At 41.4% G+C, this 51,954-nt stretch carries 41 protein-coding genes, 25 tRNA genes and 2 pseudogenes; 45 read left to right on the top strand and 23 right to left on the bottom strand.

The features are described from left to right. Positions 1–1,130: 1,130 nt before the first annotated feature. Both V7K98_RS07290 and egtC read right to left on the bottom strand, forming a co-directional pair. The gene (locus V7K98_RS07290) at positions 1,131–1,358 is read right to left on the bottom strand and encodes a hypothetical protein (RefSeq protein ID WP_335020245.1); all 228 of its coding nucleotides are present in this window, start codon (positions 1,356–1,358) and stop codon (positions 1,131–1,133) included. 350 nt (positions 1,359–1,708) lie between these two features. After that, positions 1,709–2,497 (bottom strand): ergothioneine biosynthesis protein EgtC, encoded by a 789-nt coding sequence (gene egtC, locus V7K98_RS07285; protein ID WP_335020243.1) that lies wholly within the window; start codon positions 2,495–2,497, stop codon positions 1,709–1,711. On the opposite strand from egtC, the gene V7K98_RS07280 reads away from it, so the two are divergent. Beyond that, complete coding sequence (locus V7K98_RS07280) at positions 2,496–3,260, top strand: nucleotidyltransferase domain-containing protein (protein WP_335020242.1); 765 nt, start codon at positions 2,496–2,498, stop codon at positions 3,258–3,260. The two genes, egtC and V7K98_RS07280, sit on opposite strands and share 2 nt — an antisense overlap. Positions 3,261–3,331: 71 nt before the next feature. Here V7K98_RS07280 and V7K98_RS07275 read toward each other — a convergent pair whose 3' ends face one another. The 6 genes from V7K98_RS07275 to V7K98_RS07250 form a co-directional block, all read right to left on the bottom strand. Beyond that, entirely contained in the window at positions 3,332–5,137 is a 1,806-nt protein-coding gene (locus tag V7K98_RS07275) for a sensor histidine kinase (protein ID WP_335020240.1), read from the bottom strand. Between the two features lie 19 nt (positions 5,138–5,156). After that, positions 5,157–6,047: a PhnD/SsuA/transferrin family substrate-binding protein gene (locus V7K98_RS07270; RefSeq protein ID WP_335020238.1), complete on the bottom strand. Its 891-nt coding sequence runs from the start codon at positions 6,045–6,047 to the stop codon at positions 5,157–5,159. Positions 6,048–6,368: 321 nt separating this feature from the next. Continuing rightward, positions 6,369–6,791 (bottom strand): DUF423 domain-containing protein, encoded by a 423-nt coding sequence (locus V7K98_RS07265; RefSeq protein ID WP_335020236.1) that lies wholly within the window; start codon positions 6,789–6,791, stop codon positions 6,369–6,371. 40 nt (positions 6,792–6,831) lie between these two features. Further along, entirely contained in the window at positions 6,832–7,320 is a 489-nt protein-coding gene (locus tag V7K98_RS07260) for a hypothetical protein (RefSeq protein ID WP_335020235.1), read from the bottom strand. 328 nt (positions 7,321–7,648) lie between these two features. Continuing rightward, positions 7,649–8,335: a magnesium protoporphyrin IX methyltransferase gene (bchM, locus tag V7K98_RS07255; RefSeq protein ID WP_335020233.1), complete on the bottom strand. Its 687-nt coding sequence runs from the start codon at positions 8,333–8,335 to the stop codon at positions 7,649–7,651. 271 nt (positions 8,336–8,606) lie between these two features. Then, positions 8,607–9,563 carry a DUF4351 domain-containing protein gene (locus V7K98_RS07250; RefSeq protein WP_335020231.1) on the bottom strand — a complete coding sequence of 319 codons (957 nt, stop codon included), beginning with the start codon at positions 9,561–9,563 and terminating at the stop codon, positions 8,607–8,609. 422 nt (positions 9,564–9,985) lie between these two features. On the opposite strand from V7K98_RS07250, the gene V7K98_RS07245 reads away from it, so the two are divergent. Beyond that, complete coding sequence (locus V7K98_RS07245; RefSeq protein WP_335020229.1) at positions 9,986–13,012, top strand: SMC family ATPase; 3,027 nt, start codon at positions 9,986–9,988, stop codon at positions 13,010–13,012. Here the strand turns inward: V7K98_RS07245 and V7K98_RS07240 are convergent. The 4 genes from V7K98_RS07240 to V7K98_RS07225 all read right to left on the bottom strand — a co-directional run bounded on the left by V7K98_RS07240 (position 13,009) and on the right by V7K98_RS07225 (position 19,342). Continuing rightward, on the bottom strand, positions 13,009–14,283 hold the full coding sequence (locus V7K98_RS07240; RefSeq protein ID WP_335020227.1) for a peptidoglycan-binding protein: 1,275 nt from the start codon (positions 14,281–14,283) through the stop codon (positions 13,009–13,011). The genes V7K98_RS07245 and V7K98_RS07240 overlap by 4 nt on opposite strands. A gap of 184 nt (positions 14,284–14,467) precedes the next feature. Further along, positions 14,468–15,004 carry an SH3 domain-containing protein gene (locus V7K98_RS07235; RefSeq protein WP_335020225.1) on the bottom strand — a complete coding sequence of 179 codons (537 nt, stop codon included), beginning with the start codon at positions 15,002–15,004 and terminating at the stop codon, positions 14,468–14,470. A 145-nt stretch (positions 15,005–15,149) separates the two neighbouring features. Further along, a complete protein-coding gene (locus V7K98_RS07230; protein ID WP_335020223.1) occupies positions 15,150–16,661 on the bottom strand; it encodes an AAA family ATPase in 1,512 nt (503 codons plus the stop codon). A 230-nt stretch (positions 16,662–16,891) separates the two neighbouring features. After that, positions 16,892–19,342, bottom strand: a complete 2,451-nt coding sequence (locus V7K98_RS07225) for an ATP-binding protein (protein WP_335020221.1) — start codon at positions 19,340–19,342, stop codon at positions 16,892–16,894. A 395-nt stretch (positions 19,343–19,737) separates the two neighbouring features. On the opposite strand from V7K98_RS07225, the pseudogene V7K98_RS07220 reads away from it, so the two are divergent. From V7K98_RS07220 to psbV, 4 genes and pseudogenes are all read left to right on the top strand, one after another. Further along, positions 19,738–20,646: pseudogene (locus tag V7K98_RS07220) on the top strand (carbohydrate ABC transporter permease). A 17-nt stretch (positions 20,647–20,663) separates the two neighbouring features. Continuing rightward, positions 20,664–21,032 (top strand): annotated as a pseudogene (locus V7K98_RS07215) (carbohydrate ABC transporter permease); the annotation flags it as partial. A gap of 134 nt (positions 21,033–21,166) precedes the next feature. Continuing rightward, positions 21,167–21,382, top strand: a complete 216-nt coding sequence (locus V7K98_RS07210) for a hypothetical protein (protein ID WP_335020219.1) — start codon at positions 21,167–21,169, stop codon at positions 21,380–21,382. A gap of 132 nt (positions 21,383–21,514) precedes the next feature. After that, complete coding sequence (psbV, locus tag V7K98_RS07205) at positions 21,515–22,006, top strand: photosystem II cytochrome c-550 (protein WP_335020217.1); 492 nt, start codon at positions 21,515–21,517, stop codon at positions 22,004–22,006. Positions 22,007–22,020: 14 nt separating this feature from the next. On the opposite strand, the gene V7K98_RS07200 is transcribed toward psbV, so the two are convergent. Further along, a complete protein-coding gene (locus tag V7K98_RS07200; RefSeq protein WP_335020215.1) occupies positions 22,021–22,143 on the bottom strand; it encodes a hypothetical protein in 123 nt (40 codons plus the stop codon). A 152-nt stretch (positions 22,144–22,295) separates the two neighbouring features. Here V7K98_RS07200 and petE point away from each other — a divergent pair, with 152 nt between their 5' ends. Together petE and petJ are read left to right on the top strand one after the other, a co-directional pair. Next, entirely contained in the window at positions 22,296–22,715 is a 420-nt protein-coding gene (gene petE / locus V7K98_RS07195; RefSeq protein ID WP_335020213.1) for a plastocyanin, read from the top strand. A gap of 243 nt (positions 22,716–22,958) precedes the next feature. Further along, entirely contained in the window at positions 22,959–23,303 is a 345-nt protein-coding gene (gene petJ, locus V7K98_RS07190; protein WP_335020211.1) for a cytochrome c6 PetJ, read from the top strand. A 552-nt stretch (positions 23,304–23,855) separates the two neighbouring features. Here petJ and V7K98_RS07185 read toward each other — a convergent pair. After that, positions 23,856–25,370 (bottom strand): hypothetical protein, encoded by a 1,515-nt coding sequence (locus V7K98_RS07185; protein WP_335020209.1) that lies wholly within the window; start codon positions 25,368–25,370, stop codon positions 23,856–23,858. An 882-nt stretch (positions 25,371–26,252) separates the two neighbouring features. On the opposite strand from V7K98_RS07185, the gene V7K98_RS07180 reads away from it, so the two are divergent. After that, positions 26,253–26,912 carry a cytochrome b N-terminal domain-containing protein gene (locus V7K98_RS07180; protein ID WP_335020207.1) on the top strand — a complete coding sequence of 220 codons (660 nt, stop codon included), beginning with the start codon at positions 26,253–26,255 and terminating at the stop codon, positions 26,910–26,912. 128 nt (positions 26,913–27,040) lie between these two features. On the opposite strand, the gene V7K98_RS07175 is transcribed toward V7K98_RS07180, so the two are convergent. Further along, complete coding sequence (locus tag V7K98_RS07175) at positions 27,041–28,960, bottom strand: cation:proton antiporter (protein ID WP_335020204.1); 1,920 nt, start codon at positions 28,958–28,960, stop codon at positions 27,041–27,043. 317 nt (positions 28,961–29,277) lie between these two features. On the opposite strand from V7K98_RS07175, the gene V7K98_RS07170 reads away from it, so the two are divergent. Next, positions 29,278–29,350: transfer RNA gene (locus V7K98_RS07170), tRNA-Glu, on the top strand. A 76-nt stretch (positions 29,351–29,426) separates the two neighbouring features. Here the strand turns inward: V7K98_RS07170 and V7K98_RS07165 are convergent. From V7K98_RS07165 to V7K98_RS07155, 3 genes are all read right to left on the bottom strand, one after another. Next, positions 29,427–30,035 carry an SRPBCC family protein gene (locus tag V7K98_RS07165; RefSeq protein ID WP_335020202.1) on the bottom strand — a complete coding sequence of 203 codons (609 nt, stop codon included), beginning with the start codon at positions 30,033–30,035 and terminating at the stop codon, positions 29,427–29,429. Positions 30,036–30,043: 8 nt separating this feature from the next. Next, positions 30,044–32,065, bottom strand: coding sequence for a GAF domain-containing sensor histidine kinase (locus V7K98_RS07160; RefSeq protein ID WP_335020200.1), 2,022 nt, complete (start codon positions 32,063–32,065; stop codon positions 30,044–30,046). An 888-nt stretch (positions 32,066–32,953) separates the two neighbouring features. Further along, positions 32,954–33,289, bottom strand: coding sequence for a hypothetical protein (locus tag V7K98_RS07155; protein ID WP_335020198.1), 336 nt, complete (start codon positions 33,287–33,289; stop codon positions 32,954–32,956). 433 nt (positions 33,290–33,722) lie between these two features. Between V7K98_RS07155 and V7K98_RS07145 the strand changes: the two genes are divergently transcribed. Together V7K98_RS07145 and V7K98_RS07140 are read left to right on the top strand one after the other, a co-directional pair. Then, on the top strand, positions 33,723–34,256 hold the full coding sequence (locus V7K98_RS07145) for an HNH endonuclease (protein ID WP_335020247.1): 534 nt from the start codon (positions 33,723–33,725) through the stop codon (positions 34,254–34,256). A gap of 16 nt (positions 34,257–34,272) precedes the next feature. Next, positions 34,273–34,662 (top strand): alr0857 family protein, encoded by a 390-nt coding sequence (locus tag V7K98_RS07140; RefSeq protein ID WP_335020194.1) that lies wholly within the window; start codon positions 34,273–34,275, stop codon positions 34,660–34,662. A 61-nt stretch (positions 34,663–34,723) separates the two neighbouring features. Here the strand turns inward: V7K98_RS07140 and V7K98_RS07135 are convergent, their stop codons facing one another. Continuing rightward, on the bottom strand, positions 34,724–35,560 hold the full coding sequence (locus tag V7K98_RS07135) for a polysaccharide deacetylase family protein (protein ID WP_335020192.1): 837 nt from the start codon (positions 35,558–35,560) through the stop codon (positions 34,724–34,726). A 196-nt stretch (positions 35,561–35,756) separates the two neighbouring features. Between V7K98_RS07135 and V7K98_RS07130 the strand changes: the two genes are divergently transcribed. The 25 genes from V7K98_RS07130 to V7K98_RS07010 all read left to right on the top strand — a co-directional run bounded on the left by V7K98_RS07130 (position 35,757) and on the right by V7K98_RS07010 (position 39,318). Next, positions 35,757–35,918 (top strand): hypothetical protein, encoded by a 162-nt coding sequence (locus V7K98_RS07130; protein WP_335020190.1) that lies wholly within the window; start codon positions 35,757–35,759, stop codon positions 35,916–35,918. Between the two features lie 154 nt (positions 35,919–36,072). Then, positions 36,073–36,146: transfer RNA gene (locus V7K98_RS07125), tRNA-Asp, on the top strand. Between the two features lie 4 nt (positions 36,147–36,150). Continuing rightward, positions 36,151–36,227: transfer RNA gene (locus tag V7K98_RS07120), tRNA-Glu, on the top strand. 3 nt (positions 36,228–36,230) lie between these two features. Continuing rightward, positions 36,231–36,304: transfer RNA gene (locus V7K98_RS07115), tRNA-Cys, on the top strand. Positions 36,305–36,314: 10 nt separating this feature from the next. Next, positions 36,315–36,389: transfer RNA gene (locus tag V7K98_RS07110), tRNA-Ile, on the top strand. A gap of 3 nt (positions 36,390–36,392) precedes the next feature. Beyond that, positions 36,393–36,464, top strand: a tRNA-Trp gene (locus tag V7K98_RS07105). A gap of 128 nt (positions 36,465–36,592) precedes the next feature. Beyond that, positions 36,593–36,663 (top strand) — tRNA-Glu (locus V7K98_RS07100). Positions 36,664–36,671: 8 nt separating this feature from the next. Continuing rightward, positions 36,672–36,754 (top strand) — tRNA-Tyr (locus tag V7K98_RS07095). 4 nt (positions 36,755–36,758) lie between these two features. After that, positions 36,759–36,847, top strand: a tRNA-Ser gene (locus tag V7K98_RS07090). 4 nt (positions 36,848–36,851) lie between these two features. Continuing rightward, a tRNA-Arg gene (locus V7K98_RS07085) sits at positions 36,852–36,926 on the top strand. Between the two features lie 15 nt (positions 36,927–36,941). Beyond that, positions 36,942–37,015 (top strand) — tRNA-Phe (locus tag V7K98_RS07080). 6 nt (positions 37,016–37,021) lie between these two features. Beyond that, positions 37,022–37,093 (top strand) — tRNA-Asn (locus V7K98_RS07075). 151 nt (positions 37,094–37,244) lie between these two features. Next, positions 37,245–37,317 (top strand) — tRNA-Gln (locus V7K98_RS07070). 3 nt (positions 37,318–37,320) lie between these two features. Beyond that, a tRNA-Gln gene (locus V7K98_RS07065) sits at positions 37,321–37,396 on the top strand. Between the two features lie 6 nt (positions 37,397–37,402). Beyond that, a tRNA-Leu gene (locus tag V7K98_RS07060) sits at positions 37,403–37,475 on the top strand. A gap of 10 nt (positions 37,476–37,485) precedes the next feature. Further along, positions 37,486–37,562, top strand: a tRNA-Met gene (locus V7K98_RS07055). An 8-nt stretch (positions 37,563–37,570) separates the two neighbouring features. Further along, a tRNA-Thr gene (locus tag V7K98_RS07050) sits at positions 37,571–37,643 on the top strand. Between the two features lie 8 nt (positions 37,644–37,651). Beyond that, positions 37,652–37,723: transfer RNA gene (locus V7K98_RS07045), tRNA-Gly, on the top strand. A gap of 5 nt (positions 37,724–37,728) precedes the next feature. After that, positions 37,729–37,804, top strand: a tRNA-Val gene (locus tag V7K98_RS07040). Positions 37,805–37,810: 6 nt separating this feature from the next. Next, positions 37,811–37,884, top strand: a tRNA-Arg gene (locus tag V7K98_RS07035). A gap of 5 nt (positions 37,885–37,889) precedes the next feature. Further along, positions 37,890–37,966 (top strand) — tRNA-Ala (locus V7K98_RS07030). 5 nt (positions 37,967–37,971) lie between these two features. Continuing rightward, a tRNA-Ala gene (locus V7K98_RS07025) sits at positions 37,972–38,045 on the top strand. A 6-nt stretch (positions 38,046–38,051) separates the two neighbouring features. Then, positions 38,052–38,125, top strand: a tRNA-His gene (locus tag V7K98_RS07020). A gap of 125 nt (positions 38,126–38,250) precedes the next feature. Next, positions 38,251–39,081, top strand: a complete 831-nt coding sequence (locus tag V7K98_RS07015) for a group I intron-associated PD-(D/E)XK endonuclease (protein WP_335020188.1) — start codon at positions 38,251–38,253, stop codon at positions 39,079–39,081. Positions 39,082–39,247: 166 nt separating this feature from the next. Then, positions 39,248–39,318 (top strand) — tRNA-Lys (locus V7K98_RS07010). A gap of 83 nt (positions 39,319–39,401) precedes the next feature. Here the strand turns inward: V7K98_RS07010 and nagZ are convergent. Continuing rightward, entirely contained in the window at positions 39,402–40,487 is a 1,086-nt protein-coding gene (gene nagZ / locus V7K98_RS07005; RefSeq protein ID WP_335020186.1) for a beta-N-acetylhexosaminidase, read from the bottom strand. A gap of 426 nt (positions 40,488–40,913) precedes the next feature. Here nagZ and pds point away from each other — a divergent pair, with 426 nt between their 5' ends. The 4 genes from pds (at position 40,914) to V7K98_RS06985 (ending at position 45,013) form a co-directional block, all read left to right on the top strand. Next, entirely contained in the window at positions 40,914–42,353 is a 1,440-nt protein-coding gene (pds, locus tag V7K98_RS07000; RefSeq protein ID WP_335020184.1) for a 15-cis-phytoene desaturase, read from the top strand. Continuing rightward, a complete protein-coding gene (gene crtB, locus V7K98_RS06995) occupies positions 42,337–43,269 on the top strand; it encodes a 15-cis-phytoene synthase CrtB (RefSeq protein ID WP_335020182.1) in 933 nt (310 codons plus the stop codon). The genes pds and crtB overlap by 17 nt, the downstream gene beginning before the upstream one ends. A gap of 138 nt (positions 43,270–43,407) precedes the next feature. Continuing rightward, positions 43,408–43,499: transfer RNA gene (locus V7K98_RS06990), tRNA-Ser, on the top strand. Positions 43,500–43,690: 191 nt separating this feature from the next. Next, positions 43,691–45,013 carry an ABC transporter substrate-binding protein gene (locus V7K98_RS06985; RefSeq protein ID WP_335020180.1) on the top strand — a complete coding sequence of 441 codons (1,323 nt, stop codon included), beginning with the start codon at positions 43,691–43,693 and terminating at the stop codon, positions 45,011–45,013. A gap of 56 nt (positions 45,014–45,069) precedes the next feature. Here the strand turns inward: V7K98_RS06985 and V7K98_RS06980 are convergent, their stop codons facing one another. Next, positions 45,070–45,915: a hypothetical protein gene (locus V7K98_RS06980; RefSeq protein WP_335020178.1), complete on the bottom strand. Its 846-nt coding sequence runs from the start codon at positions 45,913–45,915 to the stop codon at positions 45,070–45,072. Between the two features lie 456 nt (positions 45,916–46,371). On the opposite strand from V7K98_RS06980, the gene V7K98_RS06975 reads away from it, so the two are divergent. Both V7K98_RS06975 and V7K98_RS06970 read left to right on the top strand, forming a co-directional pair. Continuing rightward, positions 46,372–46,686, top strand: a complete 315-nt coding sequence (locus V7K98_RS06975; RefSeq protein ID WP_335020176.1) for a hypothetical protein — start codon at positions 46,372–46,374, stop codon at positions 46,684–46,686. 202 nt (positions 46,687–46,888) lie between these two features. Then, entirely contained in the window at positions 46,889–48,616 is a 1,728-nt protein-coding gene (locus tag V7K98_RS06970; protein WP_335020174.1) for a succinate dehydrogenase/fumarate reductase flavoprotein subunit, read from the top strand. An 82-nt stretch (positions 48,617–48,698) separates the two neighbouring features. Here the strand turns inward: V7K98_RS06970 and V7K98_RS06965 are convergent, their stop codons facing one another. Next, the gene (locus tag V7K98_RS06965; RefSeq protein ID WP_335020172.1) at positions 48,699–48,899 is read right to left on the bottom strand and encodes a DUF6887 family protein; all 201 of its coding nucleotides are present in this window, start codon (positions 48,897–48,899) and stop codon (positions 48,699–48,701) included. Between the two features lie 15 nt (positions 48,900–48,914). Beyond that, positions 48,915–49,106 (bottom strand): DUF6888 family protein, encoded by a 192-nt coding sequence (locus V7K98_RS06960; protein ID WP_335020170.1) that lies wholly within the window; start codon positions 49,104–49,106, stop codon positions 48,915–48,917. Between the two features lie 278 nt (positions 49,107–49,384). Here V7K98_RS06960 and V7K98_RS06955 point away from each other — a divergent pair, with 278 nt between their 5' ends. After that, positions 49,385–50,347 (top strand): protochlorophyllide reductase, encoded by a 963-nt coding sequence (locus V7K98_RS06955; RefSeq protein ID WP_335020168.1) that lies wholly within the window; start codon positions 49,385–49,387, stop codon positions 50,345–50,347. Positions 50,348–51,184: 837 nt separating this feature from the next. After that, positions 51,185–51,954, top strand: a 770-nt coding sequence (locus V7K98_RS06950) for an ELWxxDGT repeat protein (protein WP_335020166.1), incomplete at its 3' end; no start/stop codon positions are given.

Raw genomic sequence — 51,954 nt, 5'->3', positions numbered from 1 at the left:
TCATGTTGCTCTCTCAGTGCTGTCTACTATCTATTCACAGCGTATACTGAGAGAGCTTTTTTACCATTTCTCTGACTTTTCAAACAACCTCTTAGCACTCTGCAAAAAACTAAAGCTGACTAGCATGAGTGCGAAAGGATATTTAAAGGTTTTAAATTTCATATATTTCCAAAAAAATAGGGGCGTGGATATTGCTATTCTTAACTAGAGAAGTCTAGTTTAACTTGTAAGAATCCCCAGATGCTCTGAAAGTTTCAGGTGAGATAGTAAAGCTTAAAATATCTACATAAGAGGACAAAATTATCACTTAATTGCTGGCTAGTTCGTCTGTTCCGAATGGGATGCTGCTTTTAAGATGTCTATAAATAAACGATTAGTAAGCATTGCTGAACGTATACAGGTATTTATTTACAGAAGCTACTTCATAAAGCTCAGGTTTTATTAAAATTTCATATACCTTCTACTTTAGTTACTGAGATATGCTAGTTAAGAGTTAATCTCCTCTAAACTAGCTTTATAAAAAAATCAGTAGTATTCCTCTTTTAATAACAAGTTAAATACAACTAAAGTGTAAATGGTTGTGCCAGCTTGGTTGATAAACAAAAACGTCGGCTATTTCAGGTGCATTTATTTGCTAAGTTTCTATCAGACTGATTGAACAGTCTAGAAATAACCACTCTCTTTCTATTAAAGAGAAATTTATATCACCCTTAAGTTATAGGGAATTTGATTCGGTACGCTTAGAATTTTTCAACTAATTAATGTACTAGTAAGTGCTAGTAGCTATTCACTTATGAAACCTAATTTTATGGTTTTATAGGATAACATTGCCACGTTTTCCAAACTAAAGTAGGACTTACGCAAAACTAGACGCGGTAGGAGCAATTCATGAATTGTCTCTACCGGAAACTCAAGATTTGGGCTATTTTTTGCGTAAGTCCTCTAAAGCTACGGTTTATTTATTAAAACTAAGAAAAAGCACAACTTCTTAAGACTTTTAATATTTACCAACCCATTTTGCCAATTTCCATGCAAAAATATTTTTCTCATTTCCTTATGCTGGCATTAGGAACAACTTCGGCGTTCATCATTGCTCCATGCCAAGGTCAAACTCCCGTAAAGTCTAACAGTCAAAACACTGATAATATTACTTCTGTATCTTCAAATTCATCTTCGACTATTCCATTGAGGGATTCTGCAAATTCTACTAATAAGAAATCAACTATTCTTTCTGAAGTAACTAATAACTCTTCTGCTGCTAATGTCAATATAACTGAAACTAAGCCGAAGCAACGGATTCCTATATCCAGTAGAATTTTTCCCACAGCTTCGATGCAGCAATAATCAACTGTAAACACAAGTCATCGAATTACCCAAAACAAAACAAAAACCTCACCCTGTCCTATCTTTAATCCCTCTCCTTACTAAGGAGATGGACAGGTTTTACGCAGTAAAACCAGGGTGAGGTTTCTCAGTGGCTCTGAGACTTAACCGTAAATCGCCTCACCAGAGACTTGTGTATACACCGTAGCCTTGCTAATGAGAGGGGTGAGGTTTTAAGATGTACTTCAATAGATTGGAAAGCGCTATAATTACAAGCCCACGGTGCTAAAGTCAAGACGAGGATGAGGCTGAGTAAAAAATGTGGCTTCATCTATTGAGTTTTCAGGCAACATTCAGCGAAGGCTTGAAAATAAATTATTCCACACTAAATTTGCTCAATTTTGATCTCACAATCTGCTTCCACAGTAATGATGCTATTTTCTGGAAAAGCATTCCAATTACTTGTAAATAGAGGTTCTGATGCAATAATTACAGAATTAGGAAAAGTCTGATCGTCTCGAATCCAATAAAGAGATGGAGCCGGAGAAGTTGTAGCAAATCGAGAAGCTATCAGGCGATTTCCGTTACTAAAGATTATATTGATTGAAGCTTCTACTTGATAGCGCTTTGCCATCTCTGAAAGTGTTAATAATGTAGTACGTAAAGCATACTCTGGAGGTCGATGTTTGTTAATTTGAATTTGTGAAAGTAACAATGCAAAAATGTGTTCGGAGTCAGTATTGCCATTAATTTTTTCGTAAAATTCAGGAGTTAAAGTGCTGCGGATTTTCCTGTGTAATGTTTTACGAAAATTTTCAATTACTCCATTGTGAAGAAATAGCTGTTGTTGATGGTTAAAGGGTTGACAATTAGCAAAATCTAAAGATTGTTCGGATGTAGCACTACGGACATAAGCAAGTACACACTTTGATTCAACGTAACGGCTGAGACTGAGTAAGTTTATGTCATTCCAAATAGGTAGGATATTTTTGTAGATAAAGGGTTCGATATCTTTTTGGCTATGATACCAACCTACACCAAAGCCATCTGCATTTAATACCCCAGAGGGCATTTCGCGGGGTTGATAAGCTTGAACCATCAATGAATGTTCTGGTTTATACAAAAGATTTTCTAAAGAAATAGGCGAACCGAGGTAAGCAAGTAAACGGCACATGATAAATATTCCACCTTGTATTAACACAATTATTAGGCAACAGCCTTACCCGCTTTTATTCACCATTATTAGTGGTTCTCACTTATATGGTTTTCCGTCACCTGATTCTGATTATGACTTGCGTGGAGTGCATATTTTACCAGTCGAAGAAGTGGTGGGATTAGAAACTGGCAATGAAACTATTGAAGTTTCAAAGGTTGACGAATCTTTGGAAATTGATTTAGTCACTCATGATGTCAAAAAATTCTTTTTAATGCTACTTAAAAAGAATGGTTACGTGTTGGAACAACTATATTCACCTTTAATATTAACAACTTCACCCGAATATGAAGAACTAAAATTTATTGCCAAAGATTGTATTACTCGTCACCATTATTACCATTATATTGGTTTTGCGGCAACTCAATGGAAACTTTTTAAAAAAGAAGACACGCATCGATTAAAGCCATTGCTTTATGTTTATCGAGTTTTATTGACTGGAATTTATTTGATGCAAACAGGTATAGTTGAAGCTAATCTAATTAAGCTAAATGAGGCTTTCAATTTACCATATCTTCACGATCTAATTGCCCAAAAACTAGCAGAGAGAGAAAAGTCTGTTTTATCAAATGTTAATGTAGATTTTCATCAAATAGAATATGAACATCTGCGTAATAAGTTACAGGAAGCATACGAATCTAGCCTATTACCTGAAGTACCTTCAGCGAATGCGGCTTTACATAATTTGCTGGTACACCTGAGAGGTAAGAGTTATGAATTATGAGTTATTAACTTTCTTGAAACATAAATTTTGTAGTTTTATTTTCATTGTACGTTCTTCATAAATTAGCGACACTAAGCTATTTGTGTTTTTATTGGCAATAAGATTACAAACTCTGTCCCTTGTTCAAATTCTGATGTTACTTCTATTTTACCGTTGTGTTTTTGAATTATCTGATAACAAATACTTAAGCCTAACCCAGTACCTTTCCCGACTGGTTTAGTTGTAAAAAAAGGATCAAATAGTTTATTCTTAATCTCTGGTTGAATTCCACAACCATTATCTCTGATACCTACTTTAATATAATTATCATCTATATTTAATGTATTGATAATGATTTTTTTACTTGTATCTAAATTAGCTTTGTGTTCAATTAGAGCATCTATAGCATTATTTAGAATATTCATAAATACCTGGTTTAGTTGTGCTGGATAACACTCAATCAAGGATAAATCTCTATAGTTTTTAATTACTTCAATTTCAGGTTGAAGTCTGTGATTCAGAATTAATAGAGTATTTTCAATTCCTTCATGAATATCCACTACTTTCATATCAGCTTCATCTAATCGGGAAAAGTTTCGCAAAGATAATACAATTTCCCGGATGCGTTGAGTCCCGACTTTCATAGAAGAAAGTAAGAGTGGTAAATCTTGACGAATAAAATTTAAATCAATTTCTTCAATTTTTTCTTCAATCAAGTAGATGGTATTTGGATATTCTTGCTGATATAAGCTCACCAAATCAAGCAAGTCTTGAGTATAGTCACTGGCACATTGAATATTCCCATATATAAAATTAGCAGGATTGTTAATTTCATGAGCTATGCCTGCTACCATCTGCCCAAGAGAAGACATTTTTTCTGTTTGAATTAATTGCCCTTGAGTTTCTTTTAAGTCTCGCAAGGTTTGTTGAAGTTCTTGGGTTCGTTTTTCTACCCGTTGCTCTAAACTTTGACGAGCTAGTTCTAGTTCTTGGGTGTAATCTCCCACCCATTCCACCAATTGATTCAGGGAAGTAGCTAATGTTCCTACTTCATCGTTGCTTGTAATATTAGCTCTGAGTTCAAAATTTGACTCTTCCGTAATTTTTCTAGCAACGTTAGTAACTATTTGTAAGGGACGGGCAATTAAATTACTGGTATATACTGCTAGTATAGCTGCGATCGCAGCTGATAACAGCATACTTCCAATAATAACTTTAATTCGCAGTTCTTGGGCACTTTCAAAACGAGCATTTGCTTGCTTTTTTTGAATTTCAGCATATCCTATAATTTCAATTAACTCATCTGAAAGTTTTTCAAATTTAACAGAAATATTAACTTCTTTTTTAAAAAATTCTAATAATTCTTGCTGCTCACGTTCTGTTTTTTTTGCTGAATTTTTATTAAGTTCAATCTGCTGCCAAAAAGCTTTTATTATTTGAGTATATGCTTTTGTTTCTTTCTTATATTTATTCAACAAATTCCTCAAGTCTATATTTTTTGTTGTTGATTTATCAGCATAAGTATTCGCAAAAGTTTCTAATTTTGATAAGTGCTGATTAACTTGATTCATTTCATCGAGAAATCTATTTTTCTCAAATTCTAACCAAATAGAATTGTCTAATACAGTAACTAATCTTTGTGGATGTAGTCGCACTTTGATTATCGAATTTTCTAAATCTTTTAATAGAGATTGTTGTTGATAAGATAATTTTAACTGCTGTTGAGCAAGTGCTTCATAGTGGTATGCAAGTAAAAAACCACTTGTTGTACCTATGAAAGCAATACTAACTGCTAGAGTATAGCCGTAACTAATCTTTTTGGCGATATTCCAGTTATCGCTAAAATGACTAAGGAATATAAAAATCTTTTTAACAGAATATTTCGCAGCAGCTATCATTTATTTATAAACTATACTCTTATAAGAAATTTCCTTGTCCGATTTTTTGATAAACTTCACGGATCATATTATAATTAGCATCATTTACCGAAATAAACTTGCCTCCTTTATATTTTTGATTTGCTTTCGCACTCACCAAACTTTGAATCAGTTTATCCTGATGGTTAATCATGCGCGATCGCATATCTGCTATGAAGCTGGATGCAAACTGGTTGCTAGCAACAAATACATCACCAGGAAGTAACGGGCCTTTAAATATTATAGAAAAATCTTTTTCAGTTAAGCCTTCAGATTCCAGGACATTTTTGTATCTGTCAGATGCAGTCGCCCAAGCATCTACCTCACCTTTTTTTAAGGCTTGTCCTCCTTTATCATCAAGCATGACAGTTTTGAAGTCAGTGTTTGGATCTAATCCAGCATCTATCAGTAGCTTTGTGGGAGCAATATGACTAGCAGTTGAGCCAACTTTCCGCATGGCAATTGTTTTGCCTTTCAATTGAGATAATAATTTAATTTTGCTATCTGCACGAACTAGAATAATCGAATGGTAGTTGCTGCGCTCAATGGTAATTATCGGAATAGGCTTTGCCCTAGCGTTTAAAATTATGTATTCTGAAGGACCTGCAAATACAATATCTACTTCTCTCGATAAGAGTGCTGGTGCTGCTGCTGTGGGGTTTTCTACCGGAAAAAGCTCAATTTTTATCCCTAAAATTTCTTCTAATGCAGTACGAAAAGCTCCATAGTCTCGTTGCAAATCTTCAATTCCAATAACATCTGTAACTGCAAATTTTAGACTTTTTGGTGCAGCTATTCCTATTTTATCCGAGCTATTATTGGTAAAATTTACTCCTGTGGTGCAGCCAGCAGTAAATAGTAGCGAATACCAAAGAAAGTTGCGCCGTTTCATAATTCTAAATTATATTAGAAATGTAAAATTTTTTAGGTTTTATTTAAGAATATCCTCATGCAGTTTATTGCTTCTTTGCATTCATGTGCTTCTGTAAAATTACCTAAATAAGTTTTATTTTTAAATGATGTTTTAAAATATTATTGTTAATTTAAATACTTCCAATTAAAAAATATCCAATTTGTAGGAAGCGTTAGATAGAAGGGATAATACATGGCGAGACGTAAACTAAATATTGCACGTTACACTTCATTAATGCACCCTACAAATATCGGATAATTTATTTTTTGGTATTCCTTTAACTCTTAATTTCTAACTTTTTTACAACTTCAAATTCCAAGCAGCAAAAGCTAAAGTACCCCAACCAACAAGAAAGGCTGCACCACCTAGAGGCGCGTAGGCGTAGCCCGTCGTAGACATCGCTCCCAAAGACTTAATACCAGTTAAGCTAAGGGCATACAAGCTACCTGAGAAAATAGCAATGCCAACGAGAAACAGCCATCCACTGGCGATAAGAGTGGGTTGAGGTGACTCGGTGCGACTAATTAGGATGGCGACTAGAAAAAGTGCCAGAGCATGATACATTTGATAGCGAGCGCCAGTTTCAAAAATTTCTAGCGTAGGCGTAGCCCGCCGTAGGCATCGCTCACTGATTTTTTCCCGTAGGGCATGGGTAGCAAAAGCACCAGCAGCAACTGACAAACCGCCTAATATGGCAGCTATACTCAAAAAAATCTGCGTCATTAGACTTAGCCGTAAGTTGGTGTCGAATTTAATGGGCTATTTAGACATCAAAATGATATGATACAGCCCCTTCTTCGTTCACCTTAAAGTTTGCATTGAATTCTTTAGCTTTTTCATCTAAATATTGCCTGGCATGGGCTGCGGGCAATTGTGACTGCATGGCAAAGCCTAAAACAGTTACGCGCCCATGATTTTCTTGTAGCATCTCATAAAAAATCGATTGTAGGCGATCGCTATGTTGTTGATTAAGTGCCTTTTTCTCTTGCCGACTTTGACGGTATAATCCTAATGCTAACCAAGTGCCCAATGTTAAAGTCGGCACACCAAAAATTAGACGTTCTACCGCAGTATTATCAATTACAGGGGTAGATGCTGCTGGTGGAAACTCAATGGAGCCATCCCAAGCTAAAGGGAGCGTGATTGATTTTTCCGTAGTTGTTTTATTAAATACCTCTGCTGCTGATAGCATTACCAACATGAATCCGAGTGTCAGTAGCCAGCCTGCGGCCAATTTTTCAGCAGTTTTCATAGTTCCACTTCAGATTTACACTTTGCTAGCGATTTTAACCTGACTTTCCCAAAGGTTCCAATATATCGATCTATTCCCAACGATAGTTTTTATCATATTTCTTTCTTGATGTTACCCAATGGGCGCGATCGCAAAACTGAGTAAGCTGTCGTGCATTTAATTTGCACAGCTAGGGTGGGCAAGATGCCCACCCCACAAGAGATTTATTTTTTTGAGGATGCAAATTAAAGTATTTTCAACTTACTAAATCAACGTTTACGAATATTAACCCCTTGAGATTGTCAAATCGCAGCAAAAGTATAGTCTTTTTCTTGCTGCGATTCTAACCTTAGTTGCGGGTAGCTTCCAGTAGCCGGGAAAAATAGAAGCGAGTCTTCGTCATCGCCTTTCGTTGCAATGAAAAGCCATTACTTTCCAAGATTCTCACCACATCAACTTCACGATGCAAATATGCACGAGTCGCTTTACTTGGGCCGGGAAAGAAACTACCAATTTTTTTGAGTATACTGAGGGCACAGGTTTTAGGGGCAAAACTGATAATTATCCGCGACTGTGCCAAAGAACAGAGATGAGATATCATCTCATCGGCTTTTTCTTGGGGGTAGTGGATGAGAACATCCAAGCAAATAACTGTATGGTAACTCCCACTCAACGATTCCAAATCCTGTACGGCAAAAGTAGGATTTTCAGCATTTTGCAAGGCAAGCTTTGCTCTATCCTTACCTTCTTCCACCATTTTTTCCGAAATATCGGTAGCATAGACTTTGGCACCATCTACCGCTAGGGGGATGCTGAGACTACCGACACCACAGCCAGCATCACAGATTGATAGCTCTGGTAAATTGTTGTCAGCCTTCAGCCAGGCGAGAACTGTATCTACAGTTTGCTGGTGTCCATTGCGAATGTCTAGTTGGACTTTGTTGACTTCGCCATCGCCGTAAATTCGCTTCCACCGGTCAAATCCGGTGGAATTGAAGTACTCACGAACAATCGTTTTATCGTCGGCTACGTTCATAAACTCTGATTTTTAGGGGTTCCCAATGCTTAAAATTATCATTTATAGGAACTCATAAGAGCGGTCTTCCAGATTTTTCTAGATATGGTGTAAGAGGGTAGGCGTACAAATATATGTGCCTCTAATCATTCAAACAATAACCGCTATTTTTCTCAGGGTTTTAGTTATTGTTTGCGTAAGTCGTTACTATAAATTCCATTCTTATTTCAACCTCTAGATGTACACAACCCCTTTTTCAGGTAGAGTTGCGATCGCGATCGCACTAAACTGTTTAATGAGCTTGTAGCCAATTGAGCAAATCAGCGATCGCACTAAAATCTAATAAAGCCTCACCCAGTGCTTCCAACTGTTCTAGAGAAAGACTTTGAATTCCTTCCCGAACTTCGTCGGGTAACTCTCCTACCCGTTTTTGTAGCTGTCGTAAGACGAGTGCTTGCTCACCTTCCTGTTTTCCTTCTTCCTTTCCTCGCTCGTAGCCAATGCGCTCGCCTGTAGTGATGTAACTCATGGTACGTTCCTGCTCGAATAACTTAAATTCTTGCCAAAATTCTGCTTCTAATGCTTTTGGTAAAATCATAACCCAATCGATAAAACGATAGAGGTTGCGAATATCCCTTTCTTGCAGCCCTTGTTCATATAATCGCCGAATTAAGCTAAATTTCCAAGTTTTACGTTCTCCTGGCTGTTTACTAGTTTGCTGGGTTTTCAAATGTGCCATTACCACCGTCGAAAACGGATTATCGCTATTCTCTAACTCTGTCCATTGTTGTTGATAATCTAGGAGTTTGATAGTTCCAAATCTAAAATTCAGACCACAATCGGGATAATTGTAACTGTATTGATTTGGTCTCCAACTAGAGTCAGCATCACACAAAATTGCTAGGCTAATGGCTGGTTGAGCAAATTTGTCAAAAATTCGCAGGTTGTAAGAAAACATCCTTTGAGCAAAGATATCTTCCGGTTTGGACTGAACTTCGACATGAATCAACAGCCAAATTTCCTCTCCTTGAATTTGCCAGACTTTGACTAACTTATCTGCATATCTTCTACCAAGTTCACCGTCTCGTGCTATTTGTTGAAATTCCTTATCGAGAAACTCGTGGGGACGTTCCCAATTAATTAGTGCTGCTGTTTGGGGGAAGAAAAACTGCATTGCTTGGGGAAAGTAGGCTTCTAAGATTTCTTTCCACGGCGAATCGTTATCGGCTCTTTCTCGTTCCTGGATCATCAGTTGATTGGTAGATTAATGTTCTTAATAGTAAGGTGTAAGTAGCTAATATTTTTCACTAGGTTACAAGTTACTCAATTTTCGCGTACATTCCCTTTCGCTTGTAAATCAGTCAAAATGCGACTTGATGCTTAAAGTTGTTTTTGGTGCGATCGCTCATCGTCTTTCGAGAATTGCCGCAGTCATTATAGTTTTCACCTCAGACGGCAGGGAGAAATAACGATCGCTCTCCACGGAAGTTTCATTTTTCTCTCAAAATAGGGAAAGTTATTCATCCAACAAGAAAAATTTACTCATCTTATTGTTAATTTTTGTAAAATTGAAGTCTTCAAGACTAGAAACCTGATATCTAGATAGCTAAACTAACAAACAGTGCATCTGTACTGTTAATTATTAAAAGTAGATGTGGCGCTATAGGGTGAATGATCCCAGTACAACTTATCCTCAAAAACTTTCTTAGTTACCGTGATGCAACTTTAGATTTTCGTGGCTTGCATACGGCTTGTATTTCGGGTTCCAATGGTGCGGGTAAATCTTCGCTTCTGGAAGCAATCACTTGGGCAATTTGGGGTGAAAGCCGCGCCACTGCTGAAGATGATGTCATCTATTCTGGCGCAAAAGAAGTTCGAGTTGATTTTACTTTCCAAAGTAACCAGCAAAAATATCGGGTGATTCGTACCCGAATTCGGGGAGGTACTAGTGTCCTCGAATTTCAAATAGAAATCCCATCTGGGTTTCGCTCACTCACTGGCAAAGGGGTAAGAGCAACCCAAGATTTGATTTTAGAACATATCAAGCTCGATTACGATACATTTATCAATTCTGCCTACTTACGTCAAGGTCGTGCAGATGAGTTCATGCTCAAGCGCCCGACGGAACGCAAAGAAATTTTAGCGGAGTTGTTGAAACTGAATCAGTACGATGATTTGGAAGAACGGGCAAAGGAATCTTCTCGTCAGTTAAAAGCACGGGCATTAGAGTTAGAGCGATCTTTGGAGTCGATCAAAATTCAGTTGCAACAACGTGAGACAACCCAAGCGCAAAGAGTCGAGTTAGAAGCCGAACTCAACCAACTGCAACAGGTGCAAGCTTTTGATAATATTCAATTACAAAGTTTGCAAGTTGTTCAGCACCAACGCCAAAATTGGGAACAACAACTTAGCTTTGTCAAGCAGCAATACCAAAATCTTACCCAAGATTGCGATCGCCTCCAACAAGAACAATCAGCTATCGGCTCTCAGTTATCGGATTTAGAAAAAATATTACATCAAGAAACTGAGATTAAAGCTGGATATGCCCACTATCAGAGTCTCCAATCTCAAGAAGAAGCCTTTGCTGCCAAATTTGAAGAATACACCCGCGCCGGGCAGACTCGCCAACAAAAGCAACAACAGCTTACCAAACAAATTCACGAAATCGAACGGCAACTGCAACAAGCCCAAGCCCAAATCGAAGCTTTACAGCAACAAGAGCGAGATATTCAGCAAACTCTGACTAAATCAGGTGAAGTAGAAGCTGCTTTGTCACAACTAACCGCAGCCCGTCACCATGTTGCTCGTCTAGATCAGCTGCAAATGCAAGTGACTCCGTTATTGCAACAACGAGCAACTTTACAAAGCCAACTCGATCGCACTCATGCCGGTTTAGTAGCGCGACTCGAACAACTGCAAAGCACTGAGAACCAATTGCAACGCCAGCATCGCCGCCAACCACAACTGCAACAAGCGGTGATGGATGTGGGAATCCAGATTGAGGAGTTGGAGAAAAAGCGGGTTTATCTGCAACGAGTTCAGGAAAAAGGACAAGAAAGGCGACACTTTATTGAACGTCTGCAAGCTCACCAACGGGACTATGAAAAGCAACTGGGAGAATTAGAGCAAAAATTGCTTATGCTCCAAAATCCTGAAGCACTTTGTCCATTATGTGAGCGTCCTTTAGATGAACATCACTGGAATCGAGTGGTGGAAAAAACCCAGACTGAATTAGAGGATACTCAAGGGCAGTTTTGGGTAGTGCGGGAACAAATGGCTGTGTCTGACAAAGAAATTCAGGTACTTAGGCAGGAATATCGGGATATTTCCCAACAATTGGCGAGTTATGATGGTTTGCGGGAACAACGGGGACAGTTGGTAGCACAGTTAGAAGCGACAACTGATGTCCAACAACAGTTACAACAAATTGCTGCTGAAAAACAGCATTTAGAGCGATCGCTCCAAGCTGGTGATTATGCTGCCGATAAACAAGCCGAACTTCGCCAGCTAGACCAATATCTGCAACAAGCTAATTATAATGAACAAGATCACGCCCTAGCCCGGAGTGAAGTTGAGCGGTGGCGATGGGCAGAAATCAAACAAGGGCAGATTAAAGATGCAACTAAGCGACAAGGGCAACTGTTAGTCCGAAAACCAGAATTACAATCCCAAATTGTTCAATTACAAGCCAGAATCCAGCAGGATCAGACTGATTCTGAATGTGCTAAACAAATCGCGGCTCTTGAGCGTCATATTACCGAAATTGGCTACAGTTCCGAGCAGCACAATAATTTACGTATAGCTGTAAAGAAAGCTCAATCTTGGCATTTGCGGTATCAACAACTGCTATCAGCCCAACAGCAGTATCCCCAACTCCAGACGAGATTACAAGAGTTAGAGGAATCCAGAACCGCCAGAGTAATGGAACGGCAAAAACTCGGTGGACAAATTGAAAGCATTATCCAGCAATTACAAGCAACAGCTAACCCATCTGCCCAAATTCAAGCTTTAGAGCAGCAGTTAGCAATCCGCAGACGGCAACTCGATGAGCAGATAGCAAAATTGGGGCGTTTGGAACAGTTGGCGCATCAACTGGAAACGCTACAAATTCAATATGAACAACAGCAGCAGCAACTACAATCTTGTAAGCAGGAATATCGTGTTTATCAGGAATTAGCGCAAGCTTTTGGTAAAAATGGTATCCAAGCACTGATGATTGAGAATGTGTTGCCGCAGCTTGAAGCTGAGACGAATCAACTACTTTCGCGGCTGAGTGGTAATCAATTTCATGTCCAATTTATTACTCAAAAAGCTGGGCGCAGTGCTAAATCAACCAAGAAAAATGCCAAGCTGATAGACACCTTAGATATTTTAATCGCCGATTCTAGAGGAACCCGATCTTATGAAACTTACTCTGGTGGAGAAGCCTTTAGAATTAACTTTGCCATCCGTTTGGCACTGGCGAAATTATTAGCACAACGGGCGGGGGCGGCGTTGCAATTGTTGATTGTGGATGAAGGTTTTGGTACACAAGATGCCGAAGGGTGCGATCGCTTGATTGCTGCGATTAATGCGATTTCCTCTGATTTCGCTTGCATTCTGACTGTCACCCACATGCCCCACCTCAAAGAAGCTTTCCAAGCCAGAATTGAGGTGAATAAAACTCAAGAAGGTTCCCAGTTGAGTTTGTCAATTTAATTGTACTTTACCCGTGCATCCAGACCTAATGAACGGAGCTTTTTCGTTAGAGTTTCGGCTTGGGTGCGATCGCTAAATGCTCCAGCATTCACATAATCCCCTAGATGGGATTGCTCTGTGATGGCATTCGGTATATATTGTTGCACTTTGCTCAGAGTATCGTTACTGGAAATTGGTATTATTACTCTGTAAGGATTACTAGCGACTAATGTATTGCCATTAGTTCCAGGTAGGGCATAGGCATTGGCAGGAGGTAATACATAGCGATTATTCTGAGGTGTCCCATAGCCAGTATTAACAGGTACTAGATAGGAAGTTTCAGGTGATATATTATTACCCTCAACAGAATTGCCCCTAGTAACGCTGTTCAACCCTAACGCTTGCCAAGTTGGCCAATCTACATTTCCAGTAGCATTAATTCGAGAATATTGCTGGAATGCAATTACAGATTGTCTGGTGTAATCGCTGAAAAATCCATCAGGATTGGTATTAGAGAAACCCAAGTTCGATAAACGCTCTTGAACTAATGCGACATTATCTCCGCGATCGCCTACAGTCAGATAATCCCTGCTCGGTTGTTGAGTCGAGAAACTGGTTCTGGCTTGAGTTGGAGACGAACCTAGTAATGCATTCCAAGTTTGTTGATTTACAATCCCGTTAGCAGCTATGCCATAATTTCGCTGGAATTTGATCGCAGCATCTCTAGTCTTTGGGCCAAAATTTCCAGTGGGATTAACATTCAAGTAACCTAACTGCCGCAGACGCTGTTGTAACCTTGTGACGGCTGCACCAGTTTTGCCTTGAGAAAGAACAGGATATTGTCCAATTGCCGAACGCGATGCACTTCTAGTATTCCTAGTAGTAGTTCTACCTTGACATGCTCGTTGTAATGTTTGTTGCGTATTAATACCTACAACACCATCAGCAGGTATTCTATTAGCTTGCTGGAATTTGATTACAGCATTTTGAGTCAAACTAGCAAATTTGCCACTGACTGGGCCATTAAAGTAGCCTAACTTTTTTAAACACCTCTGGTTACTGCTAACTCCAGACCCATTACTCCCTATTTTTTGAAGTGCTAAAGCTTGCCCAGCGACACTCAGAAGCCCCGTAATTATTGCCGCAGACACAAGACGTATCGCTGCACCGCTAGATAACTTTTTCCAATTCAAAAATTTGAAATTAGCTACGGTAGGAACAACCTTGACGCTTTCAGATGCCTCGGAGACTGAGGCCAGCTTGGTTAAATAGCTATCTACCCCTGTTTTCACTTGCTTTTTTTCAAGTTATGACCATACAAGATTATACTAGTTTCTCTATGTCATATTTGATTTTTGTATGATTCTTTACAAGTAATTTTCCAGAAGATGCAGGTGGGAGGGGATCTGCTCTTTGAAAGGAGAAACAATTAAAAGAGCCATCCCGGTTTCAGAGCAACGAAATTTATTTATGGAATTATTGCTCTGTTTTTTGTGTATCTTCTGGTTTTTCCGGCTGTTGTTCATCAACTTTTTCAGTATTACCTGCTTTCACCCAACCTTCTTGTTCGCTACCTTCCAAACGGATCTTTTGCCAAGCCTTATCCTCACTTTGTTCCAAAATAATAATTTTTTGATTAAAAGCAATCCCACCAATTTTTTCAGCTTCTTGATTTGGTTGCGATCGCAAACTCAAGCCTTCAGCCCAACTAACACGCCCTCGGTAAGCTCCCGATGGCAATGGTTTTGGTGATGGTGTAGCCTTTGGTGATTCTGTGGGAGTTGGAGAGGATTTAGTAGATATCCCAGGTGTAAGGCTTGGTTTAGCTCCTGCAAGCTGAGTTCCTTTTGGAGCTTTGGCTTTCACCGAGGGGCTATCGTTAGAGTAAACGGGTTTGGCAGGGGGTATGCCGGTGCGATTCATGAAATAGAGTCCAATTGCAGCGCCGCCACCTATTAGCACAGCGATCGCTAAGAAAAACCCAAGTATAAATTTTGTTAAGCCAGACAACATAATTAAAACCCGATCGCCAGTGGTAAATAGTCAATAGTCAATAGTAATTCATGATTAACTCTTGACTATTGACTCAGCAATTATTAACTAATCAATTATTGTAGCTACTGTTAAAGCGTTCACAGCACTCAACACTCAGCACTCTTCATGTAGTGCGCCGGAGGCGATCGCTTAAAGGATTGTGTTTCGATGCTAAACGCGCTCTCCCAGCCGCCGCCCATTCTTGGAGTTGCTGAATTTGCTCTACAGCAGTTCGCGCCAAGGGGATGATCTGACTTGCGGCTTCTAAAATATCGTCGGTAGCGAAGTCGCGGTTTTGGCTAAATCCAATATGCATCGCTTCAATTAAAGTTTGCTCAATCTCTGCCCCAGAAAAATCGGGCGTTTCATAAGCTAACCTTTCGATGTCGTAACTTTTCAAGTTATGGGGGCGCAATCGGGATAAATGAACATCATAAATTGCTTTTCTCTCTTCTTGGGTGGGCAAACCCACAAAGAAAATTTCATCAAATCGCCCCTTACGAAGCATTTCTGGCGGTAAAGCTTGGATGTCGTTGGCGGTGGCGACGACAAATACGGGTGAGCTTTTTTCGGCTAGCCAGGTAATAAAAGTACCAAATACACGGCTGGCTGTTCCGGCATCACCTTTGCTACCAACCCCGCCAAAGGCTTTATCTATTTCATCAATCCACAAAATACAGGGAGCGAGGGCTTCGGCTACTTGGATCATTTGGCGAGTCCGAGATTCTGATTCACCCACCAAACCACCAAATAACCTGCCTACATCCAGACGTAGCAAGGGTAAATGCCAGTGATGAGCGATCGCTTTTGCCGTCAAAGATTTACCAGTTCCTTGAATACCCACCAACATTAAGCCACGGGGGTGCGGTAATCCGTACTGTCGCGCCTTATCAGTAAACGAGCCTCCGCGACGAATCAGCCAGTCTTTGAGGTTATCTAGTCCGCCGATATCAGAAATTTGTTCAGTGGCGGGGCAGAAGTCCAAGATTTGGGTTTGGCGGATAGTTTGGCGCTTTTCTTCCAACACGAGATCCACGTCTTCTGGCTGTAATTCACCGTGGGTTGCGATCGCTTTTGCCAAAACCCGGCGAATCCGTTCCATCGAAAGTCCTTGACAAGAACGCACCAAATCATCTAAAAATTTGCTAGAAAGAGAGTTACCAGTACTTTGTAGTAAGCGTTCAACCTCAGTTTTAATTTCTGGGGCGGCAGGTAAGGGAAACTCTACCACTGTCAGCACTTCTGTTAAATCGTCAGGAATGGCGATGCGTGGCGATAGTAGGACAATATTTTTTGGTTGCGACTTGAGGAGTCGGGAGAGATTGCGGAGTTTGCGAGCGATCGCAACATCATCTAAAAAGCGATGATAATCTCGGAGAATCAATACAGCTGGCGCGGAAGCTGGTAATTTTTCGATAAATTCTAAAGCTTGTAGGGGGTTACGTCGCCCAAACCCTGCATCATTGGGGTTTCCCTGATAGCCATCAACAAAATCCCAAGTATAAACTGGGCGATTACCCTGGTTCGTTGCTTCTTCTCGGATAGCTGCTTCTACCCGTTCCTCTTCATAAGTAGGAATATAAATCAAGGGGTAGCGGGCGCGTAGCAGCAGTTTAAACTCTTCACGGAAGTTCATAAGTAGCTGTTATTGGTTAGTTCATCTTGAACGCAATGTACAACTTTCTTGGCTCAGAAAGCCAATGAGTAACCAGCAAGAACAATACAATGTTGAAACAGTTCAACAGGGCATTTCTGGCTCTGAGTGGGTAATGCTTGAAAACTATTTCTAAAGTTATTTTTCCAATACTGCCAAAAAGAACGATGTCTACGACGGGCTACGCCTACGCAATTTTTATTGAGCTATTGCTAATACAAAGCCCATTCTAATTTCAGAGTTTCTAATTTAGGATTCTTCACACTCATTCTTTTGCATTCTTCCATAAATTCCTTGACTTGTTCTTGGTTAAGACTTAAACCGCCGTCTTGCAGATTATTGATGTAAGTAATCACATCTGAAGTTGTTAAAGCCGAACTTATTTCTTCTAGAAGAATAGCATTTTTAACTTCCCGACAAACTAACTCAATATCTGATGAGGTAAACCTCATACTTTTTTCTGCTAGAATATCAAAGTTAGCAAGCTGATTCATATCAATTTTTGACAGGTAGTGTTTAAATAAATCTATTCTTTCTGTTTGATCAGGTGGAAAAATAGGAATCTTCCAATCCAGTCTACCAGAACGTTTTAAAGCGCTGTCAATTCCACTTAAATAATTAGTAGCGGCAATTACAATTACATCACTATTTTGAAGATTGTTTAGTTCTATGAGTAATTGGTTAATCGTTGCCTTTTGATCTTTGTGTGCGTTATCTTCGCTGCGATTAAACCCAATACTGTCCAACTCATCAATGAATAAAACTGAAGGAGCTTTTTTCTTAGCTTGGGCAAAGATATCTCGAATATTTTTTTGACTTTGACCTATCCAAACACTGATAATATCAGCAGGAGAAAACTTAAAGAAATATCTTCCAGACTCGTTAGCAAAAGCATTCGCTAGTAGAGTTTTACCACATCCAGGTAAACCATAGAAAAGAATTCCACTAATTGAACCCTTGTGTCCCTTAGATTGCAACTTCAGAAGTCTAGTTAGTTTTTCTTTTTCTTCGTTTAAACCTTTTACTTGGCTAAAGTAAAGCTTAAATTCTTTGACACGGTTAGTAACTGGATATGCTTGTATTAAACTAGGTTTTTTAGCGCCATACTCAAAAGATGGATAGTCGATAGAATCAAATGATACTGGAACTAATTGGTGTTTTTCATAATCAGGAGCCATGATTATAACTTGGAAGCGATCGCCATAATATCCAGACAACTTATATTCTAATATTTCTTTAGCTTTTTTCAGTTGGTAATAGTTGCGTGCAATCTCAAAACCGGGAATTACCAACCAAAGACTTTCTAGCTTATTTGGCCATACTTTTGATTTTCTTAAAACTCTTTTAATTGGATCTAAAAAGAGATTATTATCCTGAAATTCTTGATATTTAAGAGTTTCAATCTCAACCACTACCTGATTTTTTACATAAACTTGTATTATTTCACTTTGGTACTCTTCATCCTCATCTAATGTATCTTCATCTGTTGTTTCTTCATCCCTGGAATTCAACTCAACTTCACAGCCGATATTAGACAATTCATATCCTATACTTTCCAAAGTTTTAATAGCAAAATACTTGAGATAGATATATTCTTTACTTTCTTGTTGCCACTTAAGACTGTAGAAATGTTCGGGTTTTATCTTCAGCAATAACTGTGATTCAGCCTGTATTTGAGCTTTTTGTAAATCTAGAAAGTAATCTCGCAAAGATACATCATCTTCTTCTATTTCATAATGTGGAAGTTCCAGCAATAGACGAAAATGGGCGTATACTTCCTCTTTATGTTCAATAGAGACTTCATTTGGGTATTTACACCTGAGAGTAAAAGTAAAAGGAATTTTTCTAGCAACTCTATCTACCAAATATCCTAAAGCGTCTTCTTGCTGATGAGCTTGGATTTCTAATACCGATGGACAATGAAATAAAATAAAAAACTGTTCAGAGTTATATTTATTAGCATATAAAGATATCTGTTCAAATTGCTGATCGAATTTTTCAGAATCAAGTAATTCTAACCCAGTATTGCCAAGTATAATACTAGTCATAGTTGAACGATAAAACTGAAAAATGCTAGCATCAGAGATAGGACTTTCTTGTGCATCTTCACAATCTTTATCTTCTGAGACAATACTTGTAGGAATTTTCCTGTTGGCAGCTTTAGGTATAGTATTATAGCCACCATATTGATACTTTCTAATTAATTCATAATTAAAGATTTTGACAACAATATCAGAGAAGAAATCTTCTACTTGGGGAATCAAAAAAATACCTACTGGCTGGTGAGAATCTAAACACGCTTGAAATCGTTCATATTCTTGTTCAGAACCGAAATCAAATAAGTAGAAGAAGAAGTCATGTTTGACTGAAATCGCCTCCTGTAGTTTGACTGAAATTGATTCCGATTCAGCTACTTTATTGATTGGTTCTACACCCTTAATAGAAATAGCAATTTTTGTATCTAACGGAATATATAAATCCAAGCACGGATTTGCAGAAAGTCCCAATTCATCCAGAGCAGTATTAAAATTATCTATGAATGATTGACTTCTACGCTGGTAGCCAAACTGTTCTATGATAGTTTTGACCCGTAGGCTTTTTTGAGTTTTATCAGTTCTCTGGAGTTCATTTTTAATTGAACGTAAGTAGGCTGTATATGACATTTTGTGTCCTCTTGCTTAAATCGGGTTAATTAGCATCCTCAAGGAAGCTAAATATATAGTTCCCTAAATTACATAAGCAGCTAACTCATACAACCGATATCTCGTAAATCGCCGTTTTGCGTCTACGCTTTCCAACTTAATTTAATGCTGACTTTTCAAGGTATCTGGAAAACCTCTCTCTAAATCTCTCTCCTAAAAGGAGAGAGACTTTGAATTTTCCCCCTTCCCTACGAGGGAAGGGGGTTAGGGGGTTAGGTTTTTCGTGGCTTTTCCACATAATGTGAAAAGTCAGAATTTAATGACCTTAAATATTTTTGTTACAGGAGTACGATAAATAATCATCTACTACCCATCACCACAGCCGGGTTAGTGCGGGATTAAACGGAGGTTCTGTAGTGTTTGAAATTAACAGGCGGCGGAGTAACCCCAGGTGGAATATCACAGAAAACTTTGCTGGGTATATGTTCATGATGCCCACCATTCTAGTTTTGGGAACTTTCGTAGTCTTACCCATTCTCTACGCCGTTTTTCTTTCCTTACAAAAAGTCCAACTTCTCGGCGGTATTGAGTACGATTTCATCGGTTTTCGGAACTTCACGCGATTAGCTGAAGATGAACGAGTTTGGATTGCTTTGAGAAACACAGCACAATATGTAGCGATAGTTGTGCCAACTCAAACAATCTTAGCTTTAATTCTGGCGGTAACTCTCAATTCTGGGATTTATGGTAAAAACTGGTGGCGCATCCTCTACTTTTTGCCGACAGTTACCTCTTCAGCAGTGCTGACGCTCATTTTTATGTGGATTTATAACACTGATGGGCTATTAAACGATTTTCTCGCTTTTGTGGGGCTACCTACTTACAACTGGTTGGGCGATCCAGCAGTTGCGCTCAAAGGCATTATGATCATGAACATTTGGTCAACCGCGCCGTTTTTCATGGTGATTTATCTGGCGGCGTTGCAAGATGTACCCCAAACACTTTATGAGGCGGCAGAACTCGATGGCGCGAATGGGTGGCAGCAATTTATCCACATTAACCTTCCCCTGCTTCAGCCTGTAACCTTCTTTGTGATAGCAGTGGGGGTGATTGGGAATTTTTAACTTTTTGACCAGTCTTACATCTTTTCTGGCGGTACTGGCGGGCCAAATAACGCTACCTTAACAGTGGTGCTGCTAATTTACCAAGCTGTGTTTCGGAATTTACAAATGGGATATGCAGATGCGATCGCATTTTTGTTAGCAGCAGTCATCATCACCATCACTTTGATTCAACGGCGACTTTTCGGAGGCGAACGGATTTGACTAAAATCTCTGGCTTCTTCATGATGCGGCAATTTTTTGTTAATTTTCCTAAAGAACTAGAAGAAGCCGCGCAACTCGATGGCTTAAATACCTTTGGAATCTTCCGACATATTGTCTTACCCTTGGCAAAACCAGCACTAGCAGCACAGGCAGTTTTTGTATTCATGGGAAGTTGGAATAATTTTTTACTGCCTATAGTTATCCTATTTGACCCACAAATGTTTACCCTCCCCTTGGGGCTGAACACCTTCAAAGGTCAATACATCAGCTATTGGAACTACATCATGGCAGCCCCTATGGTCTTTACCCTGCCAGCTTTAGGTATTTACGCCTTTTTTAATCGTTACTTCATTCAAAGCGTCACCTTCACCGGGGGCAAAGGTTAAGCCCCATGCCCAATGCCCCATGCCCCATGCCCAATTCCCAATTCCCCAAACAGTATTTTGGGCAACAAATTGCACTCCTAACGTGATATTGGTATTACAGCGACTCAATCTCTATCTATCAGTTAACAAGCATTATGGGTTTTGCAGACCTATCCATCGCAGAGATAGCAGCCGACTACAGCATACCTGTAGAAAAAGTGTTTTCTCTGTGCAACCAACTGGGAATCGCCTACAAACACCAAAAGACCCGTTTGGCGTTAGAAGATGCAAAGGCAATTATTTCCCAAATATCGTTTGAAACACACCCAAAAAGTACTAGCGACTTGTTGGGTGATGACGAGGACACCTAAAGGGTGATCTTGGGCTTTAGCTAATCATTGATAGCTAATGAAAAAAAACAATGAGTCATTAGCAATTAGCAGCTTGGAGATTGAGAATCGCGTTCTTAGCTGTGTTGAGCGTAAAAATTTTTAAGGGGAAACATGTTTAGAAGACTCATTGGCGTTGTTGTGGCCACTGTTTTACTCTCGTTTCAGTTGTTTGTCGGTAGCGCGACAGCAGTGGAACTAGACAAAGCTACCCGAACAGTGCCATTAAATACTCAAGGTGAAGTTACCGTACTCAGCCTTAAACAAGTCAAAGAAGGCAAACGCTTATTTAATTACGCTTGTGCCCAATGTCATGCTGGGGGAGTTACCAAGACAAACCAGAACGTGGGACTGACTCCAGACGATCTGGCACTGGCAACACCCAACCGTAACAACGTTGAAGGCTTGGTGGATTACCTGAAAAATCCCACTACTTACGACGGTGAAGAAGAGATTTCCGAAATCCATCCCAGTATCAAGAGTGCAGATATTTTCACAGTAATGCGAAATCTGACAGATAAGGACTTGGAAGCGATCGCGGGTCATGTTCTCATACAACCCAAAATCGTTGGCACTAAGTGGGGAGGCGGAAAAATCTATTACTAAATCCTGGAACTGAGTTACTGGGAATAGGGCATTGGGAATAGGGCATTGGGCATTGGGCATTGGGCATTAAAAAGAATCCATTCCCCATTCCCCATTCCCCATTCCCCATTCCCCATTCCCCATTCCCCATTCCCCACTCCCCACTCCCCACTCCCCACTGATTAGCTTTTTGGAATAAATTGCTCGCTATTTATTAAAAAAAAATTGTATCTATGACAGATTGTCATATTTGGTGTAGATTTTATTTAAAATGAGAAAAGAAAAAAAAATTGTTTGTTAGGGAAGAGTCATGAAATTGATTTCGGCAAGCTTGCGACGCTTTAGTTTAGCTGTGTTGACAATCCTTTTAGTTGTTAGCAGCTTTGCAGTTTTTACTCCCAGCGCTTCTGCTGAAACCTACCAAGTGAAATTGGGTACTGATAAAGGAATGCTAGCATTTGAACCGAAAAAGTTGACAATTAAACCAGGTGACACAGTTGAATGGGTAAACAATAAAGTTCCTCCCCACAACGTTGTGTTTGATGCAGCCAAAAACCCCGATAAGGATGCCGCTTTAGCAAAATCTCTGTCTCATAAGCAGTTGCTGATGAGTGCTGGTAAAAAGGAAACAACCACTTTCCCCGCAGACGCACCTGCTGGTGATTACACTTTCTACTGCGAACCTCACCGTGGTGCTGGTATGGTTGGTACAATAACTGTCCAGGGCTAGAAATGCCCTCTTGGACACAAGCTGATTTCTCTGTGAAATTACCTCATAGCAACACGCCACCCTCCTAGAGTGACGCACATAATGGATAAATGGCGGTAACGAGTCCTATCCTGCCTTAAAACGCTAAACAACCTGTAGCGATTGAGGGATGAACTCGTTACCGCCAATTTTGATCAAATTTGACTTAATCAGGGATTAATCGCGTTTATACTCTTCCTGGAGGCTTGTTGCGAGGAAATTCTCTTGAGAATACTTTTATTGATCTTAATGTTAGCGATCGCTCTATTCAAATTGACATTCATTAGTCCAGCACTAGCTGCCGAAACATCCAACGGGGCTAAAATTTTCGAGGCTAACTGCGCCTCTTGCCATATAGGTGGCGGCAATATCCTGATTACCCAGAAAACCTTGAAAAAGGAAGCATTGTCAGAGTACCTAGAAAATTATAATAGCGACTCTATCGAGGCGATTATCCACCAAGTGCAAAATGGTAAAAATGCTATGCCTGCCTTTAAAGCTAAGTTAACTGCTGAAGAGATTCTGGAGGTAGCCGCTTACGTTTTTCAGAATGCAGAAAAAGGCTGGTAAAGTAGCATCGAATATAGACCACTCTTAGAGGATGTTTGAAAAGTTTTAAGTCAGTAGGCGTAAATAATTTAAGGTTTGTAGTAAGGGCTTTAGCCCTGAGAATAGGGCTAAAGCCTTTACTACGAGCCAATTTAATTAATTTTACATTGCGTAACATCGTTTGATTTATTTTTGCCCACCTACTAAGGCTAATACAGCGTATTGCGGGTAAATGAAGTACATGGGTAGGGGCACAACATGTTGTGCCCCTACGATGATCTGTACTGCAATTTGCTGTATAATTCACTACTGTGCTAACAAGGCACACTTGCGTGAGCTAACTGAAAATCAAGGTTTTCAACCCGCGCAGGCGTGTAAGTTTCGTGTAGGGGCACAGCAATACTCATAAGTGTAAACTTGGAGCTAGATTAAATTCGCTCCTAGACAAATTTCCTTAGTCCGTCGAGGCAGACTAAGGAAAGTTTGAAACCCACGGAGGTGAGTTTTATTTGTATAAATTTGGTTTCTAACCGCCCTTTTAGCTGGTTTTAATCCAAAATCACCACCGACTGATTATTTTTCTGGATTAGACTTTTCTCTATTTTCCTTCACTTCCCGTAACCGTTCTACTAATTTTTGATCCGATTCAGTAGAGGGTGTAGCCTGGATTTCATTGACTATCGGTAGCACTAAAGGTTCGGAAGTATTAGCTGCTGATGAAGGCGCAGGCTGATTATTTATGACTCGCAATTCAGATAACGGTTTAGGAGTAGCTATCGTTGACAACTCAGATTGATTGCCATTGACTCCGGGTGTAGCTAATGGTTTAAGAATACCTGTCGATGAAGGCGTAGACTTGTTATTTCTGATTCGTAGTTCAGGAAATGGTTTAGAAGTAGCTGCTGGTGAAGGGGTAAGCTGATTGTTATTGATTATTGGTGTAGATAATTGAGTAGCCCCAGTGGTGCTGCTAGTGCTGTTTTGGAAAAGCAAGTTAAAGGGATAAGAACTAATCTGTTTACTTCCCCTGGGGGATTGCTTATTGAAGTATTCCCTTGCTTTTGATCGCAATTCCGGGGAAACTAGCTTGTCTTGAAACTTGATATCTAAGACCTTACCATCGGTATCTACCACCAACATACCTAAAACAGCGCCTTCAAGATTCGGTTTATTCGTGGGTAATGTTTGGCGAATGACTGGTTTTTGTTCAGCGTTGGGGTATTCTTGCTGAACTTCTTTTCTCAGATTTGCGTAGGAATCTAGCTGTGCAATTGCTAACTCAGTTCCTTTTCGAGATAAATTGGGTGCTTGTGACGTGGTTCCTCTAATTAAGGTTAAGCTATCCCCAGCCCTGGGAGCTTGTTTTAAAGAAGTTATCAGCTGGTTTCGAGTCATGTTTGACGCATTATTAGTCGGTTGCGTCATTTGTGGAGTGGTATTTATCTGTGCTGGTGCAATAAGGTTAGTGTTAGAGAAATTCTGAGATTGGGCATTTTGCAGAATATCACTAGGTATTTGCTGTGACTGCAATATTGGCAATCTATTCACGTCTAACGGCTTAGATGCCTCGTATTTGGTGGTATCTATGACATTTACACGAGGAACTGATTGAGATAATTTGGGACTGCTATTGAATTTAGAATTATCAAATTTAGAAGCATCAAATCGCAAATTACTACTAGGAATCATCCGCAAAGACTGTCTTGTAGGCAATGAGGAGACTCGATAGTTATTCGACGATGGGGGTAGCGGAGGCAATACTAGCTGACTGCCGGATGGTGGTGCTGCCAATGGAGGCAATCCAGCTTGAGCGCTAAAGTTAGGGGTAGAAAGTGGCGCTATTGGAGGAAGTTGTTGTAAACCAATTTGGGGAGTAGTTTGTGGCAAACGGCTTTGATCCGCTTGGCTCAATTCCAACAGCCCGACGCTTTTTGATGATGCTGTATCTTTGGGTTTGCTAGAATCCATAGGCATCAATGGCACAATCATCGCGATCGCACCGTGGATGCCAAGAGAAGCTATAGCTGCTATCCCAATTGGCTGGCTTAAGAGGTCTGGTATATTTTTAAACAGGGAGACGTAAGACATAGGTGTTATCGTTCACTCGGCTCAGTTGCAGTTGACTAGCAATTTTCTCTTTTCGACTATATTGCAAAATATCGCAATATATGCTTCCCTCTAGAGGAATAATAATTTCCTCTCATGGCAATGAAAATGCCTAAATTGCCATTTCTTCAGGTTTGTAATTGTTTATAGCGGTTATCGACTGGATGAGAAGACCAAAGTCATTGCTGTCAAATCATTTCAGCAAAGTTTTTGTATCTCATTGAACTGCACACCGCTATAATGATGCTGGTTCATATCTTCAAATTTGAGCTTACTAAAGAGATTTTTGAAAAATTAGTACTTTTGATTTCTTAATTCTTAATGACGCACACAATCAAAATTAATATCTGGGATATTTATTAAAGTTTAAGTGAAGGTACAAGTCTGATTACACCACAAAGTCTGCTGAAGTTGCCTTGTGTTTCTAATCTTTTCCACTCAACTAAGCTTCTGTAACACATGGTACACAAGCTTTGTCCGAGACTAGTGCCTATATGAGAATAGTACCACATCAGCAGCCCCGAAAACTGTTGCAAATTGTACAATTTTATTGACATTCTCTATCTAAACCCCACCAAAGCTATTTGGATTTTTCTAAAAGGAGTTCAGTTTGGCGATCGCAATTATAGCTTTTGAATTCTGACTACTTCTTGGTCAAAAAGTTTCAAACCCTTAATTGGAAATTGGGAATTGGTTTATCCCTTTCCACTCCTCACTCAGTACTGATGAAGGGCATTGAGCTAGTTAGCACATCGGAAATATTAAAAAAATTTATTTTTCTTTGAAAAGTGCAATATTTATTAATATTTCTTAGTTAAAATTAGAAAAGAATAAATACCTACTTAAGAACAGGAGGGGTGAGCTATGCAAAGCACCCAGTTCGATAGGATTGTGCGACGAATAGCGACGATATTATCAGTCGTAATCTTGACTTTGTGCTTAATTTATGTTTCTACGGGAGTTTTGCTTTCTTTTTACTATGAACCGACAGCAGGCGGTGCTTATAACTCCTTAAAGACGATTAATACAGAAGTGCCTTATGGTTGGTTGTTTTGGAGAGCGCATAATGTTGCTGGTAACGCAGCAATTGCGATCGCTATGATTCAAATTGTAGTGATGTTTTTAGGTCGTCAATTCCGCAAGAGTTGGCTGACTGCTTGGGTTAGCGGGATTTTGTTGACCTTAAGTGCGATCGGGCTGGATTGGACAGCGATGATCCTAGATTGGACTCAACTAGGATACTGGCGTTTTAACATTGAATTAGGAACCATCGAAGCTATTCCTTTGATTGGCGGACAATTGCGCGAAATCCTAACTGGGGGTGGAGCGATTAATACAGTTACCGTAGAACACCTTTACACAATACACAGTTATCTAATTGCGGTGGCTACACTAATTCTTGCCATAGTTCATTTATCTGCTTTACTCTGGCAGGAATGGGAAATGTATCAAGAAGCACCAAGATCAGAAATTGGTAATTTACAACAACCACCAGAAAGCGAATTTATTCGTTCCCAAAGCTAATAAGGAGTGTTGAGTTAGGAGTTACAGCGTATTGCAGGTAAATCAAGTACACGGGTAGGGGCACAACATGTTGTGCCCCTACGATGATCTGTACCTCACACCTGTTGCAATCTGCTGTATACTCTTCCTCATCCCCCAGGAACTTCACTAGTTGAAAGTTGAGATAATTGCACGAGGGATAGGTCTTCAACCTCCGCTAACTTTTCTAGAGAGAGGGGAGTTGATTGGGTAGCACCAGATAAACGTTTTAAAAGGCTAGGTCTGGGGTCATGCAATAGGTAAATAATGCGATCGCCAATTTCCCAATCTTGGTTAACTGGCATTACCTGTAAGCGTTCTTCTCGTTCTACCAATAGCGGTATCAATACCCCAGTCCGAATCTTTTCTTGGATGCGATCGCACTGAATAGAAAATTCCAATTCATTTAACGTCGTTGTCCCCAGCTTGACACGCCCATCATTTAAATATTCATTCCAAGTCTTAATCGCCAAGTCTGGGATAAAAGCTTGATTAACTTTATTACTAACCGAAATACTCGCCTGCGGATCGCGGGGAAAAACAGCTAAAACCCTCGGTGGCTTAAATTCCTCGGCGGCTCGTTGAGCCAACACAAAATTTACCTCACCATTACTTGTCATCGCCAAAAAAGTCCCCATAGAGGCAAGTCCCGCCTCTTCCAAAACCGCAGCATCCAGCCCACTGCTAGCAATCACTCGCAGATTTTGCGCCTCAGCTTGGACAAGACATTCGGGGTCAGTATCAATCATCACCACATTTTCCCCCCGTTCTTGAAAGAACCGGGCAATCAAAAGACTCAACGGATTACAACCCACAATCACTACCCCAGTTACGTCCTTGGAAGTGATTTGCAGCCATTTAGCAACCCAGCCAGCCGTTAGCCCTTGACAGACAACAGTCATAATAATTGTCAGGAAGACTAAAGCTTTAATGGAATCACCACCGTTAATGCCACGCTGGGTTAGGGAAATTGCAAAAAATGAAGCTACAGAAGCGGCAACAATTCCTCTAGGGGCAACCCAGCTTAAAAATAGCTTCTGTCGCCAATTTAAATCACTGTTCCATGTACACAACAGGATATTAATCGGGCGAACAACAAACATTAATACCAAAACAGTGAATACACTACCCCAACCCAAAGCAAACACACTGGCAATGGATAGATCGGCAGCTAATAAGATAAATAGCACCGAGACGCTGAGAATGGTTAGCTGACCCTTAAAGCTCCTTAACAGTCGTTCTTCGGGCACTGAAGAGTTAGCAAAGACTGCTCCTGCAACAACTGTCGTCATTACTCCCGATTCACTGCGGATCATTTGCGATAAGGCAAACAAACCCCAAAGTATCGCCAACACCACTAAGTTTTTTAACTCGAATGATAGAAAACTAGCGCGTTTGAAAATCAAGCTCATCAGATAACCGCCAGCACCACCAATTGCTGCACCAACGCCCAGGCGGATGAGTAAACCGACGATCGCATTAATTGGATCGGCATCGCCGTTCAAAATAGTATCGAGGACAACGAAGGCAAGAATCGCTCCTACAGGGTCAATTAAAACGCCTTCCCCTTCTAAAAGTGTTGCTACTTGCCGATCTACATTGATTTGTTTGAGCAAAGGGCCAACGACAGTTGGCCCTGTCACCACAATGATCGAAGCATAAAGAAAAGCTATATTCCAAGGAAATTCACCCAGCCAATGGGCAGCCATACTGCCACCAAGCAGTGTGATTAACGTTCCTTGAGTGACCAGCAATTGTAAGCTGACTGAAACTCTGCCTAACTCTCGCAGATCCAAATTAAGTCCGCCTTCAAACAAAATTATTGCCGTTGCTAGGGCGACAATAACTTCCAGTCCAGCGCCTAGCAGATGGGGATGCAATAGCCCTATACCGTCAGAGCCGAAGAATATGCCTAACAGCAATAATAAGACGATGCTGGGTATGCGAAAGTAGGCAGCTAGCACTTGAGCGCTAATGCCTGCAAAAACAGCGATCGCCATCTGTAGGGTAATTTCAAAAGATGCTTCCATGTTGGAGATTTTGAGCGATTTATTTCAAAATCTTGGGTAAAAAATCGTAGATATTAACTCTACAGGGTACAACATCATACCCTTTGTCCCTTGCAGAATGTACCGTTTTTTCTATCTAAGCTTCTCTCGAAGTTCTCAGCGTCGGCATCCTGCACCTTCCGGTATGAGCATCTACGGAATTCTTTTTGTGTTTCCATCTCTTTGTATCCTCTTCAAGCTTTAGCATCCACCCAGTTTAGCTGCCACAAACTTTTTTTCGCAAAAGCTGTTGACAATAGCCAGAAAATTGGTTAACTTATAAAAGGTCTGAGTCCGATGCCCCCATCGTCTAGAGGCCTAGGACACCTCCCTTTCACGGAGGTAACGGGGATTCGAATTCCCCTGGGGGTACTGAAAAAATAGAAGCGTATGTTTCTATGAGTTCATAAAAACGCTCATTCATGATTATTCTTGAATGAGCGTTTAGTTATACATAGGGTTCTTTGCTGGCTAACTCTTCTACACGTTGGTGAATAGCCGCAAGATTTAAGCGTAGGTCTTTACTCAGCCGGTTTTCAATGATTCCCACTGGCATAGTGAGTTTAGGCCAAACTTGAATTGTGTAGCAAAGATTTGTACCTACACATTCACCGACAGAATAAGGCTCTAAACACCAGCTACCAGAAAAGCCTTTAAAATCTCCCTCTACCATCCGAAAGCTAATTTCTTTAGGGAAGCATTCTTCCAAATCTAGAACCACCCGCGCCGAAAATTTGAAGTTAAGTAAGCGCTGTGAGCCGACTTGCTCCAGTCTAATTCCACCGTTGGGATGCTCGATTAAACGACTCTTAGCGAGGTTGGGGAGAAAGTCAGGCAAGGCTTCATAATCTGTCAAAACCTTCCAAATTTGTTCCACTGGTTGGGGGATTTGGACTTTAGCGCTGATTTGTCGCTGTCGCTCTGCTATTTTCTCAATTTGAACTTCTACCTTAGCTGCCAAAGCGACTATATCAGCAGTCAAATCTCCTTCAAGGTTGGTGTCATCATTAGGAGACTGAAAATCAAGATTCTCTGTTGCGTTCTGTTCTTTAGTCACGTTAAGAATTATGGTTTGCTTTCGTCAGAAAATTGAGGCAGAGTCAGGGTAAAGCAAATTTCGCTCTGTTCAGAATCTGAGATTGGGAGACTCTCAACTGCGATCGCTCCATTCAAATGCTGCACTAAAGACTTGACTAAAGCAAGCCCCAAGCCAGTCCCTGGTGTCCAGCGCCCTTTTCCGCGACGGAACTTGTCAAAGATGTAAGTCGCTTCCTCTTGGGAGATGGCATGTCCTGTATTCGTTACCTTTATGATAACTTGATCGATTTGTTGATCGACTCGGTGAACAGCTTCTAAATGGACGGTGGTATGAAGCTGGGAATATTTACAGGAATTAGTTAACAACTCTTGCAGGATGCGGTCAAAACTCTCTAGTTCAGTTTGCAGTTTTAGCGATTTCTCTGGTAAATCTACAGAAATCTTTAATCCCTTCTCTGCGAGTTTGTTCTCAAAAGATGCTGCTATAGACTTGATTCTAGTATTTAAATCTATAGATTCTAATTGTGGAGCTTCGTGAGGCGACTCTAGTTTCTGGAGTGTCAACAAGTCATTAATCAAGTTGATTTCCTTTGTGCATTCTTGCTCTAGGATATCCATGTACCTAGCTTGACGCTCTGGCGCGATTCCTGGCAAACGTAAATTGCGAATGGACATTAGCATATTTGTCAAAGGATAACGCAAGCGATCGCTCATGTTGCTCAAAAATTCATCTTTGAGTTCATTGAGTTTCCGCAGTTGCTCAACATATTGCCGGGTTCTTTCATGCAACTTTGCCTGGAGTTCCAGACTACTCTGGAGTTTCGCCGTCCGCTCATCTACCAAAGTTTGCACTTGGCGCAATGTCTGTGACTGAATTATGGCGTTACTGACTTGAGCGCACACCATTTCTACAAGTTCTAATTCTGCTGTTTGCCAGGTGCGAGTCACAGATTGCTGTAGCACCAAAAATCCTAAGATTTTACCTTGACTTTCTAACGACACTAATAACACCCCAGGCAATTGCTCTATTGCAAATAATGGAGCAGCTGCCGAGGTATCATTTTGCTCTGTATAGTTATCGAAAATGACTGCTTTTCCAGAATCCATAAAGGGACGCTGGCATAAACTACATTCCGAAACCAAGAAAGACTGATCTACTAAGGTATCTGGTTTAGTAGTGCGGCAAATTTGTGTTGCCTTAGCCCATTCACCAACCACTCTCGCTTTCGCTTTCGGAACTTGTTTTTTACCTTGAGTCCTAAATAATGGATCGGTATATTTTAGTAGTATAAGTAAACCTCGATCTGCCTGTAGAGATTCGGCAGTAGAGGCAATAACTAACTGGAGCATTTGATTAAGCTCCAAGTTGCTACGATTCAGTAATGTTAATTGCTTGATCAAGCTTTGATACTGATCGCCCTTTTGTAGATACTGTTGTTGATGAGTAATTAGTTTAGCTTGTGCCACTTGAGAAAAAGCGATCGCACAAGCAGATTCCACTTCTTTAAGCAGTTGTTTTTCTGATTCACTCCAATCATAAGGTTGGAATTTAATCAGACTAATTACCCCATTATTATTGCCACCCAACCTCGTGGGAATTGCCAAAACAGCTTTTATGGGTAGCGGTAAATACTGACACCCAATTACCAGACTTTTCTGGATGATGGAAATATCTTCAATAGTCAATGGTTCAGCAGCACATTGCAGTACTGGCGAGTGCATGAGCAACTGTTCCATCGAAAACATCTCTTCTGGATGTGGCAATCCTAGATATTGATCGGCACACCAATTAATAGTAGTTGCTTCGTCGGATATCTCACCCGTTACTGAAACCAAACAGCAACAATCTACTTGAAAAGCAGCTCCTAGCAATTGGGCAATCTCTTGCAATATCAATGCCGTAGCTGAGGTATTGGCGATGATTTGATTAATCTTTTGTACCAACTGGCGGGCAGTTTCTTCCTGATGCTGCATCAGCTTGACTTTGTAAGTTTGTAGTCGATGTATGTCATCTACGTACTGTGCCGGCGACTGTAAAGGCTTTTTCATTCTTGGCACGCCCTTGGATAATAACCCCATTGTTTTTGTACCCAACCCCTTGGCATATTCCTCACCGTTAGTTGTGTTGCGACACCTTAATAATTGGCAAATCTTATATGAATACTTTCTCTCACCTGTTATAGCCCTTTTCTATGGCAGATGGCCAAGTTGCCGTTATATAAAGCAAATTGCTACATGGTAGTGAAATACTTAGGATATTCTAAAATGACCCAGCCTGATTATTTTTGGCTGCTTTATCTTCTTTATATTGAGATAATTGACTAACTTTGACTCAGAATATCCTGTCTGTAAGTATACATAAACCGTAATTTCTCTGGAATCTCAGGGAAATACCCCAGCTATAACCGTAAAAATACTGAATTTATTTTAATAATTTTGTAAAATTTTGTTTTTATTTTAGTCCTTTAAGCAGCTATCCTTTGATATGTATTGGTTTCAATTAATATAACTAAGCTAAAGCGTCAAACCAATTTTGGCTTTGGGATTTTGGATTGAAGGAGACTACTGTCTTAGCTCAGAGCGGGGCATGAACCAAAAAATCTAAAATCTAAAATTCGTATCCCCTCAGAATTTCCTTTTATAAGCTACAAATCTTAACAAGAAGTTTTACTCATTGGAGAAAATAAAGCTAAATTCTGAATGAAGCCTAATTATTCAGTAATAAGACTTACGTACTGATAACCTGAAACCTCCTTTGCGTAGCCGCAGTACGGACTAACAAACGCCAATTGCTCAACTTGGGTATCCCTAAGTTAAGCAATTGACTTCCCTTAAACAGGGGGTATCTTAAAGAGCCAACTTTTTAAGTGGGTTGGAGGATCTCTTGTACGTAAGCCCTAAATAAGATAACTAGGCTGCGCTGTCTGAATATTAAGACTATCCAACCAAACTCTCGACACTCAGAGGAACCATATCGCCATTCCTGGTTAGTCCTAACAACATCGGTTCTTGGGGTTGAATTAGTTGACCTGTGAGTACACAACGTTCTTCTTGCTGGGCTGTGGCAGCTATGCTAGCTCGAATGTCCGCGCGCGAAAACCGAGGTTTCCATTCACCGGATTTTTGCTGGACATAATTCCAAAGAATATCTCTAATCAGAGCTTGATATCCCTGATTCCCAGCAATTTCTTTGAGCTTATCTTTGAGTTCGCGCTCTAGACGGATGCTGGTAACTTCCATATCGGTGGTAGGGGTGCGAGCGATCGTATGCATTACTATTTCTCCTTAAAAGTATAGACAGGATAGTAATACAAGTGTAGTATGTTTAAAGGAATCTTCAATAGGTGAAATTTTCTGTGAAACCCATTTATCCCATCTCTACTTCAATTTTGTGCCCTACCAATTGCCGAGGCAGTTGGGAATCAGCTGCTATGGGAGTGGAGTATTTATTTATGGGCGATGGTAGCCGTAATTATGGCCAAATCACAGAGGGTAATGATGATTTTAGACATCTCAGCATAAATGGGTTGATTGCAAAACCACAACTAGATCAAGAAAGCGGGGGGTACAGGCAAAGGAATGTACCAATATGAGACCAGAAACTTTTCCGGTCAATTCTAACCCCCGCTTCACCGAAACAGGAAGCGGGGGTTTTTTTATAAGGAGTGAAGCTGTGACGATATCTCCAATGCGCGGCGCGAACGCAATGCAAGTGTTAGAGCAATCTGTGGTGGTGTTTTCTCAAAATTACTTGCCACTGTGTCAGATCAATATTAAACGGGCAATTGTGCTGTTAGTAACCAACAAAGCTCAACCGTTAGGTTTGACTACAGAGGGCGGATGGCGAGTTCACTCACCCAACTTGGTAGTTGATGTACCAAAACATATTCGCTTAACGATCGCTTCTAATGAGCGGATGTGGAAAGTTCCGCCAGTGAATCGGCGAGAAGTGTTGCGGCGAGATCATCACAGTTGCCAATATTGCGGTAGCGGCAAGCATCTAACGCTAGATCATGTGATGCCGCGTTCTAAAGGCGGTTCTCACACTTGGGATAACGTAGTCGCAGCTTGTGAGAGATGTAACTCCCGTAAAGGCGATGTCTGGCGACAAGCCGCTTCGCGTCTACGCACCTTGTTTGAATCTGGTATGCAATTACGTACCAAACCAAAAGCGCCAATTCACCCCGCGATTTCTTTTGCCGAACAGTTTTGGACAGATATGCAAGCAAGCCTGGAATAGCAGGAGAGCATAAGGAATGCTGAAATTAACTTACACTGAAAGCAGCTTTGATTTGGAATGTGTCACTCTGTCGCTAGAAGAATGGGTAGCGCAGCGAGTGATTTTGGCCCTGCGAGTTGGGCAACGTTTGTACATTGAACCCAGTACCGCTTCCTTTTTGCTCCCTGTTGATTTGCCAGGAGTAGAAGGGCTTAAGGCTGAGGTAAAAAGAGATGACAGAGAAATCATTGCCCTCTGTGCTTGCGATACCCAATACATGGAAGTCACTCTACAAGGTTCTTGGCTATCAGATAGTTCTAAGGATGTTGTAGGTGTGTTTTTTACCACTATGAGCGATCGCGCTGAGTTCTTTTTGCACAAACTTTGGCAAGAAGCTCAAGTTTGTGCTTCTGTGATGAGGGAATAAACGAATTTGGATTTTGGAACAATCCAAAATCCAAAATCTAAAATTCCGTGAGGATAATTTCTCACTGCGCCATTTTGAGCAATTCGGGAATTGTCACAAATCGGTAGCCTTGCTTTTTGAGTCCACTGATGATTTGTGGCAAAGCTTCAACAGTTCTGTGGCGATCGCCACCACCGTCATGCATCAAAACAATAGAACCTGGTTTCGCGCCTTTCAAGACATTATTTACAAATGCTTCTGGTTTGGCGTGAGGATCGGTATCAGCTGAAGTTAGCGACCACATAATGACAGCATCTTTCCGGCTTTTCGCATAAGCGGCTAATCCGTTATTTAAAAAGCCTCCAGGAGGACGAAACAGAGCAGTTTTCACCCCTGTAGTTTTGTATATCAAGTCAGATGTGCGATCGATTTCACTCTTAGCTGTAGCTTCATCCATCTGCCGATACCAATGATGCCAAGTATGGTTGCCAATGGCGTGTCCCTCGGCTACCTCTTGCTTTGCTAAATCAGGGTTGGCTTGTAAGGCTTGTCCTACCCAAAAGAATGTCACTTTAACATCATTTTGCTTGAGGATATCTAGCATTTGTAAGGTTGTCTTTGGCCAGGGGCCATCATCAATGCTCAGAGCAATAACCTTTTCGTTGCTGCTGAGTGGAACCTTATAAACTGTTTTTCCTTGAAATTTAGCTGGGACTGTAAATGTAGGATTTTCTACTTTGACTGATGGCGGTAGTTGATCTTTTACAGGCTCTTGAACTTGTGCAGTATGGCTTTTGCTCACTGGCTGGTTCAACCCCACTTGTGGGGAAGTGCCTGGAGCAATACTACAAGCTGTAATCGTAGAGGCGATCGCAACAAAACTGATTATCTTTTGTCGCTTGAGGTAGTTATCTGTCACGTCAGGCTTTTAAAAAACTCACCCAATCATAAGCTGTAGTTTGACTTTTAAGAGGTGTGAGCAAGTTCAAATCTAAGTGCAGAAGCTTTTTTAGACAATTTCAAAAAAACTTTTTCAAACCCCTTGACACCTCTTGTAGTATTTTGTAGTATATTTGTAGTGAGGCGAAAAACAAAGCTTCTCAAAGGTCAAAGTAATGTTCTACATACAACTCAAACAAAGGCGCTGGCATCAACCAGAGTCTTCAGTCAAAAAAGCCGCTTCTACTTGTAAACCATCTGAAGTAGAGGCAATCAACCAAAAAAGTTTTAAGTTTGCACTTAGCAAAACTACAGAATACATCCGTAATACACAATAGGCTTGCTACCTAGAATTTCGGTTGTTTTCCTAACAGTTTCTCACAGTAAAAAGTAAACTTTCTGAACCTTGAAAACTGAATAAGAAATGGGCAAGTTCACCAACAAAAACATGTGCCTAAAAACCTAAAATTTTAGGCACAAATTCCCAAAAATCGGGGTGTAGCTCAACTGGCTAGAGCGTTCCGTTGTCTGCGGAAATGTTGCGGGTTCAAGTCCCGTCACCCTGGTTGCAGTCCTGTAGGCGAATAGTTGAAGCCGTCAGCCTCTCAAGCTGAAGATTGCGAGTGCGAATCTCGTCAGGACTCCCAAATGGTCAGGTAGCCAAGTGGTTGAAGGCGTTGGTCTGCAAAACCAATTAGCGCGGGTTCAAATCCCGCTCTGACCTCTGGTGCGATCGCAGTGTAGCTTAATGGTAAAGCCCCTGGCTCATAACCTGGTATATGCGGGTTCAAATCCCGCCATTGCCACCAAATGCAGGGATGGTGTAACGGCAACACCTCGTGACTCCAAATCCGATGTTCTAGGTTCAAATCCTAGTCCCTGTGTCAGACAATTTTGGATTTTGGATTGCCGATAGCGTAGCGTTAGCGAGTCTGCTAGCGTCTTTTAGATTGAAAAATTTAATCCAAAATCTAAAATCTAAAATCTAAAATCCAAAATTCAGCAAATTATGCCCTCGTGGACTAATGGTTAAGTCAGTGTTCTTTCAAAGCACAGATGCGAGTTCAATTCTCGTCGAGGGAATGATTTATGGGTCGGTGGCCGAGTCTGGCTGAAGGCGACAGTCTGTAAAACTGTTCTTTTTTGCACGCAGGTTCAAATCCTGCTCGACCCACTATGGAGAGGTGGCTGAGTGGCTCAAAGCGTCCTCCTGCTAAGAGGAAACGGGTAGTATAACCCGTCGCAGGTTCAAATCCTGTCCTCTCCGTTCTGAGAGTGTGGTGTAACTGGATAACATCTCAGTCTACGAAACTGAAGACTTGAGGGTTCGATTCCCTCGGCTCTCGTTACATGATCTTTATCCCTCGGTAGCTCAGTTGGTAGTAGCGCCTGTCTGAAGAACAGGAGGTCGTCGGTTCGATTCCGACCTGGGGGGCTTCGTTGCCTCATGGCTCAATGGTAGAGCAAGCGGCTGTTAACCGCGCGGTTGTAGGTTCGAGTCCTACTGAGGCAGCCTCATAATTCGTAATTACTAATTCGTAATTCGTAATTAAATAGGGGTTCACATTCCCAAATAATAAATGGCTTGTATGTTTAGTCGAGGTTTAAATCCCCGTCACAAAACATAATTACGAATTACGAACTACGAATTACGAATTATTTAATGCCGGGTGGACGAATTGGTAAGTCGCATCGCTCTGAACGATGAGGTTGCAGGTTCAAACCCTGCCCTGGCAATAAAGCCCTGTGGTGTAATTGGCAACATAGCGCCCTTTGAAGGCGAAGATTCCAGGTTCGACCCCTGGTGGGGCTGCCAAACTTTGCCCTTGTAGCCCAACGGAAGAGGCGCTTCGCTTAGAACGAAGAGGATGCTGGTTCAAATCCAGTCAGGGGTATTGGTGAATATGCGGGGATAGAGCAACGGTGGCTCGTCAGGCTCATAACCTGAATATCGGCAGGTTCGACTCCTGCCCCCGTCACCAAAATTTAGGCTGGTGTAGCTCAATTGGCAGAGCAACTGACTTGTAATCAGTAGGTTGCAGGTTCAATTCCTGTTACCAGCTTGATTAATGCGGGTGTGATGTAATCGGTAGCATCTGAGTACGCCATACTCAGTGCGTGGGTTCAAGTCCCTCCACTCGCTTGCGTAGTCCTGTAACTCAATTGGTAGAGTGTCTTCCTTACAAGAAGAATGTTGCGGGTTCAATTCCTGCCAGGACTACCAAATGTTGGGAGTGTAGCTCAATGGAATAGAGCTTCGAGTTTCTACCTTGAAGGTTGTGGGTTTAAGTCCTACCACTCCCGCCTATGGGTCTGTAGCTTAATTGGTAAAGCGTCTAACTGGCTGTTAGAAGGATGTCGGTTCAATTCCGACCAGTATCCACCAAATATGGGGTCATAGCTCAAATGGCTAGAGCGCCTGCCTTGCAAGCAGGAGGTTATGGGTTCAATTCCCATTGATTCCACTAATGGTGTCTGAAGCCAAAGTGGTCGAGGCGCTGGTTTGTGGAACCAGTCAAAGCGGGTTCAAGTCCCGTCAGACACCCCTCAATGAAAGATGCCGCTGAATGGACGGCAACCAAGCTTGAACCTTGGGGTACAGGCAATTGTAGGGGTTCGATTCCTCCATCTTCCTCTGTCTATAAAACATAAGGAGGCTATACTTAGCTGTTGATTTTCATCGTCCAGTATTACATACTGGTGAAAGAACAATCAAGGAAAATTGAAGTGGACAACAAAACTTGGCTGGGTAGTTTGGGAGAAAGCAAGGTGGCAGCAGAGCTAAGTAGGCATCGCTTTCACGTTTTTACTCAAACAACAGGCAAAGCACCTTTTGACCTAGTAGCCTACAAGGATGGTTACTTGTACAGAGTTAATGTCAAATCTACCCAGAGGCGAAGCAAGTGGGGGTCATGGGAAGTAAAAATTGCCAGTGTACGTTCTAATCGCACAGAAAACCGCATAGTCCCTTTTGACTTTGCATCCTGTGATGTTCTTGCTGTGTATATAGAGCCTCTCGACAAAATATGCTTTCTACATTCTTCTGAAGTTGCTGGGAAAAATTATATTGCTTTGAGAGAGATAACAGTACACCAATCCAACCTTCTTTCTATATCAGAGTTAGCTAACCCACAACGTATCTGCCACTCTAATAAGGACATAGCTGAGGACTTAATAAAACTCAATGAATTAACCGTAGGATCTAGTGATTCGGTTGAGGATACATCAACGAAAGTTTTATCCAAAAGGCAGCGAATTCAAAAAGATTCTGGTGTGACTTTAATAAAGAAAGACAGAGTTTCGCTTAAATCTAGGAAAGTTGAGCGTCCCTCTAAGGAAGACCTAGAAAAGATGATTTGGGAAACTTCTGTTCTTGAAGTGAGTCAGAAGTTTGGAGTGTCTGACGTTGCAATCGCTAAGTGGTGCAAAAAATACGGTATTCCTAGACCTCCAAGGGGTTACTGGGCTAAGAAAAATCAGTCTAGAAATTCCACAGTGTAGATTCAGCAATTTTTTCCACCTGAAGCCGAAAAGTAAGGCGCTGTGCTGATAACACAGAAAGAGCAGGGGCAGTACCTCCCAGGTGGATTTATATCTAGGGTTGGTGTTAGAAGGTTTGCGATGTAAAAAATATCCGATCGCACCAACTCATTTCTTAAATTAACTAGGGTGGTTGGCATACCGGCTGTGCAGCGAGCTTTTAACTCGCAGAAATAGGTTCGACCCCTATACCACCCACTAAGCAATTAAAAATTAACAAATGCAATTCTAGCCAGTCTTTCGGCAGTTGCAAATGTGTAATTTGAAGGCACCTTAGCTAATTAATACGAACTAGCGATCGCCAGTTTACTATGTCGCAATAATACATCTTTATCCAAAAGTTCTACGGTATATTGCGGTGTTACTGCCAATAGTTTATCGATTCTTTCTCTGGCTGCTTCCACTACTGATTCGTCTAAACTACCCTTACTCAGGGAATCAGCAAAATCTTCAGCAATCTGATAGGTTCTTTCAAGAGATGATGAATTGATATTGCGTGAGATAATAAATAGGTCGCAACCTGCATGAAGCGATCGCACCACAGTACCAGCTTTCATAAACATATCTGAAATCGCTTTCATATCCAAGTCGTCAGATACAACTACTCCCTTAAAGCCAAGTTCGTCTCTAAGTATGGTTTTGAGGATAGGCTGAGAAAGAGTTGCTGGCACATCAGCATCTATTCTGGGAAATAAAATATGGGCAGTCATAATTAAAGGAATCTGGACTTCGATTAGAGCTTTGAAAGGTATGAGTTCTCGAAGTCGCAGGTCTTCTACAGTTAAATTGAGTATTGGAAGCTCAATGTGAGAGTCTTTGCTGGTGTCTCCATGTCCGGGGAAGTGTTTAGCGCATCCCAAAATTCCTGATTCTTGAAGTCCAAAGTAGTAGTCACGGGCATATTTTGCAGCGATTTCGGGAGTGTTACCAAAGGCGCGAGGGCCAATCACAGGATTGTTGGGATGGGAAAAAACATCTGCTACAGGTGCCCAAGATAAATTAATTCCCAGTGATTTTAGTTCTAATGCTGTGGCTTTTGCTACTTCGCGGGCGTGCGATCGCAGCAACAACCCATGAGGAAATCGCGTAATCGGCATTGGTGTGCGAATGACACGACCTCCTTCATGATCCAGAGTTATAAACATGGAATCACGTTCAGCATATTCTCGTATCTGGTTGTTTAAATCTTTGAAGCTTTCCAACCAAACCTGATATGAAGTGCCATCCAAAAAGTTTTTAGCAAAAAATATCACCCCAATCGGCTTTAATTCACTGAGTGCGCGTTTATCGTCATCGCTTAATGTCGTGCCAGAAATACCTAGAATCAGGTGATGTCCAAAGCGTTTTAACTCCTGCGATCCACTCATAATTTTTTACCTAACTGAGTTTTTTAATAGCAGTCTATAACCAGTTCACTAGATATTTTCTCAGATCGGATACACAGATTCCCAAAGAAATCAACTACTTTGGATATTAGATATTTTCAGAATCCAAAATCCAAAATCGTTCGACTGAACGCTCACGACAAGTCTAAAATCTAAAATTCGGAAGTTCAAAGGAACTACTTTTATTTCCCTAAATTTGCTGTATGTAAATTTAGATAAAATATTGGCCGAAACCTATTGCCAATAATGGTATTGGTAATTTTGTTAGGCAGGTGCGTGTAAGTAAAATTCCCTTTGGCAAAAGTTTTTTGGGGCAGCGATCGCACAATCCCCGCCAAATGTAACAGTTTGCAACGTATAATGAGAACGATAAAACCATTAAGAAATATTGAAGGGCATTAAGGTTAAATGCGAGTAGCGATCGCGGGAGCGGGACTAGCAGGACTTTCCTGCGCGAAATATCTCACGGACGCAGGTCACACACCCATTGTCTTGGAAAGCCGGGACGTACTGGGTGGTTTGGTTGCGGCGTGGAAAGACTCTGACGGCGACTGGTACGAAACCGGTTTACACGCCTTCTTTGGGGCATATCCGAATATGCTCCAAATGCTCAAGGAGTTGGGCATTGAAGACAGACTCCAGTGGAAAGAGCATACACTCATTTTTAATCAACCAGATAAACCTGGGACACTCTCACGTTTTGATGTTCCAGATATTCCATCACCTTTCAACGTCATTGCATCGATTCTTCGCAACAAAGACATGTTGACTTGGGAGCAAAAGATTCGATTTGCAGTTGGCCTACTTCCCGCAGTGGTTCGGGGTCAAAAGTATGTTGAAGAGATGGATAAATACAGCTTCTTAGATTGGTTGAAAAGGCAAGGTGTAGACGAGCGGGTAACTAGTGACGTTTTTATCGCTGCATGTAAAGCACTCACCTTTATCAATCCCGATGAAGTTTCCGCAACGATTCTCTTAACTGCACTGAATCGCTTTCTGCAAGAACGATATGGCTCAAAGATTGCATTTTTGGATGGTTCTCCCACAGAACGTCTATGTAGCCCCATCGTAGATTACATCACAGAACGCGGTGGAGAAGTGCGGTTAAATGTCCCTTTGAAAGAAATTTTGCTCAACGCCGATGGCACGGTGAAGGGATACTTGATTAGAGGGTTAAATGGCGCAGAAGATGAAGTTGTGACGGCTGATGCGTATGTATCTGCCATTTCAGTTGACCCTTTGAAAGTCATGTTACCTAAACCTTGGAAGCTGATGGAGTTTTTTCAAAAGCTAGAAGGTTTAGAAGGAGTACCAGTGATTAACCTGCATCTGTGGTTCGATCGGAAACTTACAGAAATTGATCACCTACTTTTTTCGCGATCGCCCCTCCTAAGCGTTTATGCTGATATGAGCAATACCTGCCGTGAATACGCCAACCCCAATCGCTCAATGCTGGAATTAGTTCTAGCTCCGGCAAAAGATTGGATTGCCAAATCCGATGAGGAGATTGTCACTGCAACGCTTGCTGAGTTGGAAAAACTTTTCCCCGACCACTTTGGGGGAGACAATCCAGCAACATTGCTAAAATCTCATGTGGTGAAAACGCCGCGTTCAGTTTACAAAGCGACCCCTGGCCGCCAACAGTACCGTCCTGCACAAGTTACGCCCATTGCCAACTTCTATCTCGCCGGAAGTTATACCATGCAGCGCTACTTAGGCAGTATGGAAGGTGCCGTACTTTCTGGTAAGCTGACAGCGCAGGCAATTTCTGAGGCTCTCCCGGTAGCAAATTCCTCAAACCTGCAAACGCTCACCCGACCGCCCGCAACGAATGCTGCAACTGCCTGATTCCCCCCCGCGCATGAAAACGCTGGTCTCTGTAGACGAGTCATACAAACTTTGCCGACATCTCACAGCAAAGTATGCCAAGACTTTTTACCTGGGTACTTTGCTAATGAGTCCGGTAAAACGTCAATCTATTTGGTCAATTTACGCTTGGTGTCGCCGTACAGATGAATTAGTGGATGGCCCCGCATCTGCTATTACCACGCCAGAAACCCTAGACCTATGGGAACAGCAGCTGGAATCGATTTTTGCGGGACACCCATTAGAAAATTACGATGTCGCTTTAGCTGATACCCTCCAGCGCTTTCCGATGGACATTCAGCCCTTTCGGGATATGATTGCCGGTCAGCGCATGGACTTATATCGCAGTCGTTATGAAACCTTTGAGGACTTATACCTCTACTGTTACCGCGTTGCCGGCACTGTTGGCTTAATGTCAACAGAAGTAATGGGTGTTGATAGCACCATATTCACCGCTCCGTGGCATCAGAACAAACAACCTTATCTTCCCACAGAAGAAGCGATCGCTCTGGGAATTGCCAATCAACTCACCAACATCCTGCGGGATGTGGGAGAAGATGCCAAACGGGGACGAATCTACATTCCCCTTGAGGACTTGGAAAAATTCAACTACACCGAGCAAGATTTCTTCAAAGGTGTTGTAGATGATCGTTGGCGGGCATTGATGCGCTTTCAAATTGACCGCGCCCGCCAATTCTATACCACGTCAGACCAGGGAATTACTTATTTAGCATCCGATGCCCGTTGGCCAGTGTGGGCAGCATCAATGCTGTACGGCCAGATTTTGGAGGTCATTGAACGCAACGATTATGATGTGTTCAGTAAACGAGCTTTCGTTCCCCAGTGGAAAAAGTTACGCACCTTACCCTTAGCTTGGATGCGATCGCAAGTTCTTTGAATTTGTCATTAGTCATTTGTCCTTAGTCATTAGCAAATAACTAACGACCAATGACTAATACCCAATGCCCAATGCCCAATTAAAAATAACTATTGACTCTTCCCAACGAGTCTGGTAACATTGATATTCGTGAGTCATGGAGAGGTGGCTGAGTGGTCGAAAGCGGCAGATTGCTAATCTGTTGTACGGCAGGCAACTCCGTACCGAGGGTTCGAATCCCTCCCTCTCCGTTTTCCAGCTTTTAGTACACAGATTTTATTCTGTGTACTAAAGTAAAAAATAATATAGGCGTAAACACTTCTACCCCCAAAGATGGATGATATGATTTATCCTTTGGAGTCTTGGTAAGATCCAACTAACTTACAAACTTAGTTTGAATCTTAATTCTAGGCTCCTAAATATTTGAGGAGTGAAAGTGTTTATGAAAAAAATTAGCGCCGCCTTAACCTTCAGCATAGCTACCATAGCAACTGGATTTTTAGTTGGTTCTTGTGGTGATACCGGTACTCCCAATGCTACACCTACCAATGGAAGTACCGCTACCCCAGCAGCAAACTCAACTACGACAAGCACTGCTAAAGGGCTAAAAATTGGTTCCCTGCTACCTACAACAGGCGACTTGGCTTCTGTCGGGCAGCAGATGTTAGGTTCTGTCCCTTTACTTGTCGATACAGTCAACGCTTGCGGTGGAGTGAATGGCGAACCAGTTACCTTGGTGCAAGTAGACGACCAAACCGATCCGAAAGCTGGTGCTGCCGGTATGACCAAACTAGCAACTTTAGATAAAGTAGCAGGTGTAGTTGGTTCCTTTGCTAGTAGCGTTTCTAGTGCAGCAGTCTCCATTGCTACGCCGAATAAAGTCATGCTGGTTTCCCCCGGTAGTACCAGTCCCATCTTTACTCAAAAGGCACAAAAAGGTGACTTTAAAGGCTTTTGGGCGCGTACTGCTCCCCCCGATACCTACCAAGCACTAGCATTAGCTCAACTTGCCAGAAAAAAAGGTTTCAAGCGAGTTTCTACAGTCGTGATTAATAACGACTATGGCGTTGGCTTTGAAAAAGCATTTGTGCAAACTTTTGAAAAATTGGGTGGAACCATCGTTAATAAGGATAAGCCTGTCCGCTACGACCCAAAAGCGCAGACATTTGATACAGAAGCGGCTGCCGCCTTTGCTGGTAAACCAGATGCAGTTCTAGCTGTACTGTATGCGGAAACTGGTAGTCTGTTCCTGAAAGCCGCCTATCAGCAAGGTGTAACGAAGGGAGTGCAAATTCTACTAACAGATGGCGTGAAATCACCTACTTTTCCAGAACAAGTTGGCAAAGGCAGTGATGGTAAATATATTTTAACTGGAGCGATCGGTACAGTACCCGGTTCTGATGGCAAAGCACTAGAAGCTTTCAACAAACAGTGGAAGGATAAAAAGGGTGGTGAACCAGGAGAATACGCTCCTCAAGCTTGGGATGCGGCTGCTTTGTTGACATTGGCAGCACAAGCTGCTAAAGAGAATACAGGTGTTGGTATAGCCGGCAAAATTCGTGAAGTGGCTGATGGGCCTGGTACAGAAGTTACCGATGTCTGCGAGGGACTGAAGTTACTTAAAGATGGTAAGAAAATTAATTATCAAGGAGCTAGCGGCAACGTAGATATTGATGCTAACGGCGATGTCGTCGGTGTATACGATGTTTGGACAGTAGGAGACGACGGCAAAATCAAGGTAATTGACAAAGTTACCCCTAAGTAGAAAGTTAGGAGTTAGGAGTTATGAATGAAATATTACTAACTCTTAACTCCTAACTCTTATAACCCAGTGAAGTTGTAACCAACTCCTAACAAAAAGCCAACATCAGTTTGATCGAAAAATCCCGCATTCACAGAGGCCGTTGCTGTGAATTGAGCATTTAGAGGTACATCAATGCCAGCAGATGCCAAAAATGCAAATTGCGAATCATCACCAGTTTTGTAAGCTGCACCAACTCCGATGTAAGGTGCGATCGCTAACGGTTCGCTAAAAGCATCTGCTGATTTAAAGGTAAAATCGTAGGTGACAGGAAGTAAAATTGTGGTGTTATCCCCAAATACGGCTGAGGGGCGCACCGATATAGAATTTGTCAGTCCGATTTTGCTGACTACCGCGAAATTACCATCGCCCAAAGACGAGCTACCATCACCACTCAAACCAATGTTACCAGCAACGCCAAGATAGCTGCTGCCACCACGAGTAGTTCTACCTAAATCAATATCCGATTGCGCCACTTTGGTAGCAGATGGTTGAGCAGTCGTTTGAGAAGTCGGTTGTACAAACTCAGAGGTAAGCGTTGCAGATGAGGTTGCCACTGTGCCCGGAACAGGTGTAGACGCTGCACTGGCATTTTCTTGTATGACAGGGTTTTGGAACTGCTGTACCTCAGCTAAATTTGTTGCTGTAAATGTTTCAGTTGTTTCTGTAGAGAGCTTTTGGCTTACAGTGTCTAGTTCTGTACTAAACTCATTGGGAGACACTACGGTTTCGGAAGAGTCAGCTAATGCCTGACTGCTTACCTTGTCTACTGTCTGGCCACTTGCAGATAAGCCGCTACTCATGACTGCAAGAGCAGCTATACTTGGCAACCAAAAAACACCTTTACGAAAAAAAATAGTATTCACGTTCACTCCTAAAACAACATTGCCAGGAAAAATAAAGGGTTTTGTTGATTTAACTCAACAAATTTGGGCAATACTCAAAATTTAACACCAAAAAATTGGATTTCACATCCTCATTTTGCTGAATTTATCTATAGTCATAACGCACCGAAAATCTAGGATGGTGCGTTAACCTACGGTGTAACACACCCTACAAAACAAAGTTTTTAAGACTCATGTAAACATCGTATTGCAATGTAATTGAGAGAATTATTGGTAGCGACAGACTACAAGAAAAGAACTTCGTGCGAGGTATGGTTGGTCTATTTATGCCATGTTGCACTATAAATTACGCTTTGTAAGAAAAAAAGTTGATTGTGAAGCGATATTACGAAATTTGCAAAAATATTTAGAAATTGTCTACAAAGCAAACATGGCTCTAACGTAGAACCTATATAGGAGAGACTTGAGGCAAATGTAATGAGCGGAAATAATATTCAAAAGTATCGGTTTGTCTGTACCCTGACTTTTGGTGATATATACGGTCAAATAATTGTTTGGTTAATTACAATTACCCTAAGTTTGGCATCTGCTTTGGCGCTGATGGGTGCCAAGCGACCTGTGTACGCTTTAGCAACAGCAGGTCTGGTCGTTTTGCTATCGCTACCTTTCTTGTTATTTGCGTTTGTCACTACCTTGTTAAATCATATTGAAGTCAGTCCTGTGGGGCCGGGAACCAAAATGGAACCCATACCAGGTAATGTGTCTCAACAACAACCTGTACAAGCAGCTTAAAGATTTAGGAGAGACGCGATTAATCGCGTCTGTACAAGGAGTTAATCCTAATTTCAAAACTTGTAATAGCATCCCTGTCTATAGGCAGGGAATTTTTTTGTAGAAACGCCACAACGCACTAGCTGATTAATCACATCTCTACAATAGAACAGCATGTCTAAATAACGTTTAATTTTATCCAAGTATTGTAGAGTGGCTAATTATGCTGGAACACGATGTGATTATTGTCGGCGGTGGATTGGCTGGATGTCGTGCTGCTGTGGAAATTGCCCGCACTGACCCCAGCTTAAATATTGCTGTGGTTGCAAAAACTCACCCAATTCGTTCCCATTCGGTGGCGGCTCAAGGTGGTATGGCTGCGTCGCTAAAAAATGTTGATTCACAAGATAGTTGGGAAGCACATGCTTTTGATACTGTCAAGGGTTCTGATTATTTGGCAGATCAAGATGCTGTAGCAATTCTCACTCAAGAAGCGCCAGATGTGGTAATCGATCTGGAACATCTAGGCGTTTTGTTTTCTCGCTTACCCGATGGACGCATTGCCCAACGTGCCTTTGGCGGTCATTCTCACAATCGCACTTGTTATGCTGCTGATAAAACCGGTCACGCAATTTTGCACGAATTGGTTAACAATTTGCGGCGTTATGGAGTGCAAGTTTATGAAGAATGGTATGTGATGCGTCTTATTTTGGAAGAAAATGAGGCAAAGGGTGTGGTAATGTTCCATCTTTTGGATGGACATATAGAGGTGCTACGAGCCAAGGCGGTAATGTTTGCCACAGGGGGCTATGGTCGCGTTTATAATACCACCTCTAATGATTACGCTTCTTCGGGTGATGGTTTGGCAATGACTGCGATCGCAGGTTTACCCCTGGAAGATATGGAATTTGTCCAATTTCACCCCACTGGTTTATATCCGGTAGGAGTGCTGATTTCCGAAGCAGTCAGGGGTGAAGGGGCGTATCTGATTAATAGTGAAGGCGATCGCTTTATGGCGAACTATGCACCCAGTCGCATGGAATTAGCTCCTCGTGATATTACCTCACGAGCGATCGCTTATGAAATTCGCGCCGGTCGTGGTATTCATCTCGATGGTAGTGCTGGTGGCCCCTTTGTCTATCTGGATCTTCGCCATTTGGGGAAAGAAAAAATTATGAGTCGCGTCCCCTTCTGTTGGGAAGAAGCACACCGCTTAGTTGGCGTTGACGCGGTAACTCAACCAATGCCAGTGCGTCCCACAATCCATTACTGTATGGGTGGTATCCCGGTTAATACTGATGGGCAAGTCCGCAGTAGTGGTGATGGTTTAGTTGATGCTTTCTTTGCGGCTGGCGAAACATCTTGTGTTTCCGTACATGGTGCTAATCGCCTTGGTAGTAATTCTCTGTTGGAGTGTGTAGTTTATGGTAAGCGGACTGGGGCTGCGATCGCTAAATTTGTCCAAAAACGTAAGTTACCTTCTATAGATGAGCAACGCTATGTAACCCAAGCCAAGCAAGAAATTCAATCTTTGCTAGAACAACCAGGACAGTACCGCATTAACCAAGTCCGTCAAGCTTTCCAGGATTGTATGACTGAGTACTGTGGCGTTTTCCGCACAGAGGCATTAATGAGTGAAGGGTTACAGAAATTAACAGAAATACAACAGCAATATCCGCAAATTTATTTAGACGACAAGGGGACGTGCTGGAATACAGAACTTGTGGAAGCTTTGGAATTGCGAAGTTTGATGATCGTGGGACAAACTATTTTGGCATCAGCCTTGAATCGTCAAGAAAGTCGTGGCGCACACTTCCGCGAAGATTATTCTGAGCGAGATGATGCTAACTTTCTCAAACACACAATGGCTTACTATTCACCAGCAGGAATTGATATTCAATATCGTCCGGTGGCGATTACTATGTTTGAGCCGAAAGAGCGGAAGTATTAGTTAAAGGTAAATTTATATGGGGAATCGAGGGGACTACAAAAACTTTGTCCACCTCGATTAAAAATATGAAATGATTAAGTTGTCAATCATAACCTAATTGTTTCTGAATCACAGCTATTATCTTTTCTTCCCAAGCCGGATCATTTAATTGTATTGCAGCATCACGATGACGAGATTTTCGTCTATCCATGTAAGTATAAAAGGCTTCCTTATCATCCTTGTGGGTAAGAAAATAACTCTTTAGCTCTTGGTCGCTCATTGCTGTATAGTTTACCTGATTCATAGTTCTATACTAGATTCATGGTTCTATACTACCATCTGGCTTAATTTCTAGCTCTATTCCTTCATCTTGCCCAGCCAATATAAATATATTGAGCGATCGTTCATCTAATCGCACTATGTGAACTGGCTGAAACATAACATTTGTAAGTGGATGGCAAAGTCTATATAAGGATTGTAGCTGTTCTACTCTTGGTTGTAGCTCGTCCATAAATTTTTCTATTTATAAATTTATATGTAACAGATTTAATAATATAAATTCATCCAGCAATGCTCTTATAGTTGTGATTCTCACATCCTATTTAGCATTCCAAATGAACTTACCCTTCTCACCGGGATACGCTGCTCCCTCTTTGTCGATTAGAGAAACTTAATCGAACTGAGTGAGTAAGCGATCGCCAACCATAACACCTCAAACAATCAGAGGTGGTAACTCAGTGATGTAAAATCCTGAAGATAGGAAAAGGTGATTAACAGAGTCTGAATAGAATGGTACAGGATAGGAAGTCAACGGTTATAATCACAGGTGCCTCTTCAGGGGTTGGTTTGTACGCTGCCAAGGCTCTTGCTGAAAGGGGATGGTATGTAGTGATGGCCTGTAGGGATATAGCGAAGGCTCAACTTGCAGCCCAATCTGTGGGAATCCCACACCAGGGCAGCTACACTATCATGCATATCGATCTTGGCTCTTTAGAAAGCGTTCGACAATTTGTGAAGAACTTCCGAGCAAGCGGAAACTCCGTAGACGCTTTGGTATGTAACGCTGCAATTTATATGCCCTTAATAAAGGAGCCACTGCGAAGCCCAGAAGGATTTGAGTTAAGTGTTGCAACAAATCACCTCGGACATTTCCTTTTGTGCAACTTGATGCTAGAGGATCTGAAGAAGTCATCTTCAGAGCCAAGGCTCGTAATTTTGGGAACTGTCACCCACAATCCAGACGAACTGGGTGGTAAGATTCCACCGCGTCCAGACTTGGGTGATTTACAGGGCTTTGCAGAAGGGTTTAAAGAGCCAATCTCAATGATTGATGGTAAGAAATTTGAACCAGTCAAAGCTTACAAGGATAGCAAAGTTTGTAATGTCCTAACCATGCGGGAACTGCATCAGCGCTATCACGAATCAACCGGTATCGTCTTCAACTCTCTCTATCCGGGATGTGTTGCAGAAACGCCACTATTTAGAAACCACTATCCCCTATTTCAAAAAATCTTCCCATTATTCCAGAAATACATCACTAAGGGATATGTATCTCAGGAGTTGGCGGGAGAACGGGTGGCGACGGTGGTTGCCGATCCTGAGTACAATCAATCTGGTGTGTATTGGAGTTGGGGAAATCGCCAGAAGGAAGATGGTAAATCCTTTGTGCAAAAGGTTTCTCCTCAAGCCCGCGATGATGATAAAGGCGATCGCTTATGGCAACTCAGCACCCAGTTGGTTGGACTAGCTTGATGGGATAGAATTTGGCTTTAACCTTGGACATAATTTATCTATTTATCAATCTACTTTTTTGAATAAATGGACATTATGTCCAGGCAAAAAATGCCTGAGATAACTGAATAATTAACTCTGACTTCATTAATAGTTTTGTTTAATTTCCACTTCTTTGTCTAAGCTATAACTCTGACATAATCTTCAGTAAAAGCAGAGAAGATTAGATGATAAGTTCAGAATTGGCGAAAAGTCCATTTATCGATATGGTGATTGCGAATCGTAATGACATTAATTTGTCCCTATTGCATATATAGCAATCCTAAATCATTTATGAGAAATAAAATCGTTCAAAAACCTAGAAATACGTACTTTTTATCTCCGTATTTTCTCACATTTCACTTCGGATTGCTATAGCATTGTAGAGGATGAGTATATTGTAGTGCTTACTAGATTAGGATTTCCAGTAAAAAAACATTCCATGCTAGGGGCGCACATCTTTGCACCGCTAATAAATTGGCTTTATATCTTTATATAAAGAAAGTTAAATAAAAAATTCATAATCGATGAGCGTGGGAATTCACAACTGCCATTGAAGATTACTAAATTTGAATATTTAGTAGAGGATATTAAACCCCTTGATTAATTTGCAAGTTGGTTAACCAACTTGCAAATTAATGCTCCTGACTCCTAAATTCCTTGTTAGTAAAATTCAACATCTTTACTGAGGCTGTTTAATTATAAAAAAGCGAAGCTAAGGCATTTAGCGATCGCATCTTTGCAAGTAAGAAACAGGATCATCAACCAACGCCTGATTTCGCTTGTGATTTTTATCCAAAGGTTTAAGGAAAAACGGTTATGACAGCAGAAGAAGCATCGATTAGCCTCGTCAAAGATATAAATACTGGTGGAGTTTCCTCTAACCCGCAAAATTTGACCAATGTCAATGGCACGCTATACTTTGTTGCCATTGAAAACAGCGATGGCTATGAACTATGGAAGAGTGATGGCACAGAAGCTAATACCCTCATTGTTAAGGATATCTTTTCTGGCACGGGTAGCTCCTATCCACAAAATCTGACTAATGTCAACGGCACACTGTATTTCAGAGCCACCGATAGCGGTGGGGGAACTGAACTATGGAAGAGTGATGGTACTCAGGCTGGTACTATCCGCGTCAAGGATATTTTTTCTGGTACTGGTAGCTCTAATCCCCAAAATCTGACTAATGTCAATGGCACGCTCTACTTCAGTGCCACCGATAGCAGTGGGGGGACTGAACTATGGAAGAGTGATGGTACTCAGGCTGGTACCCTCATTGTTAAGGATATCTTTTCTGGCACGGGTAGCTCTAATCCCCAAAATCTGACCAATATCAATGGCACACTGTACTTCAGTGCCACCGACAGCAGTGGAGGCAATGAACTATGGAAGAGTGATGGTACTCAGGCTGGTACTGTCCGCGTCAAGGATATTTTCTCTGGTACAGGTAGCTCAAATCCGCAAAACTTGACCAATGTTAACGGCACACTGTACTTCAGTGCCACCGACAGCAGTGGAGGAACTGAACTATGGAAGAGTAATGGTAAGGAATCTGGTACTGTCCGCGTCAAGGATATTTTCTCTGG

The organism is Nostoc sp. (assembly GCF_036917435.1).
Lineage (GTDB): Bacteria > Cyanobacteriota > Cyanobacteriia > Cyanobacteriales > Nostocaceae > Nostoc.
Note: the sequence above shows the minus strand (reverse complement) of the source record. Positions and strands in the feature narration are given on the sequence as shown.

Excerpts from the sequence above, each read along its gene's own strand:
- V7K98_RS07270 (WP_335020238.1), bottom strand. The coding sequence starts at position 6,047 with ATGAAACGGCGCAACTTTCTTTGGTATTCGCTACTATTTACTGCTGGC.
- V7K98_RS07145 (WP_335020247.1), top strand. The coding sequence starts at position 33,723 with ATGCAAGTGTTAGAGCAATCTGTGGTGGTGTTTTCTCAAAATTACTTG.
- V7K98_RS07265 (WP_335020236.1), bottom strand. The coding sequence starts at position 6,791 with ATGACGCAGATTTTTTTGAGTATAGCTGCCATATTAGGCGGTTTGTCA.
- V7K98_RS07230 (WP_335020223.1), bottom strand. The coding sequence starts at position 16,661 with ATGAACTTCCGTGAAGAGTTTAAACTGCTGCTACGCGCCCGCTACCCC.
- V7K98_RS06965 (WP_335020172.1), bottom strand. The coding sequence starts at position 48,899 with ATGAATCAGGTAAACTATACAGCAATGAGCGACCAAGAGCTAAAGAGT.
- V7K98_RS07185 (WP_335020209.1), bottom strand. The coding sequence starts at position 25,370 with ATGTCTTACGTCTCCCTGTTTAAAAATATACCAGACCTCTTAAGCCAG.
- V7K98_RS07250 (WP_335020231.1), bottom strand. The coding sequence starts at position 9,563 with ATGATCCAGGAACGAGAAAGAGCCGATAACGATTCGCCGTGGAAAGAA.
- V7K98_RS06985 (WP_335020180.1), top strand. The coding sequence starts at position 43,691 with ATGAAAAAAATTAGCGCCGCCTTAACCTTCAGCATAGCTACCATAGCA.
- petE (WP_335020213.1), top strand. The coding sequence starts at position 22,296 with ATGAAATTGATTTCGGCAAGCTTGCGACGCTTTAGTTTAGCTGTGTTG.
- V7K98_RS07155 (WP_335020198.1), bottom strand. The coding sequence starts at position 33,289 with ATGCATACGATCGCTCGCACCCCTACCACCGATATGGAAGTTACCAGC.
- V7K98_RS07160 (WP_335020200.1), bottom strand. The coding sequence starts at position 32,065 with ATGAAAAAGCCTTTACAGTCGCCGGCACAGTACGTAGATGACATACAT.
- psbV (WP_335020217.1), top strand. The coding sequence starts at position 21,515 with ATGTTTAGAAGACTCATTGGCGTTGTTGTGGCCACTGTTTTACTCTCG.
- V7K98_RS07225 (WP_335020221.1), bottom strand. The coding sequence starts at position 19,342 with ATGTCATATACAGCCTACTTACGTTCAATTAAAAATGAACTCCAGAGA.
- V7K98_RS07275 (WP_335020240.1), bottom strand. The coding sequence starts at position 5,137 with ATGATAGCTGCTGCGAAATATTCTGTTAAAAAGATTTTTATATTCCTT.
- V7K98_RS07235 (WP_335020225.1), bottom strand. The coding sequence starts at position 15,004 with ATGTTGTCTGGCTTAACAAAATTTATACTTGGGTTTTTCTTAGCGATC.
- bchM (WP_335020233.1), bottom strand. The coding sequence starts at position 8,335 with ATGAACGTAGCCGACGATAAAACGATTGTTCGTGAGTACTTCAATTCC.
- pds (WP_335020184.1), top strand. The coding sequence starts at position 40,914 with ATGCGAGTAGCGATCGCGGGAGCGGGACTAGCAGGACTTTCCTGCGCG.
- V7K98_RS07130 (WP_335020190.1), top strand. The coding sequence starts at position 35,757 with ATGTTCTACATACAACTCAAACAAAGGCGCTGGCATCAACCAGAGTCT.
- V7K98_RS06955 (WP_335020168.1), top strand. The coding sequence starts at position 49,385 with ATGGTACAGGATAGGAAGTCAACGGTTATAATCACAGGTGCCTCTTCA.
- V7K98_RS07140 (WP_335020194.1), top strand. The coding sequence starts at position 34,273 with ATGCTGAAATTAACTTACACTGAAAGCAGCTTTGATTTGGAATGTGTC.
- V7K98_RS07175 (WP_335020204.1), bottom strand. The coding sequence starts at position 28,960 with ATGGAAGCATCTTTTGAAATTACCCTACAGATGGCGATCGCTGTTTTT.
- nagZ (WP_335020186.1), bottom strand. The coding sequence starts at position 40,487 with ATGAGTGGATCGCAGGAGTTAAAACGCTTTGGACATCACCTGATTCTA.
- V7K98_RS07260 (WP_335020235.1), bottom strand. The coding sequence starts at position 7,320 with ATGAAAACTGCTGAAAAATTGGCCGCAGGCTGGCTACTGACACTCGGA.
- egtC (WP_335020243.1), bottom strand. The coding sequence starts at position 2,497 with ATGTGCCGTTTACTTGCTTACCTCGGTTCGCCTATTTCTTTAGAAAAT.
- V7K98_RS07210 (WP_335020219.1), top strand. The coding sequence starts at position 21,167 with ATGGGTTTTGCAGACCTATCCATCGCAGAGATAGCAGCCGACTACAGC.
- V7K98_RS07180 (WP_335020207.1), top strand. The coding sequence starts at position 26,253 with ATGCAAAGCACCCAGTTCGATAGGATTGTGCGACGAATAGCGACGATA.
- V7K98_RS06960 (WP_335020170.1), bottom strand. The coding sequence starts at position 49,106 with ATGGACGAGCTACAACCAAGAGTAGAACAGCTACAATCCTTATATAGA.
- V7K98_RS06975 (WP_335020176.1), top strand. The coding sequence starts at position 46,372 with ATGAGCGGAAATAATATTCAAAAGTATCGGTTTGTCTGTACCCTGACT.
- V7K98_RS07245 (WP_335020229.1), top strand. The coding sequence starts at position 9,986 with ATGATCCCAGTACAACTTATCCTCAAAAACTTTCTTAGTTACCGTGAT.
- V7K98_RS06970 (WP_335020174.1), top strand. The coding sequence starts at position 46,889 with ATGCTGGAACACGATGTGATTATTGTCGGCGGTGGATTGGCTGGATGT.
- crtB (WP_335020182.1), top strand. The coding sequence starts at position 42,337 with ATGCTGCAACTGCCTGATTCCCCCCCGCGCATGAAAACGCTGGTCTCT.
- V7K98_RS07280 (WP_335020242.1), top strand. The coding sequence starts at position 2,496 with ATGATAAATATTCCACCTTGTATTAACACAATTATTAGGCAACAGCCT.